This is a genomic window from Nocardia sp. NPDC041819 (genome assembly GCF_055590505.1).
Map to the genome: position 1 here is coordinate 56,759 of NZ_JBVJAP010000012.1, position 56,401 is coordinate 113,159.

The following is a 56,401-nucleotide window of genomic DNA, read 5'->3' on the forward strand; positions in this document are numbered from 1 at the left end:
ATCGCGTCCAGTTCGGCTCGGTGCGGCAGCACCTCGGGCGACTTCGCGTAGTGCAGGAACACCACCTCGCCCGGATGGTCCTCCGCGGCGAGCGTGCGCAGCATGGACAGCACCGGCGTGATGCCGCTGCCGCCGCTGATCAGCAATACGCGCTGCGGTCGCGGTTCGGGCAGCCGGAACACGCCGTCGGCGGGGGTCAGGTCCACCACCATGCCGGGGGTGGCGTGGCGGTAGAGGTACTGCGACACCAAGCCGTCCGGATGCGCCTTGACGGTCAGCTGGATGGTGCGATCCCGACCGCCTTCCGGGTTCACCGGCGAATAGCACCGCGTGTGCCGCACACCGTCGATGACCACGCCGATCTGGACGTACTGTCCGGCGACATGGCCCTTCCACTGCCGGGTCGGGCGCAGCGTGAGCGTGACCGAACCCGGCGCCGAGCGGCGCACGTGAGTGATTTCGGCCCGCATGTCCCGCACCGTGAGGGTGGGGCGGACCAGTTCCAGATACCGATCCAGCGGGTGTGGCGAGGTCAGGGTCTGCACCAGGTTGATGAGATCCACCATTAGTTACTCCGTGCCTTGTCGGGCTGACGACGTGCGACCGATTTTCAGTGCACGTCTGTACACTAAACTAGTGTGACGGATGATGGGGGCTAGGTGTCAACCGGCGAAACATGTGACTCGAACTACATCTAGGGATAGGTCGAATGGTGAACGGATGTATGCTCACCGGGATGAATGAGCAGGCAGCCACCCGAGGCGAACGCAAGGAGCGGACCAGGCAGGCACTCCTGGACGGCACCCTCGCCCTGGCTGCCGAGCGCGGATTCGCCGCACTCAGCCTGCGGGAGATCGCCCGCTCGGCGGGCATCGTGCCCACGGCGTTCTATCGGCACTTCGCGTCGCTGGAGGACCTCGGCGCCACCTTGGTCGACGACGGCGTCACCGCGCTGCGGCTGGCGCTGCGCGAAGTCCGCCGCAACGCGGACGCGAGCCTGTCGGACACGGTGCGTTTCGTGTTCACGCAGGTGGGGCCGAAACGTGAGCTGTTCGGCTTCCTGACCAGGGAGCGTCACGGCGGGTCCGCGGCGCTGCGCACGGCCATCGCCCGGGAGATCCAGCTGATCGTGCGCGAACTGGTCGCCGACCTCTCCCGAATCCGCGCCCTCGACTCCTGGACGCCACGCGACCTGGAAATCGCCGCCGACCTCATGGTCACCACCGTGACCGACGGGATCGCCGCCTATGTGTCGGCCGCACCGCGCGACGAGCAGACCATCATCGACCGCACCGTCCAGCAGATGCGGTTGATCGCGCTCGGCATGGGCGGCTGGCGTCCTCCGAAGCGGCGCTGATCCGGCGACGGACGGCCGTCGCGCTTCTCACTCGGCCGCCGGCCACGCTCACTCGGCGAGCCGCGACTCCTCGGCGTCGTCGCGCTCCGCTACGACCGGATCCGGCGGCCGCACCGGCAGCAGCACCGCGAGCCCTGCCGCCAGCACGACGAGCAGGCCCGCTATACCCGCGCGGTCGGCGTCGAACAGCCAGACGAACAAGCCGAACAGGCTCGGCGCGAGGAAGGACACCGCGCGCCCGGTGGTCGTGTACAAGCCGAAGAGCTGGCCTTCGCGTCCGGGCGGTGCGAGGCGGGTCAGGAACGAGCGCGCCGCCGCCTGCGCTGGTCCGACGAAAACGGTCAGCAGCAAGCCGAAGATCCAGAACATCAGCGGCCCCGACACCACGGCCAGGGCCAGGCCGCACACCAGCATGGCGGCCAGGGACACCACGATGACGATCTTCGGCCCGACCCGGTCGTCGAACCGCCCCGCGACGATCGCGCCCAGCGCCGCAACGACATTGGCGGCTATGCCGAACAGCAGCACATCCGAGTCGGCGATGCCGTAGACCCGCACGGCGAGTACCGCCCCGAAGGTGAACACTCCGGCGAGACCGTCCCGGAACACGGCGCTGGCCACCAGGAAGCCGACCGTGCGCCGGTCGGTGCGCCACAGCTCGCGCAGGTCGCGCCACAGCACCCGGTACGAGCCGAGGAATCCGGCGCTCGCCGCACCGGGATCGGCGTCGGTGCGCGGCAGCTCGGGGACGGCGAACAGAACCGGCAGCGCGAAGGCGGCGAACCAGACGGCGGCCAGCACGGCGACCAGGCGGATGTTGAGTCCGTCGTCGGTGGGCATGCCGAGCAGCCCGCGGTTGTCGCCCTCGCCGGAGATGAAGCCGAAGTAGCAGATGAGCAGCAGGAAGATGCCGCCGAAATAGCCCATCGCCCAGCCGAATCCGGAGACCCGGCCGACCGTCGCCGGCGTGGACACCTGTCGCAGCATCGCGTTGTACGGCACGTTCGCCAATTCGAAACAGGCCGACGCGAATGCCAGCAGGGCCAGACCGAGCCACAGGTCGCGATAGTCGTCGTGCACGAAGAACATCAGCGTCATCGCCGCGATGGTCAGCGCGGTCAGCGCACCGAGGGAGCGTTTGCGTTTCGCGGAGGCGTCGAAGCGCTGCCCGCTAACCGGCGCGGTCAACGCCACGACCAGGCCCGCGATGCCCAGCGTCCACCCCAGCCACGCGCTGGCGGAGACACCGCCGGGTAGGTCGTCGCCGACCTTGTCGGTGAGATATACGGAGAACACGAAGGTGAGGATCACGGCGTTGAATGCCGAAGACCCCCAGTCCCACAGCCCCCACGCCACCACCTGCCCGCGCCCGGCGGCCTGCCCGACTGTCGCCCGGGCGTTCACCTCGGTCATGCGCGCAGCTTAATGCGCGCGGCCCTTCGAGTCCGGTGGAAGCGAGTTCCGGCCCGCGAACCCGAAGTTGGCTATGCACTTAGTTGCATAGTACCGAATGTCACGGCTATTCTCACCGCATGGCACTGGAGCATGCGTTGCTGGTATCGCTGACCGAGCGGGCGGGCTCGGGATACGAGTTGGCGCGGCGCTTCGACAAGTCCATCGGGTACTTCTGGAGCGCGACTCACCAGCAGATCTATCGCGTCCTCAAACGCATGGAGGAGTCCGGCTGGATCGACGGCGAGTCGGTGGTCCAGGAGGGCAGGCCGGACAAGAAGGTGTACTCGGTGAGCGAGGCGGGCCGCGCCGAACTCGCGCGCTGGATCGCCGAACCGAGCGACTCCGGTACCCCGCGCAACGAACTCGCGGTGAAGATCCGCGCCGCCGCCCACGGTGACATCACCGCGTTGCGGGCCGAGGTTGCCCGCCATCGCGACCAGCACGCCCAGCGACTCGAGCTGTACCGGCAGATCGAGAAACGTGACTTCCCCGCCCCCGACCGGCTCGGCGGGACGGCCCTGCACCAGTACCTCGTCCTGCGCGCGGGCATCCGCGTGGAGTCGGGGTTCGTCGAATGGTGCGACGAAGTACTGCACGCACTGCACCCGCGCGCGACAGCCCCGCACGCGGATTGACGGAGAAAGGCGACCGCACCGATGAGTTCCTTCCCCCATTTGTTCGAGCCGCTCGATCTCGGCTTCACCACCTTGCGCAACCGAGTGGTGATGGGGTCGATGCACACCGGGCTGGAGGATCGCGCCTGGGACACCCACAGGCTGGCCGCCTACTTCGCCGAGCGCGCACGCGGCGGCGCGGGCCTGATCATCACCGGCGGCTACGCGCCCAACCGCGCGGGCTGGCTGCTGCCCTTCGGCGCCAAGCTGACCAACAAGACCGAGGCATACCGGCATCGGACGATCACCGAAGCGGTGCACGCCGAAGGCGGCAAGATCGCCATTCAGATCCTGCACGCGGGTCGCTACTCCTACATGCCGGGCAGTGTGTCGGCATCGTCGATCAAGGCGCCGATCAATCCGTTCCGCCCGCGCGCGCTCTCGGCCAAGGGCATCGAGCGGACCATCGACGACTACGCCCGCTGCGCGAAGCTGGCCCAGTTCGCCGGCTACGACGGCTGCGAGATCATGGGTGGTGAAGGCTATTTCATCAACCAGTTCCTCGCACCGCGCACCAACAAGCGCACCGACGCGTGGGGCGGCTCACCGGAGAACCGGCGGCGGATCGCGGTGGAGATCGTGCGCCGCACCCGCGCCGCGGTCGGCCCGGACTTCATCATCGTGTTCCGGTTGTCCATGGCCGAGCTGGTGGAGAAGGGGCAGACCTTCGACGAGATCGTCGCGCTGGCCCGGGAACTCGAAGCCGCCGGGGTGAACATCCTCAACACCGACATCGGCTGGCACGAGGCGCGGGTGCCCACCATCGTGACCTCGGTGCCGCGCGCAGCCTTCGTGGAGTTCACCGCGAAGATCACCGCGCGGGTAGGCATCCCGGTGTGCGCGTCCAACCGGATCAACATGCCAGAAGTGGCCGAGGAGATCCTGACCCGTGGCGACGCGCAGCTCGTTTCGCTTGCCCGCCCGTTCCTCACCGATCCGGAGTGGGCGAACAAGGCCGCGCAGGATCGCGTCGACGAGATCAACACCTGCATCGCGTGCAACCAGGCATGCCTGGACCACGCCTTCCAGCGCAAGACCGTGTCGTGTCTGCTCAACCCACGCGCGGGCCACGAGACCGAACTGAAGCTGCTGCCGACCCGCCGCGGCAAGCGCGTCGCCGTGGTCGGCGCGGGACCGGCCGGGCTTTCGGCGGCGGTGAACCTCGCCGAACGCGGCCATCACGTCGAACTGTTCGAGGCCGACGACAAGATCGGCGGCCAGTTCGACATCGCCCGCCGCATCCCCGGCAAAGAGGAATTCAGCGAGTCGATCCGCTACTACCACCGGATGCTCGAACTCACCGGCGTCACCGTGCACCTGAACAAGCGGGCCGGCGCCGACGAACTCATCGCCGGAGGCTACGACGAGGTGGTACTCGCCACCGGTGTGCGGCCGCGGATCCCCGACATCCCCGGAATCGACCACCCCATGGTGCTGTCCTACGCCGAACTGGTCCGGGAGGAGAAGCCGGTCGGCAAGCGCGTCGCCGTGATCGGCGCGGGCGGCATCGGCTACGACGTCAGCGAATTCCTCACCGTCGAAGGTCATCCCACGCTCAAGCTGGACGAGTGGAAGGAAGAGTGGGGCGTCACCTCCGACGACGATCAGGTCCGCGGACAGCTCACCGCGCCGAGGCCGGCTCCCGCAGCACGCGAAGTCGTTCTGCTGCAACGGAAGACGTCCGCGTTCGGAAAAGATCTCGGCAAGACCACCGGATGGGTGCACCGCGCCGCGTTGAAGGCCAAGGGCGTCGATCAGATCGGCGGCGTCAACTACGAACGCATCGACGACAACGGCCTGCACATCAGCTTCGGGGAGAAACGGCAACGGCCGCAGCTGATCCCGGTCGACAACGTCGTCGTCTGCGCGGGCCAGGAGTCCGTGCGTGATCTGGAGGCCCCGCTGCGCGCCGCCGGCGTCAGCCTGCATCTCATCGGCGGCGCGGAGCTGGCCGCCGAACTGGACGCCAAACGAGCCATCGACCAGGGCACCCGGCTGGCCGCACGGCTCTGACCGGGCGCGGCGGCCGGGCCGGATGCCCGGTCGCCGTTGCCGGGGCGTGGAACACCGGCTCGCCGGGATCGCGCGGCAGCCTCCGTCGGCGTCCCCCCGCGCGGCATCGCCTAGGCTGCACGGGGTGAGCCTGCCCTCCCCCACCTCCGAGAACCGCGCGGTCGTCACCGGCGCCTCCTCCGGCATCGGCGCCGCGCTCGCCGCCGACCTCGCCGCTCGCGGCTACTCGCTGATCCTGGTCGCCCGCCGCGAGGAGCTGCTCACCGAGCTCGCGCAGCGGCTGACCCTGGCCCACGGCATCACCGCCGAGGTGCGCGCCGTCGACCTGGCCGACCGCGACCAGCGCGGCGTGCTGGTGGAGGAACTGGCCGCCCGCGACATCGCCATCCTGTGCAACAACGCGGGCATCGCGACCTTCGGCGCGGTCGCCGAACTCGACCCGGCCTACGAGCGCGCGCAGATGGAACTCAACGCCGTCGCCGTGCACGATCTCACCCTGGCCGTGCTGCCCGGCATGCTGGCCCGGGGCAGTGGCGGCATCCTGATCAGCGGCTCGGCCGCGGGCAACATGCCGATCCCGAACAACACCACCTATGCCGCGAGCAAGGCGTTCGCCAACACCTTCTCCGAATCGCTGCGCGGTGAGCTGAAGGGCTCCGGCGTGCACGTCACGCTGCTGGCGCCCGGCCCGGTGCGCACCGAACTCCCGGACCCCGCCGACGCCTCCATCGTCGACCGGATGGTGCCCGACTTCATGTGGGTCTCCTCGGAGTACACCGCGAAGGTGTCCATCGACGCGCTCGCCCGCAACAAGATGCGCGTGGTCCCCGGCCTGATCAGCAAGGGAATGAGCGTGGCGGGCCAGTACGGCCCGCGCGCGGTCACCGCTCCCATCGCGGGCGCGTTCTACAAGAAGCTCGGCGGCTGACCTCGCTCAGCGGCGTCTGGTGCCGAACAGGCTGCGGGTGATCTGGCGGCCTGCCGCGCTCGCGGCCGAACGCAGGAAGCTGCGCACCGCGGGGTTTTTCATGATCCGCTCGGCGGCGGACTCCTCTTCCTCGCGGGTCGAGGCGCGGCCGGGCACGGGAGCGGGTTCCGCCTCCGGCGCCGCCGCGGCCATCTTCGCCGCGAGCAGTTCGTAGGCCGACTCCCGGTCGATGGTCTGGGCGTACTTCGAGGCCAGCGGGCTGGACAGCGCCCGCGATTTGATCGCGTCCGCACCGATGGTGTCCATCAGCGACCGGGGCGGCCGCAGCCTGGTCCAGGCCACCGGCGTCGGCGCGCCCTGCTCGGAGAGCACGGTCACGATCGCCTCGCCGGTGCCGAGGGAGGTCAGCGCCCGCTCCAAGTCGTAGACGCCGGTTCTGGGGTAGGTGCGGACGGTCTTCGTCAACGCCTTCTGGTCGTCCGGGGTGAATGCGCGCAGGGCGTGCTGGACGCGCGCGCCGAGCTGGGAGAGCACCTGGTTCGGGATGTCGGTGGGCAGCTGGGTGCAGAAGAACACGCCAACCCCCTTGGACCGGATCAGCTTGACGGTCTGCTCCACCTGCTCCAGGAACGCCTTCGAGGCGTCGGAGAACAGCAGATGCGCCTCGTCGAAGATGAAGACCAGTGCCGGCTTGTCCACGTCGCCGACTTCGGGCAACGTCTGGAACAGGTCGGCGAGCACCCACATCAGGAAGGTGGAGAACATCACCGGCCGCGCCGCCTGTGCGCCGAACTCGAAGAGCGTGATCACCCCTTTTCCGTCCGCGACCCGCACCAGGTCGGCCGGGTCGAGTTCGGGCTCGCCGAAGAACGTGTCGCCGCCGTCGGCCTCCAGATTCACCAGGGCGCGCAGGATCACCCCCGCGGTGGCCGCGGAGACACCGCCGATACCCCTCAGATCCTCCTTGCCCTCGGGGCTGGTCAGATGCGTGATCACGGCGCGCAGGTCCTTCAGATCCAGCAGTGCGAGGCCGTTGCGGTCCGCCCAGTGGAAGATCAAGCCGAGGGTGGACTCCTGCGTATCGTTCAGCTCGAGCACCTTGCTCAGCAGTACCGGGCCGAAGGAGCTGATCGTCGCGCGGATCGGCAGCCCGGCTCCAGTGGTGCCCAGTGAGACGAACTCGGTCGGGAAGCCGGTCGGCGCCCAGTCCGCGGCGGCGGTCTCCGCGATGCGTGTGGCGAGCCTGTCGCTCGATCGCCCCGGCTCGGCCAGACCCGACAAGTCGCCTTTGATGTCGGCCAGCACCACCGGAACACCGGCGCTCGACAGCTGCTCGGCGATGCCCTGCAGAGTTTTCGTCTTCCCCGTACCGGTGGCACCGGCGACCAACCCGTGCCGGTTCACCATCGGCATCGGAATACGAACGCGGGCGGCGGGATCCACCGTTCCGTCGACTACGACGGTGCCCAGTTCCAGCGCGAGTCCTTCGAACGCGTAACCCGCGGCGATCTCTTGCGCGGCGGAGGCGTCTCTCCGCTGCCCGGACGGCTCGTCTCGCGCCATGGACGAACCCGCTCCCGCCTCGTCGGCGACCGTCTGTTCGGCCAGCTCGCGTTCGGCGGCCTCCGCGGCAGCGGCCGCCTCGGCCGCGACCCGCGCCGCCTCGTCGGCCGCCTTGCGCGCCGCGGCCGCCTTCTCCTGAGGGGTGGTCATCGCACGTCCTCCGTCCTGGCTCGACTCGAACTGCTTTACGCAGTGTTTGCTGTCGCACCGAAAACGCCGGGTGCCGATCTGGAAGAAACTGTATCCCCGCCGGTCAGGTTCATGGCCGCATCGGCGGCTGAACGGTCGCAGCGCCGTACCGCCTGCTCGGGACCTCGGCCCGGCTAATGTTGCACGGGTGTCCGACAAATACATGGTGTGGATGGATTGCGAGATGACCGGCCTGCGCTTGGACAGCGACAAGCTGATCGAGGTGGCCGCGCTCGTGACCGACAGCGATCTCAACATCCTCGGCGAGGGCGTGGACATCGTCATCCACGCCGACGACGACGCGCTGGCCGCGATGCCCGCGGTGGTCGCCGACATGCACGCGCGCTCCGGCCTGACCGAAGAGGTCCGCCGCTCCACCGTCACCCTGGAAGAGGCCGAGCAGCGGGTGCTCGACTACATCCGCCAGTACATCCCCACCCCGCGCACCGTGCCGCTGGCCGGTAACTCGATCGCCACCGACCGCGGTTTCATCGCCAGGGACATGCCCCTGCTCGACGCCCACCTGCACTACCGGATGGTGGATGTGAGTTCGATCAAGGAGCTGTGCCGCCGCTGGTATCCGCGCATCTACTTCGGCCAGCCGGAGAAGGGCCTGAGCCACCGTGCGCTGGCCGACATCCAGGAGTCGATCCGGGAACTGGAGTACTACCGGCGGACCGCGTTCGTCGCGCCGCCCGGCCCTTCCACCGCCGAAATCGCCGCCATCGCCGCCGAGGTCTCCCAACTCGGTCCGGAGCGGGCCGAATCAGCCCAGGTCAACGGCTCGCCTGACGCCGATTAGGGAGTGGGCGGGTTGACACGCTAATATCTAGCCCGCCGGTTGTTGACCGGCGAATGGTGAGCGTAGTTCAGTTGGTAGAGCACCAGGTTGTGATCCTGGCTGTCGCGGGTTCGAGTCCCGTCGCTCACCCCAAGAGCCCGGACGGCTCCGAGAAATCGGAGCCGTCCGGGTTTTCTTTTGCGTCTCATCGCATTCCCCGGCGCACGCCCGCCGCAATGTGAAACGAATATCGTCCAGAATTCGCCACCTCTCCGTAGACTGCGATCCACGTGGGAGGGTGTCGCTGGGGCGCCTCCCGGTTCGATCAGAAAGACACACCTCGTGATGCGTTCTGCGGTTATCGCAGCCTTCGTCGGCGCCACCCTCCTCACCGGATCCAGCGGAACCGCGGCCGCGGGCATCGGGCTTCCGCCGCTGCCCGACTCCGGCTCGGCGTCGAGCGGATCGGCGGGCGGCCTGGCCACCACCGGCTCCGCGGGCAGCGGTTCGGCGGGCAGCAAATTGCTGTGCGCGGCGACCGGCAGCGCGATCGCGATCCTGGGTGACGCCCAGTTGGGCTGCAACATGCTGCCGTGAACACAGCCCCGAAATGCCGAACGGGCCACCGGATTACGCTCCGGTGGCCCGTTCGGCGTGCTGCTTCGGCTCAGCGATTGTCGTCCGCGTTGCCCGCCTTCCAGACCGGCCAGGGGATGTTCCAGTCACCCAGGCCGTCCACGCCGGACAGGGTGCCGCCCACGGTGTTCTTCACGATCGTGATATCGCCGCGCTTGGCGTTCTGGAAGACCCATTGCGCGTTCGCCGGGCTGAGGTTCAGGCAGCCGTGACTGGTGTTGCTGTACCCCTGCGCACCCACCGACCACGGCGCCGAGTGGAAGAAGATGCCGCTGTAGGACAGTCGCGTCGCGAAGTCCACCGGCGTCTTGTACCCGTCCGGCGAGCTGACCGACACGCCGTAGGTCGAGGAGTCCATGATGATCTTCTCGTGCCGGTCGGCGACGATGTAGATGCCGTTGTCGGTGGGCGTGCTGTCCTTGCCCATCGAGGTCGGCATGGTGCGGATCACCTGGCCGTTCTGCTCGACGACCACTTGCTTGGTGTTGTCGTCGGCGGTGAAGACCACCGCGTCGCCGATGGTGAAGAACGAGTGGATGTTGTCCTGGCCGTACAAACCGTTACCGAGATCACGCCCATAGACGTTCACGTCGATGGTGACCTTCGTCCCCGGCGCCCAGAAATGCTCCGGCCGCCACCGCACCTCGCGATTGTTCACCCAGTAGAACGCACCCTCCACCGGCGGCTCGGTGGTGATCTTGATGGCGGACTGCGCCGCATTCCGGTCCGGGATGTTCTCGTCGAACTGGACGGCCACCGGCTGGCCGATACCGACCACCTCCCCCTCGCCGGGGACCAGGTAGGGCTTGGTCTGGTTGCCGGGCGAACTCGTGGTGAAGCTCAGCGTCGCGGTGTTCGCCCCGCCCAGGCCGATCGCGTCGGCCTTCAACCGGTAGGTCTTGCCGTATCCGAGCACCTCGGTGGTCTCCCACGACCGGCCGTCGGCGGCGAGTTTGCCCTCGATCGACTTGCCCTGCGGACTGACCAAGGTCACCCCGGTGAACTTGCCGTCCTCCACCTTGAACGTCATCGGGACGCCCGGCGAAACCCCCACCTCGCCGTCCTTCACCGGCGACAGCAGCTTGGGCTTGATCAATTCGGTGATGGGGTTGCGGTCGATGACCGCCTGCGCCGCATCCGTGGCGTCGGATGCCGAACATCCCGTCAGCGCCAAGGCGGCGACCGCGACGACGATCACCGGTCCCGCGACAGTGCGTAGGGACCACCGCGCGGCCGGCTTGCGCTTCTGCCGACCTCGACCAACACTCATTTCCAACCCCGTTTCAAAGTCTCGGTGCTCCAGGACACACCGATGGCTTCGGATACCGACCGCTGCGCTGCGTCACCCCGCCGTGGACGCGGGCGATCGAAACCACAATCGGACATTCTGCCAGTGCGTAACGTCCAGGCCAATGTGAACACCTCGTCCGTCACTGCAGCGTTACCACCTGTAGATCAACCCGGCGATCCCCGGCGTTACCGGCCCGCGAGCGCATCACATCGCGGCCGGTCAGGGCACGATTTCACTTCTGCGGCCCCGGCCTGTTAAGGTTTGTCCCGCACCGGAACACGGAGCACGCGCCATTAGCTCAATTGGCAGAGCAGCTGACTCTTAATCAGCGGGTTCGGGGTTCGAGTCCCTGATGGCGCACATCACGTAAACCGTGCCCCTTGTCAGTCATCGGCTGACAAGGGGCACGGTTTTCTCTTCTCCAGATCGCCGCGGAACCCGTGACATCACCGTGACCTGGGCTTCTTCCCAGTTGCACCAGTGGTCTCAATTCGGACAGCAATACGCCCGCGAAGCCCTCGAAATCCAGTTGTACAGCCGAAAACTTCTGTGATGTACAGCACAAGAGGTTTAACGGCAAACTCCCAGCTTGGATAACGATTCGGCCACTGCGTCCTGGGCTTTCCAAGATCGCCAACGCCTATCATTCAGGTTTCGTTCACCCTTTGTTAACCAAGCGTGACCATTCTGCAATCAGGTCACGAAGCGACCTGAAGTTTGGTCAGCCCGAGGAGTTGTAGACACCGATTCGGTAACGATCACCGGCAGGCGACTGCCCGCCACGTGATCGGCGGAGCGGAATCCGGCGACGGACCCGCGATCCACACTTCCGCCCCGTCTCTTCGCATCGAGATGCGAAGTCCCGCGCGACACCGCGGCCGAGCCCATCGAGGGCGATCCGGCGCCGCACACACGAACCGCGTCGCGTTCCGGGGACATCATCGTCCCCCACAACAAAACCACACAACAGCACATGGCCGTTTTCGGCGAACGCCCCGAGCGTACGCCGCAGGATCCGTGCTGCCCAATTGCGGCCCGGATCGAGTAAGTCCCCGATAAAGGAACCGATTCGAATGCCTGACAGACGCCTTTCCACCCTTCGTCGCCCCTCGCTCCGCGAAACCGTCACCGTGGCCGTCGCCGCCGCGGGTGTCGTCGCCGTGGCCGCCTGCTCCGCGGCGTCCGTGGCCGATGACAGCGTCCCGTCTCGCATCGCCATGGTGGCCGAGCAGCAGCCCGAGGCCGCCGCCGCGCCCGCCGTGGTCGCCGCCCCGGTCGCGGAGGCCATCCCCGCGCCGATGCCCGCCCCCGCTCCGGCGCCCGCGCCCGCTCCCGAGCCGATTCCGGCCCCGATGCCTGTCCCGGCCGCGCCGGTCTACGCGGACAACCTCGACGGCTGGATCCATCAGGCGCTCGACATCATGCAGGCCAACGGCATCCCGGGCACCTACGAGGGCATCCACCGCAACATCATGCGTGAGTCCACCGGCAATCCCCAGGCCATCAACCTGTGGGACTCCAATGCCGCCATGGGCATCCCGTCCAAGGGCCTGCTGCAGGTGATCGACCCCACGTTCGCCACCTACCACGTCGCGGGCACGCCCTTCGACATCTGGGATCCGGTCGCCAACATCGTCGCCGCCTGCAACTACGCCGCGCACCGCTACGGCTCGATGGACAACGTCGACAGCGCGTACTGAGTCCGCCTCGCGCCGCGGCCTCCCCATCCGCCGATGGGGAGGCCGCGGCGCATTCCGGCCGGTACGCCCGGTCGGCTAGGGTCGATGCCACCTGCGACCCGTGGACGTGCCCGTGACCGACTACGCACACAACGACGTGGCGGCCAAGAGCCGCGCCGAGAAAGCGCGACGGCTGGCGAGCTACCTCTGGCACCGTGGCATCACCGGCTCCGAGGTGCTCGCGATGACGGCGTCCGTCCGGCGCAAACTGGCCAGGGCCGCCGCGACTAATCCGCCGAGCACGGACGAGACCTGGACTACGGTGGCGCGGTTACTGACCGAGAAGGACGACTGGGCCGCCCGCCATCCGGAGCATCCCGCGGCTCGACGGGAGCACACCGACGAGAAGCTGCTCTGGGTGAAGCCGCCGATCACGCCGTGGTCCTGATCATCCGCCAAAAGGGTTTCAGCACAAGATTTTCGACGTCTACTACAGACTTCCGTAGAGTGGTGACATGGTTCCGTCGACACCGCCGTCGCGATGACCGAGCGCAAACCGGCGAAGCAGACGTTCGAATCGTGGGTCGACAAGCAGATCCGCGAGGCGGCCGAGCGCGGCGAATTCGACAACCTGTCCGGCACCGGCAAGCCGATTCCCGGGGCGGGTTCCGCTTACGACGAAGATTGGTGGCTGCGCGGCTATCTACGCCGCGAAGGAGTCGGCAGTGAGGCGCTGTTGCCACCGTCGCTGCTGTTACGGCGCGATATCGAGCACCTATCCGAAGACGTGCGCGATGCGACCAGCGAACGACAGGTGCGGGCGGCCGTGCGGGAACTCAACAAACGCATCGTGGACTGGCTGCGGATGCCGGAAGGACCGTTCGTGCCGATCGCTCCGGTGAACGCGGACGACATCGTCCGCCAGTGGCGCGAGTCCGCGCGGCCGCAGCGCGAGCAGCCGAGCCGCGCGACGGGGGCCCCTTCCCGAGCGGGGGCCGGCGAGGCCCCCGTGCGGGCCCCGTGGTGGCGCCGATGGCGACGGCGTGACACCGACGCCGGATAGCGTCCCCGCAGGAGAACGAACCGCGCCGCTCACGCGCCGAGTTCGGTCACCTGCTCCACCTCGGCGACCACTTTGTCCGCCAGTGCGCGCAGCACCCGCGCCTCATCCGCCGTCATCGGCTCGATGAAGACGCGACGGACCAGATCGACGTGGTTCGGCGCGGCCCGCTCCAACGCGACGCGCCCTTCCGGCGTGAGCTGGACGATGATGCCGCGGGCATCCTCCTCGGCGGGCCGCCGCTCGACCAGACCGCGCGCGTCCATCCTGGCCAGATGCTTGGACAACCGGCTCTTCTCCCAGCACACCTCGGCGGCCAGTTCCTTGGCGCGCAGACAACCGTTGGGGGCAGCGGACAACGCCACCATCAACTCGTAGTCCGCCAGGGACAGACCGTCCTCGGCCAGGCCGGCCGAAATCGCCCCGTCCAAACGCTGGCGCAGCCGCACATATGCCTGCCAAGTCGCCTGCTCGTCGTCACTCAACCACCGGACCATGGGAATGAAGTGTAGTCACGGTTGGTTGACATGGACACTAACTCCCGAGGAGGTCCCCATGCCCGCCGTCACCGTGCCCGACATCATGGTCCTGCCACGCCTCCCCCGTCTCGACGCGACCCTGCGCGAACGACCGGTCCGGAGCGTGGTCACCGCGCACAAACAGCGCGAAGGCGCGGGTTTCGAGGTGCGCAGGCCGTTTCCCAGCATGGACCTGCGCACCGCCGATCCGTTCATCCTGCTCGACCAGATGGGCCCGGTCGCCTACGAACCGCACGAGGCGAAGGGCGCGCCCTGGCATCCGCACCGCGGCTTCGAGACGGTCACCTACATGCTCGACGGCACCATGGTGCACCACGATTCACAGGGCGGCGGCGGCGTCATCGGCGAGGGTGACACCCAGTGGATGACCGCGGGCTCCGGCATCCTGCACGACGAGGTGCCGCCGGAGGAGATGGTCGCCTCGGGCGGGTGGTTCCACGGCATCCAACTCTGGGTGAACCTGCCGCGCGCGCTCAAGTTCGCCGCGCCGCGCTACCAAGACCTGCGCGCTGGCGAACTGACGCTGGTGAGCTCGCACGACGGCGGCGCGCTGGTCCGGCTCATCGCCGGGGAGGTCGGCGGGTTCACCGGTCCCGGTTCGACCTACACCCCGATCGCCTACGCTCACGCGTCGATCACTCCCGGCGGGATTCTGGAAACACCATGGCCGCAAGAGTTCACGGCGATGGCGTACGTGCTCTCCGGCAGCGGGGCGGTCGGCGCGGAACGCAGGCCGCTGAGCGAAGGACAGCTGGCGGTGTTCGGCCGCGGAGACGCGATCAGCGTGACAGCCGATGCGCGCCAAGACAATCGGACCGGAGCGTTCGAAGTGCTGCTGCTCGGCGGACGGCCGATCCGGGAACCGGTGGTGCAGTACGGGCCGTTCGTCATGAACACCCGCGCGGAGATCATCGAAGCGATGGAGGACTACCAGGCCGGGCGCATGGGAAACATCCCCGCACAGCACATCAGCGGCGCTGGTGGGCAGGATCCCCTAATGCCCTAGTTCCGTCCCCCCGAGGTTGACAAGAGAGCGGCCCGTCACAACAGTGGATGCGGCGTCCGGTCGGACGCCGCATCCACCGCAGCAACCACATAGAGGAATACATGAACGTTCGCCGGCTCTCCGTCAGCGCGGCCGTCGCGGGACTGACCTTTCTCGCGGCTCCCGCCGCCCTAGCCGCCCCTCCGTCCGGATCCGCCGGAACGGGTTCCTCGGCCGTCGACACCGGCTCCGCCGCGACCGGCTCGGCCGGTCTGTCGCAGACCGGTTCGGCCGGTGGCGCCTTCGCCAACTGCGACGACGCCCGCAACGCGGGCCGTGCGCCGCTGTTCCGTGGCGAACCGGGCTACGGCCCGCACCTGGATCCCGACGGCGACGGCTTCGCCTGCCCGACGGTCTGAACCGACCGCGAAACGACGACACCCGGTGGGCGATGCCACACCGGGTGTCGTCGTTTTTCCAGCTCAGCGGAAGATTTTGAGCAGCACCAGCCCGACGACCAGGGCGGCGGCGCCGATCAGGCTGTATTTCACCTTCGGCTCGTTCAGCTTCCCGACCACGATCTGCTTGGTGTCGTCCGCGATGCGATGCGGGTCCGCGCGTACCGCGAGTTCGTCGAGCGTGCTCGCCAGCCGAGTGCGGGCGGCCTCGATCTCCTGCTCGATCCGCTCGGTATCCCTTGCCACGTTCCACCCTCCTGTTGTCGATTGCCGCACCCGGTGCACGATCACGCCGCATGCTCGGCCTTTCGTGCGGCACCCGGGGCTCGCGGACGAGTGTATCCGCCGCCACCCCGCTCTATCCGGCCGCGCGCGGATCACCTGTCCGGACCTTCGGATACCGTGCTGGAGGTGACCACCAACCAACGACTCTCCCCGGGCGACACCGCCCCCGAGTTCACGCTTCCCGACGCCGACGGCAAGAACGTCTCGCTGTCGGACTACCGCGGTCGCAAGGTGATCGTGTACTTCTACCCCGCCGCGAGCACGCCCGGCTGCACCAAGCAAGCCTGCGACTTCCGCGACAACCTGGCCGACCTGGACGGCGCGGGCATCGACGTGGTGGGCATCTCCCCGGACAAGCCGGCCAAGCTGGCCAAGTTCCGCGACGCGGAGCAGTTGACCTTCCCACTGCTGTCGGATCCCGACCGCGCCGTGCTCACCGCCTGGGGCGCATACGGCGAGAAGACCATGTACGGCAAGACGGTCGTCGGCGTCATCCGCTCGACCTTCCTGGTGGACGAAGAGGGCAAGATCGCCGTCGCGCAGTACAACGTGCGCGCCACCGGCCACGTCGCCAAGTTGCGCCGCGACCTGTCTGTGTAACCCGCAGGCAGCGAAAAGCCCGGCGCCGCAGGGGCGCCGGGCCGAGGTCGGGCCGCGGTTCGGCTGGATCAGGCCTGCAACACCTGCTGGGCGGCCCACTGCGCCATCAAACGCAGGTGCTCGTCCCACCAGTCCGCGGCTTCCGGGGTGAATACGGCGGGCGGTGGGGCCTCGCCGGGGAACAACAGCGCGCCGTCGGGCGCGGCGACCACGCGGTCGGCCGGGACCCCGGTACCCGGCACCAGCGGCGCCGAGGCGTTCGTCTCCGGTCCGTTCGTGGCATCGGCGGCGACCAGCGGCAGCGGACGCGGTGCGGCACCCCACCGAGGCTCCGGAAACTGCACTCCGGTCGCGCCGGCATCGGCGCCGGAGCCGAGCGGCCCGTCGGACGGCTCGGGCGCCTCGGTATCCGCGGGCCGGACCTGGTCTGCCGGATGCGACGCGCCGGCGCCTTCGATCCGGGCGTCCGACACGACGGTCGGCGCAGGCCGCGAGGAGTCGTTCAGCAGGTAACTCCCGCCGACGACCATTCCGCTGGCCAGTACCCCGGCCGCGGCGAACACCGCGACTCCGCCGCGCGCCCGGTGCGGCTCGCTCACCGAGTCGGCGCAGGTGTCCTGCTCCAGTCGCACGCTCAACGCCGCGCCCGCGGCGGAGGCGAAAGCCCCTATCGTGCAGGGGATCACCGGCGCCCCGAATTTCTCGACCGCCGCAAGCACCACCGACCCGGCGCCCGCCGAGCCGATCAGCGCCACCGCGTCCGGCCGCGCGTCGGCCGCGTCCAACTGCTCCCACGCCGCCGCGACGCCCATGCCGAGCGACCGTGGCGTCGCCCGGCCCGCCTGCCCCACCGCGGCGAGCACCCGGCGGCGGCCGCGGTCGACCAGGGTGAACGCCTGGTACCCGGGCACCACCTCGCAGATCAGCAGGTTGTCGTGGGCCTCGAGCCACGTCATCATGCTCGCCACGCTCAAGTGGGCCGATTTCACCGAGACCATCGAGGCGCTGTGCCACGGACCGGCCGCCAACCGGGTCACGATGGCGCGCCGCTCGGCGGCGTCCCGATAGGCGACCGCGACGCCCCCGATCGCCCACTCCGAGCCCAGCCCCGCGGCCAGGGCGCTCAGCGCGGCCTCGACCGCCGCGGCCACGTCGGCCTTGCCGTCACCGTCCGCTCGCACCACCCGCCGCAGCAGCACCCGGTCGGCGAGCTTCTTGCCGTCGGCGAGCGCTACCGCGTGCACGGCACCGCGTTCGGTGGAAACGCCGAGAGTCACCACAGATTCAGCTACCACTGATCACGCCTTCCCTCTGTGCATTGACCGAGCTCACGCTTGCCGAAAGCCATGAGCCCCATGGATTCCCCTGCTCGGAACACACGTCGCGATGCACGCGCGCTCGGTATGTGTTCGGCACCACATCGGTTACGGATGGGTAGCGGAACTCGAGCCGCCCGGATCCGAACGGCGGATGCGCGTATCGCCCGCTTGCCGCTACCGTTAGCCTGGATGCGTGGACGTACGCGCGGAGGCCAGGTCGAAGCACCGTGTGGACCCTGCGTTGGAGTTGCAGGACGACCCACAGGAGCTCATGCCGCGACGCCGGCCGACGCAGGAACGCAGCAAACGAAAGTTCGACGCCTTGCTCCAGGCGTCCAGGGAGCTGCTCGTCGAGGTGGGGTTCGAATCGTTCACCTGCGAAGAGGTGGCGGCCAGGGCGGAGGTGCCGATCGGCACGCTGTATCAGTTCTTCGCCAACAAGTACGTCATCGTCTGTGAGCTGAATCGCCAAGACCTGGTTGCGGTTTCCCAGGAGCTGGCCGACTTCCACGGCGAGATCCCGTCGCTGGACTGGCTGCGGCACATGAACCAGTTCGTCGACCACCTGGCCAACCTCTGGATGACCGACCCGTCCCGCCGGGAAGTGTGGCTGGCCATGCAGTCCACGCCGTCCACCCGGGCCACGGGCGCGATCCACGAGAAGCAGTTCGCCGAGGTCGTGTCGCAGATGCTGCGGCCGCTCACCCCGCGCACCCCGCGGGTACGGCGCACCATGATGGCCGAAGTGCTGGTGCACGTGGTCTATTCGATGCTCAATTTCTCGGTGCAGGACGAGCAGAGCAGTGCGGAAGCGGTCGCCGAACTCAAGCGGCTGATGGTCGCCTACCTGCTCGTCGCGGAGAAGGAGTCGCGCACCGGCAGCGAGCGATGACGGTGGTCCCGGCGGGAACCGGGACCACCGTGCGGCTCACCCGGCGCTGTCGCGGCCCTCGATGAGATCGGCCAGCTCGCCCGGGTCCTCGAGCACCACCATCGCGGCGGCGGTGTCGCCGTCGTGCGTCAGCGACAGATGCACCCGCACCCGGGGCAGGAATTCCGCGGCCAGGCCGTGCAGTTTGATGCTCGGCCTGCCCCACGCGTCGTTGACCACCTCGATCAGCGGATACGGGTTGTCCCCGATCTGCGGGCGGCGGGCGAACCGGGACGATGCCCAGGCTTTGAGCACCGCCTCTTTCGCCGCCCACCGCGCCGCGTAGCTGCGCGCCGGGTCGGTCCCCTTGCTCTGGCAGTAGCGCCGCTCTCCCGCGGTGAAACTTTCCCTGAGCATGGTCGTTCCGGCGCGTTCGAGCTGTTCGGAGAACTCGGAGATGGTCACCAAGTCCAAGCCGATACCGAGGATCGTCATAGGCGGGCAGCCTACGACGTACTCGGCGAGCCCGCGCGCGGACCCGGCGCGGCGAGTTGCCCCGCCGCGCTTCCGGTTACGCGCATCCGATGCCCTTAGCGCGGTAGGAGCCGTCCTGCGCCAGACGTGCCTCCGGCGAGAGCAGCACGTCGGCCTCCAGCTGACGAGCCCGCTTGGCGGGGGTGCCGTCGCCGCCGAGCCTGCGATCCGCGGGACGCTCGTACAGCGGCGCGCCGCCACACATCGCCTCCACGAACCGCTGCCTGCCCGCCAGCTGACGCTCCTGCGCCCTGCGCTGGTACTCCTCGCGCCGTCCCGGCTCGATGGCCTGGATGAACGCCTCCGGGTGCACGACCGCCAGCAGGCCGTTCACATGGCCGAAGCCGAGGGAGGTGACCAGACCGGCCTTGAGCGGAAGGCGATCACCGAGCCGCAGCGGCTCGCGCAGCCACACCAGGTGCGGGAAGGCCAGCATCTTCTCGTCGACGCAGTCCAGGCTGCGGTTCGGCGGGATGACGCCCTGCTCCAGCACCTGGCACAGGCCGATGAGCTGGAAGGCGGCCGCGCCGCCCTTCGCGTGCCCGGTGAGGGTCTTCTGCGACACGACGAACAGCGGAGCGCCGTCCGAGCGACCGATGGCCGTCGCGAGGCGCTCGTGCAGCTCCGACTCGTTGGGGTCGTTGGCCGCCGTCGAGGTGTCGTGCTTGGACACCACCGCGATCTCGTCCGGCGTCACGCCGAGCTTGCGGAGCTCGGTCGCCAGCCTGGACTCCGCCCCGCCACGACCGGCGCCCAGCGCGCCCAGACCAGGGGCCGGGATCGAGGTGTGCACACCGTCCGCGAAGGACTGCGCGTAAGCCACCACGCCGAGCACCGGCAGACCCATCTCCAGCGCGACGCTGCCGCGCGCCAGCAGGACCGTTCCGCCGCCCTGCGATTCGACGAACCCGCCGCGGCGGCGGTCGTTGGCGCGGGAGAAGTACCGGTCGCTGATGCCCTTGGCGCTCATGGCCGCCGAATCCGCGGTGGCCGACATGTCACCGAAGCCGACGATGCCCTCGATGCCGAGGTCGTCGTATCCGCCCGCCACGACCAGATCGGCCTTGCCGAGCCGGATCTTGTCGACGCCCTCCTCGACCGACACCGCCGCGGTGGCGCAGGCCGCCACCGGGTGCACCATCGCGCCGTAACTGCCGACGTAGGACTGCACCACGTGCGCCAGCGCCACGTTCGGCAGCGCCTCCTGCAGGATGTCGTTCGGGCGCGGCTCACCGAGCAGGTTGTCGACGTACAGCGAGCGCATCGAGGACATGCCACCCATGCCGGTGCCCTGGGTATTGGCGACCAGCGAGGGATGCACCCAGCTCATCAGCTCGGCGGGACTGAACCCGGAGCCGATGAACGCGTCCACCGTGCAGACGATGTTCCACAGCGCCACCCGGTCCACCGACCCGGCCATATCGGGCGAGATACCCCAGATGGTGGGGTCCCAGCCGGTCGGGATCTGGCCGCCGACGGTGCGCGAGAGCTTGGCCCGGCGCGGCACCCGGATCTCGGTGCCCGCCTTGCGCGTCACGGTCCAGTCACCCGAGTCAGCGACCGGCGTGATCACCGTGTGCTCCGGATCGGCGGCGTAGAAGGCGCGGGCCTCGGCCTCGCCGCCCACCGTGAACGACAGGTCCTGGTCGAGGAACACCGAGGTCATCAGCGGCGCCGAGTTGTCGGTCATGGCGCCGTCGTCCTCGTAGCGGCGCACACCGCAGCGGGCGACGACGGCGTCGTGGTAGCGCTCGGCCAGTTCGTGCTCGGGCACGTAGTCGCCGGACTCGGCGTCGTACCAGCCCGGTTTCGGGTCGTTCTCCCAGATGACCATGCCGGTGGTCCAGGCCAGCTCCAGCACGCCCGCCGCCGACAGCTCGTCGGAGACCTCCATCTCGAAGCGAGTGCGCGCCGAACCGTACGGGCCGAGTTCGCCCGCGCCGACGATGACCACCATGTCGGCCAGGTCCGTGGCCACCTCGCTCCACTCCGGCACCGGCAGCGCGGAGGTCACGGTGGGCGGCGCGGGCAGCGCGGCGATGGTGCGGCCCGCGTCGGCGTCGGTCTCCACTTCCGCCTGCTCCGCGGCCTGCTTGGCCAGCGCGGGCAGGTCCAGCTTGGCGCGGGCGAGTCCGCCGGTCAGGTCGATCTGCTGCGGGCCGGTCGCGGTCACCTGACGGGCCCGCGAGGTGCACCACTTGAGCAGTTCGTCGGCCATCTCGGTGGTGGACCAGGTCTGCACGCCTGCCTTCTCGACCGCCTCGACCATCGGGTCGTTGTGTCCCATCAGGCCGGTGCCGCGCACCCAGCCGATCAGCGCGTGCACCAGGGTGACCCGGGCCGACCACGACTTCTCGGCCCGCCACTTGGCGACCACCGCGTCCAGCGCCGCCTTCGACTCGCCGTAGGCGCCGTCGCCGCCGAACATGCCGCGGTTGGGCGAACCCGGCAGCACCACATGCAGTTTCGCGTCCACGTCGTAATCGGCGCCCAGCTTGGACAGCCCGCCGATCAGTCGTTCGACCGACCAGAGCAGCACGCGCATTTCCATTTCGGCGCGAGCGCCCGCGTCGGCGAGATCACCGGCCACCCGCGGCGCCGCGAACGGCAGCAGCAGGGTGGGCGTCATCGCGTCCTTGATCTTGATCTTCGCGCCGCCCGCGCTGTCGACCTGCTCGGTGCCGATCCAGTCGATCAAAGCGTCGACGTCCTGGTAGGACGCCATGTTCGCGGGCACCACCCACAGGGCCGCGCCGTGGCGGGCGTTGTCCCGGTACAGCTTCCGGTAGAAGCCGAGGCGTTCGTCGTTCAGCGCCGAGGTGGTCACCACCACCGTGGCGCCACCGCTGAGCAGCCTGCCGGTCACCGCCGCGGCGATGGATCCCTTGCTGGCGCCGGTGATCACCGCGATGTCCGAGGACCACAGTCCGGGCTCTTCGGTGCTCAGCGCCGCCTCGGCGATGCGCTCGTACACACCCGCGAGCACCGAACGCGCCTCGTGCATCGCCCGCTGCCGCCACCAGTTCGCCTGCGCCGCGACGGCTTCGCCCGCGCCGAGGAACCCGGTGACCGGTCCGTTCGCGCTGCCCGAGTCGTCGGCCAGCCACAACCGGGCCAGATCCTCGCGCGCCGTGGCCCACCGGTCGTCCAGCAGCACCGCCTTGCGGGCGTCGAACGCGGGCGCGACCAGGCGCGGCCAGTCCGCACCCAGTTCGGCCGACACCAGGTCGACCAGGGAGTCATCGGACGCTTCCGGAGCGGAGACCCGCTCGGACAGTCCGAGCTGTTCGAGCACCACGCGCGCGGCCGTGGCCAGCACGCCGTCGCGCCCGGTGATCTGCTCGGTGAACTCGCCCAGCGCCGCGGCGTCGACGGTCGCGCCGCCACCGCCGCCCGCCGAGGGCAGCGACACCGCGACACCGCGGCGGGCCGCGACGGCCTGCACGGCGGCGTCGATGGCCGCGTCGACCGAGGCGGCGTCGCCCAGCGCGCCGGAGACCAGCCCGCCCAGATCACCGCCGCGCACGCTGGTGCCTTCCCTGGTGCCCAGCGACACCTCGGCGGTCACGTGGCTGGCCCACCCGTCACCGAGTTCCCAGACCTTCGTGACCCGATCCGCGATGGCGGCCGGACGCTTGCCGGACGGGCCGAACACCTTGCGCAGATGATCGCCGATGGCGTCGGTGAGCACCGTGCCGAAGGGACGGTAGGTACGGGCGAGCCGCTCCACCGTCGCCGACAGCGCGCCCATGTCTGCGTCGGCCGCGCCGTCGATCGCGCCGAGCGAGAGCTCGGAGCCGAGGTCGACCAGCAGCTGGTTGCGCCGGGAGGAGACACCGTCGCACAGACCCTCGATGGTGTCCACGGGGCCGATCTGGTCCAGCCGCAGCTTGGTCCACAGCGCGATCAGCACGCGGGTGGCGTCGGCGGCGGTGAACGCGATGTCGTCCGGACGCGGACCCCCCGAGCTCGGGGCGGGCGCTGCCACGGGAGCGGCGGCGACGGCCGCCGCCGGAGCCGCGGTGGCCGCAGGCTCCTCGACGGGCTCGTCGACCGGCGCGGGGTCGGTGTCGGTCGCGTAGACGATCGCGGCCTCGCGCTCGATGTTGAGCACCTCGACCGTGGCGTCACCGAACGCGGGAAGCTTCAGTGTCTGGCTGGCCAGGTTCGCCACCGTCGGCGTGGCGCCGAGACCGATCTCGACGAACCGCTCGACGCCGAGGCCGCCCTGCGCGGGATCGGTGAACAGCAGGTCCTGCGTCTCGATCCAGCGCACCGGGCTGGCGAACTGCCAGGCCAGCAACTCGACCAGCACCACGCGGCACAGCTCGGTCGGCCGGGCCGCCCAGCTGTCGAAGTCGGCCAGCACGGCGGTGAGCGGCTCGGACGGCACCAGATCCGCGATCTCCTGGACGAACGCCCGCTCCAGCGAGAACAGCCGGGGCACCAGGTTCGGGATGTAGCGGCCGACGAGGACCTCCGGGCGCAGATCCACCGGAAGCAGCTGCTCGAGCTTCTGCCGGAACTCCGGAACGCCCTTGCGCAGCACCGTCGAGTGGAACGGCACGTCGATGCCGGGGACCAGGATGAACGCCCGCTTGCCGCCGAATTCGGCACGGCGACGGTCGATCTCCTCCTCCAGCGCGTCCAGCCCGGCCACCGTGCCCGCGATCGCGTACTGCGACCCGCGCAGGTTCAGGTTGACCACCTCGAGGAACTCCCCGACCCGCTCGCCGACTTCCTGGACGAAGCCGACGACCTCCGCGTCGGGCAGCCCGATCTGCGAGGGCCGGATCGCGGCCATCCGGTAATCGCTGCGGCCCTGCGCGTCGCGCGGCACCAGCTCGTGCATCGCGGAACCGCGCTGGAACACCACCTCGAGCACCGCCTCCAAGGGGAGCACCCCGGCGACGGCGGCGAGCGCGTTGTACTCGCCCACGGAGTGACCCGCGAGCAGCGCGTCCTCGACGAATGCCCCGGCCTCGCGCAGTTCCGCCACCTGGGCGACACCGAGAACCGCCATGGCGACCTGGGTGAACTGCGTCAGGTGCAGTACGCCGTCCGGGTGCCGGTGTTCGACGCCCCGCGCCTTCAGATAGGTCGGGTTGTCGCGCACCACGGCGAGAATCGAGAAGCCGAGCGCCGCGCGGGTGTGCTTGTCCGCACGGTCCCAGATCTCCTTGGCCGCCTTCGACCGGGAGCGGGCGTCCAGCCCCATCCCCTTGCGCTGAATGCCCTGACCGGGGAAGGCGTAGACGGTCTTCGGCGCCGCGGTGCGACCGGTCGCGGTCATCACCAGTTCGCCTTCGGTCCGGCAGGAGACCTCGACGATCTCGCTGCCCGCGTCGACCGCGACGCGCTCGACGCGCACATCGATCTGCGCGCCGGGGCGGACCATGCCCAGGAACCGGGTGGTCCACGCGGTCAGCGTCCGCGCCGGGGTCGAAGCGGCCGGATCGACCGCCGACACGACGTGCTGCGCGGCGGCCGACAGCCACATGCCGTGCACGATCGGGCTGCCGAGCCCGGCGAGCTTCGCGGCGGAATCGCTGGTGTGGATCGGGTTGTGGTCACCGGAGACGGCGGCGAAGGCGTGCATGGTGCGCGGCGCCACGATCGTGACGTCGCGACGACGCCTGCGCGGGGTGTCGGTGGCCGCGTCGGACACCGTGCCCGCCGCGCGCGGCGGATCGGTCAGTTCGCCCGCGCCGTTGCGCCCGCGGATCGCGAAACGCTCGGTGAGGGTGGCCAGCACCGGCATCGACATCCCGGTCTCGGGCTTGTCCAGCATGGCGGTGATCCGCACGTGCACCTCGACGACGCGGCCGAGGTCGGTGTCCAGGGTCTCCCCGGCCTCCGCGCGCACCGCCAGCACACTGGTCTCGGCGGGCAGCTCACCGGCGAGGTGCACCTGGTGGTCCAAGTGGACCAGGTCCAGCATGCCCTCGATGACGCTCTCGCCCTTCGCGGTGCGGGTCGCGCCCAGCACCGCGAACACGGCGGGCCAGCAGGCGCCGACCAGCACATCCGGCACGGTACGGCCGAGCGTGCTCAGCGTGGCGGGCAGGCCGGAACCGGTGACGCCGGCGTGGTCGGCGATCAGATCCGGAATCCAGGCCAGGTTCACGTGCGCGACCCTGCCCTTGACCTCCGGAAGATCCTGGCCAGCGGCGACCGCGAGCAGCGCGGCCATGGCCTCGTGGGCGTCGGCCTCGGTGACCACCGGGGCGCCGCCGTTGTAGACCGAGGTCGGCACCGTGATCCGGATGCGCACCGCGTTGCCCGCCAGCAGCGGGACGGTCAGCTCCAGATAGCTGTTCTCCGGCTCGGGGCCGGTGGTCTCGGCGAGTGTCGCGCCGCTGGGCGGATGCACCGCGCCTTTCCCGTCGACGACCCATTCGGACAGGTCGCCGAGCCGGTGTACCGGGCTGATCGTGGTGCGCCCGGCCCACTGGACGTCCGGGGCGGCCAGCACGGCGTCGATCGGGCCGCTGGTGACGCCCGCCGTGCGGCGCGCGTCCACCGCGGCGGGCGTCACGCCCGCACGCACCAGCGAGTACGCGGTGTCCTGTTCGAAGCGGTCGAGCAGCTCGCCGACCGGCTCGTCGACCCGGGTGATGCCCGCGACCGCGACGGTGCCGGGAATGACGCACACCTGATCGGCCGAGTAGCGCGGATCGTGCGCCTGCCACAGCGAATCCGAGCGCCACCAGCGGCGCACGTCGGCGTCGACGACCGGCACGAAGTTCACCGGCTTGCCCGGCGTCTTGCACAACGCGATGAAGAACGGGATGTCGGCCGGGTGCAGCAGGGTCTGCGCCGTCGCGGGGTAGGCGTCCTTCAGGGTGCACAGCGCCGCGACCGGGTCTTCGAAATCCTCGTCGGCGGCGAACAGCGTCGCGATCTCGCCGCGGTCGGCCGGATGCAGCCGGGCCTCGGTGCGGCGCATCATCTCCGCGAACCGTTCGCGCCAGGTGATGTCCAGCCACACCGAGCTGGTGGCCTCCGCGATCGCGTCGCCCAGGTCGCTGCCGCAGTCGAAGTCCTTGCGGCGGTCCAGCCCGACCGCGAGCTCGACGTAGCGCTCCAGCCAGTCCTGGTAGGTCATGGTGGTCAGATCGCCGAAGTACGGCTTGGCGGTGGCGTTCAGCGCCGCGATGATCTCCGCGCGGCGCGCGGCGACCGCGTCGGCGTCGCCCGCGACCTCGTCCAGCAGGCGGCCGGTGCGCGAGGCGGCGTTGTCGATCTCGTGGATGTCGGCGCCCAATTGGCTACGGCCCGAGGCCATTCCGCCGGACGCGGTGCCCGCGCCGACCCAGTCGGGGGTGCCGGGGGTGTCCACCAGAAGTTGCTTGACCTCCGGCGCGGTGGTGGCCTCCAGCGTGGCCATCGCCGCCGTGCCGACCAGCACGCCGTCCAGCGGCATCACGGGATAGCCGTGCCGGGCAGCCCACTGACCGGTGAGGTACTCCGTCGCGCGCTCGGGGGTTCCGATGCCGCCGCCGACGCACACCACCACGTTCGCGCGGTTGCGCAGCTCGGCGTAGGTGTCCAGCAGCAGGTCGTCCAGGTCTTCCCAGGAGTGGTGGCCGCCGGCCTTACCACCCTCGATGTGCATGATCACCGGGTAGTCCGGCACCTCGTCGGCGATCCGCAGCACGGCCCGGATCTGGGCGACGGTGCCCGGCTTGAACGCGACGTGGGAAATTCCGACCTCGGTGAGCTCCTGGATCAGCGCGACGGCTTCCTCCAGCTCGGGGATGCCCGCGGTCACGATGACGCCGTCGAACGGGGCGCCTGCCGAGCGGGCCCGCTGCACCAGCCGCTTGCCGCCCAGCTGCAGCTTCCACAGGTAGGGATCGAGGAACAAGGAATTGAACTGTACCGAGCGACCCGGGTGCAGCAGCTTCTTCAGCTCGGTCACCCGGTCGGCGAAGATCTGCTCGGTCACCTGTCCACCGCCGGCCAGCTCCGCCCAGTGGCCCGCGTTCGCCGCGGCCGCGACGATCTTCGCGTCGACCGTGGTCGGGGTCATGCCCGCCAGCAGGATCGGCGAGCGCCCGGTCAGCTTGGTGAAGGCGGTCTCGACCACGATGCGCCCGTTGGGCAGCCGCACCGGACGCGGCGCGAACTCCGACCACGGGGTGGCGGGCTCCGGCGCTGCCCCCGGGGTGAGCAGGCTGCGCTGTCCGGCGCGGGTGGCGGCCGCGACCATGCCGAGGCCGGTTCCCTTCAACGTGCCCGATGTGACGCGCGACAGCAGATCACCCGGGCCCAGGTCCAGAATCCATTGCGCGCCCGCGGAGATCACGCCCTCGACGACCTCCACCCAGTCGATCGGATCGACCAGGATCTGCCGCGCCAACCGGCCCGCCAGTTCGGCGTCCAGGCCGCACTGGGTGGCCCAGCTGCTCACCAGTTCGACGGTGTCGGACAGCGCCGGGTGGTGGAACGCCACGTCGACGGCCACGTCCTCGAAGACCGGAGCGAACACCGAGCCGCCGCGCACCTTGGCGTCACGCTCGCGTGCCTGCTCGTCGTGCATCTGCGCGCACCGCTGACGCACCCGCTCCAGCTGCGCGGGGGGACCGGAGAGCACCGCGCGCCGACGTCCGTTGCGGATCGAGACCACCACGGTCGCGGCGGGATCGGCTCCCTCGCACACCTCGGCCACCACGGCGCGCAACTGCTCGGGATCGACATTCGACACCGCGACCATCGGCGAGCGCTCGCCCACCGGCATCAACCCGCGCCGCCGCGCCACCAAACCCGCCGCGGCACCGATCATCTGGGCCACCGCGAGCAGCTCCGCGTCACGGGCGCCACCGGCTTCGACCGCCGCGGCGGCGAGCAGGCCCTGCGAGTGCCCGACGATCGCGACCGGCGCGTGCTCCGCCGGATCGAGACCTTGCAATCGCAGCGCGCGCACGGCCGCCACCTGGGTCAGCATCACGCCGGGCATCGACACGGCGGCCGAACGCAGCACATGTTCGGACGGAGCCGCGGAGGTCTCCCCCTCGTCGGTGTCGGCCAGCTCGTTCTCGAGCATCCAGCCGATCGGGTCGAAGCCGACCGGACGCACCACCAGCAACTGCGCGGCCACCGGCTCGAGCAGCGTGGCCGCCTCGTTGACCAGCGCGGTCAGCTCCGGCTCCAGCGCGCTGTCGCGCCCGATCTCCTCCAGCTCGCTCAACCACTGCGCACCCTGCCCACCGAAGGCGAGCGCGTACGGCACGCCGTCGAGCAGACGATCCAACAGCGGCGACCGCGCCCCGCCCGACGCGGCCTTCCCGGCGGCGGCTACCGCCTTCGTGCTCTGTCCGGACTCGGTCTTGGTGCTCTCGTTGATCGTCAAGACGCTTCGACTTCCTTCTCCATGCGACATGCCTCGGCGACACGCCGGTCCCTACCGGTTCACGAGTGATCGCGGGTGATCGGCCTGATACGGGCGAGAATGGCACAAAATCATGAGGAAATCCTCACGTTTGGCCTCGCGGGTGGCCGCTACTTAGGAGTATTCGTGCACTTACGTACCAGAATAGTGGTGAACATGACTCCGCCTCATGTTTGAACCCGCTGGTCCATCGGGTTACCAACGCGTAGGAAACATGAGCGCCCCTCATGTTGGCCTTGTCCAAATCGTTATAATCCCAGGTAAGGTTACTGACGAGTACGCCACACCCTCCCAATGCTTCGTAATGGGCGAAACGCCCGGTAGAGTTTGGACGGTCGTACCATCAAGCGCGAGTGGCGAAATTGGCAGACGCGCCAGATTTAGGTTCTGGTGTCCACGGACGTAGGGGTTCAAGTCCCCTCTCGCGCACAGATTCACGTCAGTCGTGACACTTCCCGAGCCGCGTGTCGGAGTGCACTCGCACACAGGGTGGGCCACCACCGGAAACACACTTCGACCTGCATTGATCTTCGACATAGCTGCCACTTCGCGGCAGTTGTGATCCCTCGGAAAGTTTGCTGGGACTGCCGCTGAGAGGGGCCGGTAGCGGTGATCGCGCCGGTCATCCCGCCGCAGCCGCCGTTGCAGGAACTTGTTCACATACCGGCGGTCACGAACCGCGTGGTCCGTCCTGCCGATGACGATCTCGTCTATGGACTCTGTTCCGTCGGAACGGAGGCGATCTCCGATGCGATCACCTTCACCGCGCTGAATCGGTGTCCGGGCATACTCCTGGAGCCGACGCGGCGGCTGCGTTCTCCGGACTCACCTGGTCGAGGGTCAGGGCGGTGCTGTGCCGAAGCACCGCGTCTACCGACCGAGCATCCGAGCTGAACGATTGGCGAGCGCGCGGTATGCGGCAGATCAGTGTGTTGGCCCGTCGAGCACCGAACGGGGTGGGAACTAGCCGGCACGTGCCCCGGAGCTGTCCAGTAGGGTCGCGCCGGTGGGTAGCGATAGCCGTTACGCTGCATACGAAGCCGACCTGTGGGAACGACTGGCTGCGTTGCTGCGCTCGACCGAGGACGCCGAAAACTTTCGCGCCTGCCGCGAGTCCGGCCATCAGGAAGCGGGGCTGTGGATGCTGACGCAACGGCTGCTCGAGCAGCAGGTGCCGATCAGCGACCGAACACGCGCCGAGATCGAAGTACTTGCCGAGCAATGGGGTGAGCGGCTGGCCCGCCACGACGAAATCGTCGCGTGCGTAAGAGATTCCGAGGGTGAAGCGTCCATCCGGCTGCTCCCGGATGATCGGTCGGTGCCAATCCATCCAGCCCGGATCGGCCTTACGGACTCTGCCCTGACGGGACTGCTCGTCGTCCCGTGGCTCGAATGCCTGCGCTGCGGACGAGTGCTGGCGCGAGTCCACGCGCAGGAGCCGTGGGGAGATCTTCGATATCTGGCTGCTCATTACGTCGTCTGGCGTCACACCGCATCGGACGATGCACTCCAGATCTTCGACGAGTCCGACCTGCACAACGCCTTCGAATCGCTGCTTTCCTGTAGCTGATCTCCTGAACCCGGCATCGCCGGAATACAAGAATGGGGCGACAACCGGACACCGACCGCTCCCGGCGGCACACCATAGCCAGCGAATGCGAGTAGCAGTACGAGGCCGAGTCGGCAGGCGGTCGCGGGCGATCTTCGCCCCACGCCCGCAACCGATGGTCGGGCTGTCAGGCCGATACGGGAGACCACTGCTCGGCCTGGGGCCGACCGGGCAGCGGTTGTCCGATGAGGGCGAGCGGGACGAAGAAGTTCACCTGGCCGATGGCCATCGCGAGAGTGGCCAACGCTTTGTCGTCGCAGTGTTCGACTGCGAGGGCGTAGAACTAATCAGGCACACGCTCCCCGTGCGTTGCCGGTTGCAGGACGGGCTTCGACCAGAGTGAGGGCGACGCGTTCGGCGTCGCTGAAATAGGGGGCGTCGCGCCAGGTCGCGACCGCGGCGATCCGTTCCTCGCCCTCCCCGGCGGTGCGCAGGTTCCCGTCCTTTCAAATCCGCAAATGCCCCGCAAATTGCTCCGGATAGGGCACCGGCCGACCACCTCCCCGTTTCTGCACCTATTTGTCAATGCGCGACTTCTGGCGTGCGGCGAAACAGCGTAGAATTCAACTAGGTCGGGACTGTATCTGGAGCCCTATCATGTTCGAGAGAAAGAATTCACACACGAAGTTCGCCCGGTTGGCGGCCGCCACCGGTATAGCCGCCGTTGCCGCGATTCCGGTCGTCGCAGCCGCGGCGCAAGCGCCCAGCGCGCGCGCAGCGACGCCTACCTCCGCAACCCAACTCGTCGACAGCCCCGGCTGGGGTAACGGTGGCGGCTGGGGCCACGGCGGCGGTTGGGGTAACGGTGGCGGCTGGGGCCACGGCGGCGGTTGGGGTAACGGCGGTGGCTGGGGCCACGGCGGCGGCTGGGGTAACGGCCCAGGCTGGTGGAATTGGTTCAACCCACCCGGCTGGGGTGGCTGGGGCAGCTTCTAGCGCCGGTGACCGAGCCCGGACACGCACAGCGTGCCGGGCTCGGTTGCATCGAGTAGCGATCATGTGCAGCCAGGTTCGACCAATCGGCTGGAACCGGTGACGAGATGAAGATTGTGTGTGTCGGTGGCGGGCCGGCCGGGTTGTACTTCGCCATTTCGATGAAGCGGCGCGACCCGGCGCATGACATCACGGTGATCGACCGCGATCCCCTCGGGTCAACCTACGGCTGGGGCGTCGTGTACTGGGACGACCTGCTCGACATTCTGTATCGGAACGACCCCGACAGCGCCCGGGCGGTGCGTGCCGGCTCGGTTTTATGGCGTGAACAGGCAATCCATGTGCGCGACGACCAGACAGCACATTTCGGGGGCTACGGGTTCAGCATGGGGCGCGCGGCATTGCTGGAGGTACTTTCCCGCCGGGCGAGTGACTTGGGCGTCGATGTCCAGCACGGGCAAGAGGTCCACGATCTGTCCGGCTTCGTCGACACTGATCTCATCGTCGCCGCCGACGGCGCAAACAGCGGGGTACGGCAGCTGGGCGATCCTCGTTTCGGCACGTCCGTCACACTCGGCGAGAATCGATATATCTGGCTCGGCACGGACAAGGTCTTCACCCGCTTCACCTTCGCCTTCGAGCACACCTCGGCCGGTTGGATCTGGTTCCATGCCTACCCGTCGGTTGCCGGAAAAATCAGCACTTGCATCGTCGAGTGCCAACCACAGACTTGGCATGGACTGGGATTCGATTCCCTGGACAACTCGGCGAACTTGCGTGTTCTGGAGAACATATTCTCGCGCCTTCTCGACGGTCACTCGTTGATCAGCAAGACGCGAGGCGAGTTCGCCAGGTGGAGCCGCTTTCCCGAGATAACCAACAAGACCTGGTATCACGACAACGTGGTGCTACTCGGCGATGCGGCGCACACGACGCATTTCACCATCGGCTCGGGCACCCGGTTGGCAATCATCGACGCCGTCGTGCTCGCACAGAGCCTGTACGAACATGCCGAGGTCGCCGACGCGCTGGAGAACTACGACGCGCAGCGGCGCGCCGCGCTGCGCCCGATCCAGGCCGCCGCCCGTACCAGCATGATCTGGTTCGAACACGCCGACCGGTATCTCGACCGCAGCGCCGTGCAGTTCGCCTATGCGATGGCGGCTCGGCACGGGCCACAAATGCCGTGGCGATACCAGCGACACCTGCTCACCCAGATACCCGCAGTGCGCAAGATCCGGCGTGGCATCGACTCCGGCCAGCGGTGGTGGCGGGCTGCCCGACGGGGGGAACTCGCGATGTACCAGGCGCGCCGCTCGTGACGGGACTCCGGCAGGTTTCGGCTCACTCTGTCCGACCGGACTCCTGAACTGGCGACCTTTCGCTTGCGAGGCCGATCTCCTACCGGGTCGTACGGCATTCTGGACACCATGACGATCTCGCTCGAGCGGGCCGATTCCGTGGTTGCCGCCGCCCGCCGCGCTGCGGCCGAGCACCGGGAAACCGTCACGATCGCAGTGGTCGATGCCGCCGGCAAGCTGATCGCATTCGCACGGATGCCCGGCGCCTCGCTGCCTACCATCGACTCCGCCCAACACAAAGCTGCCGCCGCGATCGCGCTCGGCTTCGACACTATTCAGCTGGCCCCGCTCAACGACCCGGGTCATTTGTTGCCCGGGGCCGTGTCCTCCGGCGATCCGTTCGTGCCACACGGTGGTGGGGTGCTCATACGCGCGGGCGAAGTCGCTATCGGCGCCCTCGGGGTATCCGGCGCGACAACCCCGATCGTCGATCACAAGATCGCGTCGGCGGCCACCCTTTCGGGCTGATGAATGCGGAACGTCGTCCGGAACACGGTCAGCGCGAAGCCATGCTGCGGGAAGGTGGCAGGGGTGGCCAGTGCGGCGCCGGCCGTGATTGCCGGACGCGTCGCCTCGGTGACCCGGCGGATACGGGTCGGTGCCGGCGGGGTGATGTTGCCGAACCACGCTCCTGTCGTGATCGCCGAACAGTTCGGCACCCTGGAGGCTTTCCACCCCGGACGTATCGACCTCGGACTCGGACGTGCGCTTGGCGGACCTCGCGAAATCGCTGATCGTGACGCATCCGGTTCCACTCGAGTCCAAAGCCGGGTGTTGATCGCTGTCCGGCACCGTGGTCGAAGATGGCGGCATGGCAGAGGAAGCGAGCGAGATTGCTCTGAGCGTGCAGGATCTTCGTGAGGTCACCGCGTTCGCCGCCAACTGTGCGCAGGTGGCAGTCGAGATATTCGAGGCGGATCAGCCGGGCGACTCGCGGCCTCGTGACGCGATCGACGCTGCGTGGGAGTTCGCTCGGGGCGGTAAGCGAGGAAAACTGCTGCGCGACACGGCTTGGGCGGCGCTGAAGGCATCCAAGGACGCGGATACCGCGGCTGCGCGGGAGGCGGCCCAGGCGGCGATGTCCGCGGCTGGTGCGGCGTACTTGCATCCGTTGGCCAAGTCCACCCAGGTCAAGCACATTCTCGGGGCAGGCGCCTACGCGGCGAGAGCGGCCGAGCTTGTCGCCGGTGACGATCGCAGCGTCGGCGCCCGACACGTCGAGCAAGCAGCACATCGTGCGACGCCAGCCGTGGTCGACGTGCTCAAACGCTTTCCGGCGGCCCCGGGTGGCGGTGGACGGGTCGGTGAATTGATCCGCATGCTGGACGCCGACCTTCGGCACGATGCCTCCGGAGCCGAACCGGGCGAGTAGTTCCGGCGCCGGTCTGCCATCGGCAGACGGCCGATTTCCGCACCGACGGCTGATGGTTCTCAGGTCACCGGCCGCGTTTCCTCGGCCCAGCTCGCGAGTAGCCGTAAGGCGGTTTGCGAGGGTGAGCCCTCTTCGACCGTGTGGGCGATCAGCGCTTGGTCCGGATCGTCCGGGAGGCGCAGGGTTTCGAAGCCGAGGTCCAGTTCGCCGACCACCGGATGCCGGTAGATGTACCGGCCGTGGGTCTTGTCCTTGAGCTGGTGCTCGGCCCACGCTTGCCGGAACTCGGGGCTGGCCGCCGAGAGTTCGTCGAGCAGCGCCGCCGTTTCCGGGTCGTCCGGGTGACGCCCGGCGTCGAGCCGGAGGTAGGCGGCCACGTCGCGGGTCTTTTCCGGCCAGTCGGCGTAGAGGCTGCGCATGCCCTCGTCCAGGAAGACCAGGCGGGCCAGGTTCCGCTGGGCGGGTGGTAGTGCGCCGAAGTCCGTGATCAGCGCGGCGGCGAGGCGGTTCCAGGCCAGGACGTCGGTGTTGCGGCCGACGATGTAGGCGGGCACGTCGGCGGCGGAGTCCAGCAGCCGCCGCAACCCAGGCCGGACCTGCTGCGGCGCATCCGCGCGGTCTCCTTCCGACCAAGGTCGCGCGAGCCGGTAGAGGTGTTGCCGCTCGACATCGTTCAACCGCAGCGCCCGCGCGACCGCGTCCAGCACCGCTTCGGAGAAGTGCAGGGTGCGCCCCTGTTCCAGCCGCACGTAGTGGTCGACGCTCACTCCGGCGAGCTGCGCGAGTTCCTCCCTGCGCAGCCCGGGAACGCGGCGCCGACCGCCGTAGTCCGGCAGGCCGAGTTCCTCGGGCCGCAAGCGGGCCCGCCGGGATCGCAGGAATTCGCCGAGTTCTGCCCGTCTGTCCAGTGGCATGTGGCCAGTATCCCCGCACCCGCTGGACGCGAACCTGGTCACGCGGTGCCCAGGCTCCGGCTGGCACTGGGTAGCCCTCGTCGCGGCGGTCAAGGTTGGGAACACGGAAACAACACCGAGAAGAAATGAGCACTGCGCAATGACCAACCTGACCCCGATCCCCCTCGGCACCACCGGCATGGACATCACCCGACTCGGCTTCGGTTCGTGGGCCGTTTCCGGCTCGGGCTGGAGCTTCAGCTGGGGCGCCACGGACGACGCCGAGTCGGTCGCCGCGATCCGCCACGCGCTGGACGCGGGCGTCAACTGGATCGACACCGCCGCGGTGTACGGCCTGGGCCATTCGGAGGAACTGGTGGGCAAGGCCGTCTCCGGCCTGCCGCAGGCCGACCGCCCGTACCTTTTCACCAAGGTCGGCCTGGTCTGGGACCCGGAGAATCCGTCGGCCGCGCCTCGGCGGATCATGAAGCCCGCCAGCGTGCGCCGCGAGGTCGAAGACTCCCTGCGGCGGCTGGGCGTCGACCACATCGACCTCTACCAGGTGCACTATCCCGACACCGGCGAATCGCTGGAGTACGCAGGCGGCGGGTTCGGCGCGGTGTCGCCGAACGCCACCCCACTGGAGGAGTACTGGCAGGTCATGGCCGACCTGAAGGCCGAGGGCAAGGTCCGGGCCATCGGATTGTCCAATCACACGCCCGATCTGCTCGAGGCCGCCGAACAGATCGCGCACGTCGACGTCATCCAGCCGCCGTTCTCGGCGATCAACCGGTCGTCCGCCGCCGAGATCGCCTGGGCACGCGCGCACGAGACCGGCGTGATCGTCTACTCGCCGCTGCAATCCGGCCTGCTCACCGGGGCCTTTTCCGCCGAGCGGGTGGCCGGTCTGCCCGCCGAGGACTGGCGGAGGGCTCACCACGACTTCACCACCGGCCTGACCGCCAACCTCCAGTTGGCGGACACGCTGCGCCCCATCGCCGCACGGCACGGCGCCACCGTCGCCGAGGTGGCCATCGCCTGGGTGCTGGCCTGGCCCGGTATCACCGGAGCCATCGTCGGCGCACGCAGGTCCGACCAGGTCGACGGCTGGATCGGCGCGGAGTCGGTGGCGTTGACGCCGTCGGACCTGGCCGAGATCGCCGCCGCGATCACCTCCTCCGGCGCGGGCACCGGTCCCGCTCGGCCGTGAAAACCTCTACCGCACAGGAGATCACCATGTCGCTGACCGTCATCGCCGAGTGCCTGGCCGCGCCCGGGCAAGAGGATCGCCTTCGCACCGCGCTGGAGGCGATGATCGAGCCTTCGCTGGAGGAGCCCGGCTGCCTGGATTACCAGCCCTACCTCGACCCGAACCACGCCGGCCGGATGGTGATCGTCGAGGAGTGGACCAGCGCGCAGGCCCTCGACGAACACTTCACGACCGCGCACTTCCGACACGTGAAGCAGGTGCTCGAATTCGTGCTCGCCGAGCCGATGGTCATCCGCAAACTGGTCGCCGCCTCCACCGGGTGAACGTCGAGAACCCCGCGCCGGAACCCCGACCGGCAATGGCCATGTCGCGGGTCGGGGTTCCGGAACGGGGCGAGACAACGGATTCGAAGTGGCCCACAGGCCGGGAGCGATTCGCCGTTGCAGGGCGGAGCCGAGGTTGCGGATATCTGGCGTGGTGCGAGTCGGAACCTGGATGTTGTTGCTAGACAGATTATTTGGCGTGCTACCTGAAGTCGTAGTGTTCGGAGGCCCTAGTGTGCTCGCTTGTGATCGAACCCTCCTCGCACCTTCGCGCGACGGCAGATGCCTACGATGCCGTCGCCGTCCGCTATGCCGAACTCCCCCGCGACGATCTCGAGGCCATCGCACTGGATCGCGCGGTGCTCGCCGCGTTCGCCGAGCTCGCACGGAGCGCTGATCCCGGACTCGTCGCCGAACTCGGGTGCGGCCCCGGACCGGTGACCGCGCACCTGCGAGACCTGGGACTGGACGTCTTCGGCGTCGACCTGTCACCGGTAATGATCGCGCTTGCCCGCGAGACCTACCCGCAGTTGCGGTTCGAGGTCGGTTCCATGGACGCCTTGGACCTGGGTGACGGCGAGCTGCGCGGCATCGTGTCCTGGTACTCGGTCATCCACGCCCCGCCGCAGGTCATCCCCTCGTACTTCGCCGAGTTCCATCGGGTGCTCGCCGCTGGTGGACACCTATTGCTCGCGTTCTTCGAATCGGAGAACGAGCCGGTGACGGTGTTCGACCACAAAGTGACGGCAGCCTACCGGTGGCCGATCGACGACCTCGCCAGGCTGGCCCGCGCAGCCGGATTCATCGAAATCGGCCGGATGCTGCGTGAACCGTGCGAGAACGAGCGGTTCCGCCGGGGCCATCTGCTGATGCGCCGAGGCGGATGACCCGCCTGGAACACCGGCGCAAGACGGCGACCGGCGCAGCGGTTGCGATCGGCCGCCGTCATGCGCGGCCGACCCGTGGACGATCAGCCGAGGTTGTCGACTGGCGACCGCATCACACTCACGCCGCGACCTCGAACAATGTCAGTTCTGCCGAATTCAGCGTGGACTCGGCGCGCTCCCGGGCGGCGCAGGTCGGTCCGATTCCCTGGGCGACCGATTGCGGCGACAGGAGCCAACCGTGACAGCGACGGCAATGGGCGACCAGTCGCACCGTGGGGCGGTCATCAATGGTGGCCACTTCGTTCTCCTCTGGCCAGGCGACTACGTCGTCAGTTTGGCACGAGGCACCGACACGAACTCCGAATTCTTCTCGGCTACCGGGTGTTCAGTCGCGGGACGCCCTCGCCCGTGAGGTGTTCCTGCCCGGCACGGCGACCGGTGACCAGCAGGAGCAGTGCGGCGGCCGGGCCTTCGACGAGAGGTCCCGAGCCGACGGCCCATCCGGTGTCGGTGGCGACGAGGTGATACCGGAACAGCTCGCGGGATCGGAAACCACCCGTGGCCCAGATTCTTTCGAGAGCCGATCGCGCGGCATCGACGGGCATCTGCCGGGTGATGCCGAGGGGCACCGCGATGTCCTGGCCGTGTACCAGCAGGTCCATCAGTCGATCGGCGGCGGTGGTGCCGATCGGCGTCGAGCGCAGAGTGATTCCCTCGCGCAGCGCGGCGAGCAACTGGTTCGGCGTGGTGCGGTCGGCGAGACGGATCGCGGTCTCCCGGATGGCGCGGTCGAAGTTACCACGGGCGCGGAGCACGTTGACCAGAATCCAGCCGAGGCCGGGGTTCGCGGAGAGCACGATGTGGGCGACCACATCACGGACCCGCCAGCCCTCGCACAGGGAACCGTGGTTCCAGTCGGACTCCGGCAGAGACTCCAGCAGTTCGATCAAACTCGCCCGTTCAGCGGCGACCGCTCGCCACATCTGGTCGGTGGTCATCGTCGCGCTACCGGTCATCAGCGTGCTCCTTCTCAGCGGGGGTGGTTCCAGTACGGTAGGAACTCCACCCAGGTGGAGGTTCCAGCGATTGTGACCGACGACACACGAGATACCGGCTCGGTGAGCATCGGGGAGTTGTCGCGACTGACCGCCGTGCCGGTCCGGACGATCCGCTTCTATTGCGATCACGAGATCTTGGATTCGCGCCGCACCACCGGCGGGCACCGGATCTTCGATCGCGGCACCGCGGTCGATCGGCTGCTGTTGGTGCGCAGGCTGCGTGCGCTCGGCGTCTCGTTGACCGCGATAGCGGACGTCCTCGCGGGCATCGTCTCCCTCGCCGACGCGGTCGCCGCCGAACGTCGTGCGCTGGACATCGAACTGGCCACGTTGACCTGGCGGCGTGCCTCATTGCGGGCTGTCGAAGACGCCGCGTCGACCCAACGAGCCGCTCGCTTGGAAGCACTGGCCGCTGTCCAGGACCGCCACCGCACACACGACGCGATCGTGGCGTTCTGGCGACGCGTACTCACTCCCATCCCACCGGGCCTGCTCGACGAGTTCGTCGCGATGAACGTGCCCGGCCTACCGGACGACCCCCCTGCCCACCACATCGCCGCCTACGCCGAACTGGTCTCTCTCACCGCCGATCCCGCGCTCCACGTGGCTATGTCACGCCAGTTCTGGCGATCGAACCGGACCGTCATCCGCCACCGGCGTGAACTCCTCACCGGGGTCGCTCAGGCATGCCAGGCCGCCGGTCACCGGCTGCTCACCCACCAGCCACCTCGGCCCGGCCCCGAGCTCGACCAGTTCGTCGACGCCCACGCCGCCGCCCGCGGCACCCGCGACACACCACAGTTCCGCCACGAACTGCTCAGCGGCGCGACCGACACCGATCACCGCATCCACCGTTACTGGCACCTCACCGACCGGATCACCGCCACCCCCACCGTCGGCGCCGCGCATCATTGGCTCTACCTCGCACTCACCCGATCCGTCGACGCATCCGGCTGACCGCGCGGCGCCGGGAGCACCTCGACGTCCGCGCCTCGCCTCGCCGCAGCCGGCCGACACGTTCATCCCGGGGGAACTTCGCTGACCTGGAGAGCCGAGGCGCGGCAAGCGGCGACGGCGACCGGACGTGGACGACACCCGGGAGGCGATGTCGTTGCCCTCCGTCAACGCAGGTCCGGCCGCATAGCTGCCGATTAATCGCAGCCGCATGAGATCTCGCACACGTCCTGAGGAAAGATGATGGCCATGACCGCATCTCGACTGTTTCGTTCGTTGGTGGGTGCCGTGCCCGCGGTGCTCGCCGTCGTCAGCTTCACCGCGGCCGGAGGGGCCGCGACCGCCCAAGCCGCGCCCGGCATTCCTTCGGTCCCCGGTGTCGTGCAGCGCCTGCAGATCGCCCCTGGCCAGAACCACATCGATGCCAGTGGCAACGTCGCCCAGGGCAAGGCCGACAGCTACTCCGTCGCCACGGCGCCGGGGCAGCGCCTGAGCTTCGACGTCACCGGCAATGCCCGCGTCTCGGTGGCCCCGCTGATCGGGCCGCAGGTCGCCAACGAGGTCCCGCATGCCGATCTCGTCGCCGACGGCAACGACTACCAGGTCGTCGTCTCCTCCGCCGACGGCGGGCCGGCCGCCTACACCCTGACGGTCACCGCCGTCTGACGCCCACCCTGTTGCCTGCCGGCCTGAGGTGTTGGCACCACAAACCTTCAGGTCGGCGGGAAGCATGCCCACTGGCTCCGACAGACACCTGCCGCCATGGGGCAGTGCCGTTGGGCACACGTAGGCAAACCCCGGCGTGCGAGGCCTTGCGGCGAACTATGGTGAGGCGGTGCTGCTAGAACCAGGTGACCAGTTCGCGGGATTCATCGTGCGGGGCCCGCTCGGACACGGGGGCAGCAGCGCGGTATACCTGGCCGAGGATCCGGAATGGTCGCGGCCGGTGTCGCTGAAGATCCTGGGGCCAGAAGACAGCCGATCGCCCGAGGCGCGCGCTCGATTCGTGCACGAGTTCGACATCTTGTCGGCGCTGCGGCACCCCGACATCGTGCGCATGTATACGCACGGTGAAACCGACGGCAGGCTGTGGTCGGCGCACGAGTACGTGGCAGGTGCGACGGGTTCGACGTTGGTGCCGCATCGGCACCCCGATCTCCTGCAGGTGCTCCACGTACTGAGGCATGTCGCGGCCGGACTGGACTTCGCCCACGCCAACGGGGTGGTCCATCTCGACGTGAAGCCGGCGAACGTACTGGTCGGGACGGACGAGCCCACGACGGTCAAGATCTCGGACTTCGATTCGGCCCGGTGGCTGCACCGGCCCGAACCGCCTTTGTCATCCAATGGTTTCGTCGTCGTTTCGGTGCCCTACGCCGCGCCGGAGTTGCTGCGAGCGGACACCGTGTCGCCTGCGACGGACCAGTACGCACTGGCCTGTTCGGCCATCGAACTGCTCACCGGTCACACCCCGTTCGCTCGCGCGAACCTCATGGCCACCGCCGAGGCCCAGTTGCACGAGCCGCCTCCCACGCTCTCCGCGCGCCATCGCTGGATCCCGCCCGAAGTCGACGCGATACTGCACCGGTCGCTCGCCAAGGACCCCGGTGACCGCTACGACTCGTGCGGCGAGCCCATCCGCCTGCTCACCGAGGCCCTCCGCGACATCGATCCCCGGCCCCTCGCCCCCATACTGAACCGCTTGAAAGTGACGTTCACTCGATCGCAGCTGAGGAATCTCACCGTCGGACGGATCGGTGGCAAAGCGTTCAGCGATCGCCTCATGCGCTGAGGAAGGTAGTGCCGTTCTCAACCATCCACTCGCCCCGAACCCTCGCCCGCACGTGGTGCGGTGGTTTTGCCGGTTTCCTTGCGATCAGGCGGTGCGGCGGTCACGCTGAAAGTATGCGGACCCGCGATATCGAGGTCGGGTGCACCTATATGGTGCTGGTCCCGCAGCGCCTGCCGCGCAGTCGATACCCCGATTGCGACCAGCCGGGCTCGCTCACTTGGGCATGGTCGTGGCTGCGCGGCGGCCGGTTCCGGCTCACTGTCACCGGGATCGATCACACCAGCTATCCGACCACCGTCGAGGGCCTGCGAATCACCGCGAATTCGCGCATCGCCGTGATGCTGACTCCCGAACAAGCCGATGCCCTCGGATTGCCGGACGGGGTGTTCCGGGTGCGCGGGACCTTGTTCGACGGCGAGGACCGGCCCGTGCGCCTGCCCGAGGTCGAACCGCTGCGGGTCCCGGCCCGCTGGCTACGACCGGTCGAGCAGCCCTGCTTCACGCACCGCGACATCGACTGCTTCCCCTATTTGTGAGCCGAGCCGCGATCGGGCGCGATGAAACGCTCCAGAGCTTCCCAGAGTTCGGCTTCGCGCCGCGGGTCGTACGACTCCTCCGACGAGCGGGCCACCCGGTCGCGGTCGACATAGGCGCCGGTCGGCGCGGCGGTGGCGCCGAGGACGACGTCCGCGAGACAGCGCCCGGCGGCGGCGCGGCTGGTCGCGAACCGCGTGCGGGTCAGCAGCGGCAGGATACGGCGCATCGCGAACCGGGACGCCGGACCCGCGTTGCGGGCGAGGTCGGTGCCGGGCACGAACCCCGGGTTGAAGCCGACGGCATCGATCCCGGCCCGCAGGCGGCGCGCGTACTCGTGCACGAGGTAGATGGCGGCGAGTTTGCTCGTCGAATAGGCGGTGCGTCCGGCGGCGGTGCCGCGCGGCTCGGGAAACGCGCCAGGACGGGCGAGGACATCAGGCGACCGCCAGACCGGGCCGGGCACCATGCCCAAGTTGTGCGCGAAGTCGCCGAAATGGGTGTCGCTCACCGTGATCACAATCCGGGCCGGGGTGTGGAAGCGGTCCTCCAGCAGGCGGACGAACAGATGGTTGGCGAGCACGTTGACGGCGAAGGTGGACTCGAATCCGCCGGGCCCCTCGGTGAGCGCGTTCGTGTATTGGATCCCCGCGTTGCCCACGAAACCGTGCAGCGGCGGCAGCTCGCCCCGGTCGAGCCTGCCGCGGATCTCGATCGCGGCAGAACGCACACTGTCCGGCACGCCGAGGTCAACGGCGACATGCGATACCCGGCGCCCCGTCCCGCCGAGTTCGGCGGCCAGTCGTGCGCCGGTGGACCCGCGGGCGGCGACGACGAGATGCGCCTGCGGCGCCTCCCGGAGAATGCGCTCCGCGGCGACACGGCCGATCCCGCGACTCGCCCCGGTCATCACGATGGTCGACGGCATGGGAACCTCCCGCATTGGTTTCCGACGGCCCGGTCGGGCGTCTCCATAGTCACCGCCGCGGCCCTCGGCAACCAGTGCCACGCCCGTCAACTGGACTGGCAGTACCCAGGCTGGTCCGGCGCACAGCGGCGAGAATGAAGGCGTGACTTCCGCTCGCTCCGATTTCGGCGAACTCCTGCATACCTGGCGGGATCGCCTCTCGCCTGCCGACGCCGGCTTCGCGGTGACGCGCGGCCGCCGCGCTCCGGGACTGCGCCGGGAGGAACTCGCTCAGCTGGCCGGGCTCTCGGTGGACTACATCTTGCGCTTGGAGCAAGGCCGGGCGCGTAACCCTTCGGCGCAGGTGGTCGGCGCCCTCGCGCGAGCGCTGCAGCTCTCCCGGGCCGAGCGCGACGAGCTGTACCGCGGAGCCGGGCTCCTGCCGCCCCAGGACGGGACGATCGGCACGCACGTGCCCCCGGGCATTCAACGGCTCACCGCACGTCTCGGCGACGTCCCGATCGGGGTCTTCGCCGCCGACTGGACGCTCGTGTGGTGGAACGGCATGTGGAGCGCCCTGCACGGTGATCCCTCGATGGTCCCGGCCGGTGAGCGAAACCTGGCGCGGGCCGTTTTCGGCGCGGGCGCGGCGCGCGCCTCGGTCCGTCCCTTCCGGTCCGACCGCGCGGAAGGCTCGTTCGCGGCCTCGATCGTCGCCGATCTGAAGGACGCGGCGTCCCGCTACCCCGCCGACGCCCGGCTCGATCGCCTCGTCCGAGATCTGCGGGCCACGTCCGAGGCCTTCGCCCAGCTCTGGACGACGGCGACCGCGTCCCAGCACACGAGCGACCGGAAGACGATCCGACATCCTGAGATCGGCGACATCTCCCTCGACTGCGACGTCCTCGTCGTCCCGGGTGCGGACCTCCGCATGGTCACTTATACGGCCGCGGCCGGAAGCGACGACGCGGGGAGGCTCGATCTGCTCCGCGTCACGAACGGCCGGGCGGCGGGCACCCTTCCCTGAACCAGGGCGGGCCGGACGACGAGGTCACCTCATGAGGCGCTCGCTGCGCGGCAGGCCGAGGTACGCCCGACGGCCGAAGGATCCAGCGCGGCGGCGTCCTGCGCTTCGCGCTCCGACGCGGGATCGACAAGCCGACGCGCGCGGGGCGCTCACCTGCACTCGGGCCGAGACAGATGGCGGCCGATGTCCTCGACCCGGGTCAGTGCACGAGCTGGTCGGCCCAGGCCGGTGGCAGCGCCGCACTCGACACATCGGCGATCTCGTGCAGCCGCTGCGCGGGAAATCCCAGGCGGCTCAATTGGATCAGCCCCTGGGCGACCACCACGACATTGGCGCTGACGGCCGAGAGCGTGGCTTCGTCGTCGTCTCCGGCCTCGCGCATCGCGGGTCGCAGCCGGTCGGCGACGCCCTGTTCCATCTCCGTGGTGGTCCGGCTGCCGATGGTGGAAACTTCGGGGATCCGGCCGGCGAGCTGGGCGATGCTGTTGATCATCAGGCAACCGCGCCGATCCGGCTGCGCGGCGCAGTCTTCGATGATCGCCTGGTACAGCCCGCGCACCGCGGAGCGGGCCGAACCGCGCGCCGAACCGATGGCCTCGCGGACCAGACGCGTGCGGCGCTGGCAATAACGTTCGAACGCGGCCAGGAACAGACCCTGTTTGCTGCCGTAGGCGGCATAGATGCTTCCGTTCCCGACGCCGGTCGCCAGCGAGACGTCCTCCACCGATGTGCTGTCGAAACCCTTCGACCAGAACAGCTCGGTCGCGGCGTCGAGCAGGTTCGATTCGTCGAACTGGCGCGGCCGTCCCATGGGCTCACCGTACCAATCGGTGTGCGAGGTCCGGCACATCACTTGTTCTGGAGCCGTACCTCCATAATACTGTTGACATGTCCTACAACTTCGCCGCTCCGCCCAGCAAACGTGTGGGCATCCTGGTCTTCGACGGCGTGAAGATGCTCGACTTCGTCGGGCCCGCGGAGGTGTTCGTCGAGGCGAACCAGTCGGTGGCGGGGTACGAGGTGGTCCTGGTCTCGGCCGATGGCAAGGACGCGCAGACCTCGATCGGCGCGCGAGTCGAGGTGAGCTGCGCGGCCGAGGACTCGGGCCGCTTCGATACGGTGGTGATCCCGGGAAGCGAGCTGCCGCCCGGCAAATTCGTGACTCCCGAGGTTCTTGCCGCCGCGCGGCATCTCTCCTGCAACACGCGGCGGCTGGCGTCCATCTGCAGCGGCGCGTTCGTGCTGGCCGATCTGGGCCTGTTCGACGGCAGGCGGGCGACCACCCACTGGAAGTTCGCGACCGAACTGGCGCGGCGCTACCCGTCCATCGAGGTGGATCCGGACGCGATCTTCGTGCGGGACGGCAATCTGTACAGCTCGGCGGGCGTCGCGGCGGGCGTCGATCTGGCGCTGGCGCTGGTCGAAGAGGATCACGGCGCCGACGTCACCCGGCATGTGGCCCAGTCGCTGGTGGTGCACATGCAGCGCGCGGGCGGTCAATCCCAGTTCTCCGCGTCGCTGAGCGGACCGGCGCCGCGCAGCCCGCTGGTTCGCGGAGTCGTGGACCTCATCTGCGCCGACCCGGCGTATCCGCACACCGTCCAGACGCTGGCCGCCCACGCACGCGTCAGCGTCCGGCATCTGACCCGGCTGTTCCGCGCGGAACTCGAACGCTCGCCCGCGGAGTACGTCGCGTTCATCCGTTTCGGGACGGCCCGGGACATGCTGCACGCCGGATACAGCGTGACGGAGGCCGCCATGGCCGCGGGCTACGGCACCAGCGAGGCGTTGCGCCGCGCGTTCGTGACCCGTCTGGGCATCTCCCCGCGCAAGTACCAGCAGCGCTTCCGGTCGACCGCCCGCACGGATCTGGTGATGGAGCAGGCCGTGTCCTGATCGGAGGCTTTTGCGGCCCGTGGGGAGGGGCGCGGAGCGGGGCGTGCGATCCAGACTGAGTCGGCCGCAGCGCCACTTGCGAGCGCTGGAGAAAGGAACACCATGTCTGCCCCGGCAAGTCCGACCATCGTCCTGGTGCACGGCGCCTTCGCCGACGCCGCGAGCTGGGCCCCCGTCACCGAACGGCTGCTCGACCGAGGCCATCGCGTCCTGGTTCCCCCGGTGTTCAATCGCAGCCTGTCGGCCGACGCGGCCTACATCAAATCGTTCGTGGAGCAGATCGACGGGCCCGTGCTGCTGGCCGGGCATTCCTATGGCGGGGCGGTCATCACCGTGGCCGGCGTCGCCGACAACGTCGTGGGCTTGGTCTACGTGTCCGGCTATGCCCTGGAGGAAGGCGAGAGCCTCGGGCAGTTGCAGGGCGGATTCCCGGATTCCGACCTGGCGGCCAACCTCGTCTACGCGCCGTACCCGATCGAGGGCGCCGAGCCCGGCACGGACGTCTCGGTCGACATCGCCGCCTTCCCCGCGATCTTCGCCGCCGGCCTCGATCCGGCGAAGGCCGCGGTCCTCGCGGTCTCGCAACGGCCGTTGTCGGCGATCGCGTTCGGCGAGCCCGCCGCGGCGGCCGCGTGGAAGACGAAACCGGCGTGGGGCATCGTGTCCAGCGCCGACCACACGATCAATCCCGACGTCGAGCGATTCGGCTACAAGCGTGCCGGATTCCGCGCCGTGGTCGAGATCGACGGACCACACCTGGTGATGCAGACCCACCCCGACGAGGTCGTCGCCGTCATCACCGACGCGATCGCCCACTCGGCCTGAGCCACAACAGTTCCCACCACCCTTTACGAGAGAGGCACGATCATGTCAGGAAACCCGCTGGGCATCTCGCTCGAACCGGCGGCGCAGGAGTTCGTCGACGCGACCTCGCAGCCGCCGTTCCTCTACCAGCTCGCGCCCGAGGAGGGCCGCAAAGCGGTGGACTCCGTGCAGGACGCGCCGATCTTCAAGCCCGAGATCGACGAGGAGTGGATCACCGTCGAGGGCGGGCCGACCGGCTCGGTGCGCGTCCGGATCGTCAAGCCGCAGGGCGTCACCGAGACGCTGCCGGTGATCGTCTACACCCACGGCGCGGGATGGGTGTTCGGCGACGCGCATACCCATGACCGCCTGGTGCGCGATCTCGCCGTAGGCGCGGGCGCCGCCGTGGTGTTCCCCGAATACGATCGGTCGCCGGATGTGCGCTACCCCGTGGCCAACGAGCAGTCCTACCGTGTTGCCCAGTGGGTCACCGCCAACGGCGCGGAGAAGGGCCTCGACTCGTCCCGGATCGCGATCGCGGGTGACTCGGTCGGCGGCAACATGGCCATCGCGCTGACCCTGATGGCCAAGGAGCGCGGCGACGTCTCCTTCGTGCAGCAGGTGCTGTTCTACCCGGTGACCGACGCCAACTTCGACACCGGCTCCTACCAGCAGTTCGCCGAGGGGTACTTCCTCACGCGCGAGGGCATGAAGTGGTTCTGGGATCAGTACACCACCAGCGCGGACGAGCGCGCGCAGATCACCGTGTCGCCGCTGCGCGCGACCACCGAGCAGCTGGCCGGGCTGCCGCCCGCGCTGGTGATCACCGCCGAAGCCGATGTGCTGCGCGACGAGGGCGAGGCCTTCGCGGGCAAGTTGCGCGCCGCGGGCGTGCCGGTCACGCAGGTGCGCTACGGCGGCATCGTCCACGACTTCGTGATGGTCAACTCGCTGCACGACACCCATGCCGCCAAGGCCGCGGTAGCGCAGGCCGTCGCGACGCTGCGGTCCGCCCTGCATCCCGCCTGACCCCGAAGGAACCACACTCGTGAGCACCGATACTTCCGCGCCGACCATCGTGCTGGTCCACGGTGCGTTCGCCGACTCCTCCAGTTGGAACGGGGTTGTCGAACGACTGCGCGCCCAAGGGCATTCCGTCATCGCGGCCGCCAACCCACTGCGCGGCCTCGACAGCGACGCCGCCTATGTGGCCTCGGTTCTCGACTCCGTGGAAGGGCCGTGCGTTCTGGTCGGCCATTCCTACGGCGGGAGCGTCATCACGGTCGCCGCCGCTGGGAAGTCGAATGTCGAAGCGCTCGTCTACATCGCCGCGTTCATCCCCGACGAGGGCGAGAGCGCGTTGCAGTTGACGGACAAGTTCCCCGGATCGACGCTCGGCCCGACCACCCGGCCCGCCTCCTACCCGCTTCCCGACGGGGGCACCGGTACCGAGCTCTACATCCGGCAAGAGGAATTCCACCAGCAGTTCGCCGCCGACGTGCCCGCCGCCACCGCCGAACTGATGGCCGCGACCCAGCGGCCGGTGGCCTTGGACGCTTTGCAACAGCCCGCGACCGCCACCGCCTGGCGGGGTATCCGGTCGTTCGCGCTGATCACCGGCGAGGACAAGAACATTCCGGTGGAAGCGCAGCGATTCATGGCCCAGCGGGCGGGAGCCGAGGCTGTCGAGGTGGCGGCCTCACACGCGGTATCGGTGTCCACGCCTGACGTCGTCGCCGCCCTGGTCGCCCGAGCGGCGGCAGGCGAGTAGTACGGCCTCGGTAGCCCCGCGCGGCAGGGATCTCGCTCCGCGCGGGCTACTGAGACCGTCGTCGGTCAGGACATGAAACTGTGATCCGATCTGCTCTACGAACCGGGACGGACGCCGAATCGATGACGACCGTCAGCGGGGCATCGGATTCGTTGATCATCGAGCCCGCGCAGGACGCGGACCCGAGGCAGGGCGCAGCCACGTAGCGATCGGCCGGACGATCGTCCAGGAAGGCGCTCAGTCGCAGACGGCCCCGATCGAGGCCGAGCCCACCAGCTTGGTGTACTTGGCCAGGACGCCGCGGGTGTAGCGAGGCGGCAGGGGTTTCCAGCCTTCGCGGCGGCGGGCGAGTTCGTCGGCGTCGACCAGCAGGTCGAGGGTGCCCGCCGCGACGTCGAGGCGGATCGGGTCGCCGTGGCGCACGAAGGCGATCGGGCCGCCGTCCACGGCTTCCGGCGCGACGTGCCCGACACACAGGCCGGTGGTGCCGCCGGAGAAGCGTCCGTCGGTGAGCAGCAGGACGTCCTTACCCAGTCCCGCGCCTTTGATGGCGGCGGTGATGGCCAGCATCTCACGCATCCCCGGACCGCCTTTCGGGCCCTCGTACCGGATGACGACCACGTCACCCGCCGCGATCGTGCCGTCCTCGAGGGCGTCCATCGCTGCTCGTTCCCGGTCGAAAACGCGGGCCGTGCCGGTGAATACGTCGGAGTCGAAGCCCGCCGACTTGACGACGGCGCCATCCGGCGCGAGCGAACCGGACAGGATGGTGATGCCACCGGTCGGATGGATCGGCGACGCCATCGCCCGGATCACCTTGCCGTCGGGATCCGGCGGGGCGATGTGGGCCAGGTTCTCCGCCACCGTCTTTCCCGTCACGGTCAGGCAGTCGCCGTGCAGCAACCCGGCATCGAGCAAAGCCTTCATCATGACCGGCACGCCGCCGATCCGGTCCACGTCGGTCATCACGTGCTTACCGAAGGGTTTGACGTCGGCGAGGTGCGGCACGCGGCGGCCGACGCGCGCGAAATCGTCCAGCGACAGATCGACGTTCGCCTCGTGCGCGATGGCCAGCAGGTGTAGCACCGCGTTGGTGGAGCCGCCGAACGCCATGACGACCGCGATCGCGTTCTCGAAGGCGGGTTTGGTGAGAATGTCGGAGGGGGTGATGCCCTGCCGGATCAACTCGATCACGGCCTCGCCGCTGCGGCGGGCGTAACCGTCGCGGCGACGGTCGGTCGCGGGCGGCGCCGCGCTGCCGGGCAGCGACATGCCCAGCGCTTCGGCCGCGCTGGCCATGGTGTTGGCGGTGTACATGCCGCCGCAGGCGCCCTCGCCGGGGCAGATCGCCCGTTCGATGGCGGCGACGTCCTCGCGGCTCATCAGCCCGCGGGCGCAGGCGCCGACCGCTTCGAACGCGTCGATGATCGTCACCTCGCGCTCGCTGCCGTCGGAGAGCTTGGCGATGCCGGGCAGGATCGACCCCGCGTACAGGAACACGCTCGCCAGGTTCAACCGGGCCGCGGCCATCAGCATCCCGGGCAGCGATTTGTCGCAACCGGCCAGCAGCACCGAACCGTCGAGCCGCTCGGCCTGCATCACCGTCTCGACGCTGTCGGCGATCACCTCACGCGAAACCAAGGAGAAATGCATTCCCTCGTGACCCATGGAGATGCCGTCGGAGACCGAGATGGTGCCGAACTGCATGGGGAAGCCGCCGCCGGAGAAGACGCCGTCCTTACAGCCTCGGGCGAGCCGGTCCAGGGACAGATTGCAGGGAGTGATCTCGTTCCACGAGGAGGCCACGCCGATCTGCGGCTTCTCCCAGTCGTCGTCGCCCATGCCGACCGCGCGCAGCATCCCTCGGGCGGCGGTCTTCTCCAGGCCGTCGGTGACGTCGCGGCTGCGCGGCTTGAGATCGGAGACCTTCGAATTCTCGGGCATGGTTTCCCATCATGCTCGCCTCCGCTCGGATTACGACGGCGACCACGCCGAATCCGCCCATATCGCCGCACTCGTCCGCCCAGAGCGTAATGCCGGGCAGACCCACGCGCCGGGACCGTACGCTCTGCTCATGAGCGAGCACCCGAGACTTCACTCGATTCCCGGTGGACGCGACGACCGGCCGCAGGTTCCGCCGACGCCGCCGGAACCCCTGTGGCGCGAGGTGCTCGGCGAACAGTTGCGCACCCTGCGGCAGGACCGCAGCGAGACACTGGTCGAAACCGCCCGGCGGGCAGGCATTTCCCCGCAGTACCTGTCCGAGGTGGAGCGGGGCCGCAAGGAGCCGTCGAGCGAGATGATCGCCGCCCTGGCCGGATCTCTCGGCACCACGCTGGGTGACCTCATCGGCCAGGTGGCGGACGATCTTCGCGCCCGGCGCCGGATCGCCTTCTTGCAGCGGTCGGCGCCGCGTTCCGGCGCGGGGCCCACGCTCATGGCCCTGGCGGCCTAGTCCCGCCGCCCCAAGACCTGGTCGACGAGGCCGTATTCCACCGCGGCCGAGGCGGTGAAGACCCGGTCCCGGTCGGTGTCGCGCCGGAGCCGCTCCACTGTCTGCCCGGTGTGCCTCGACAGGATCGACTCGATCTCCGCCCGCATCCGCACCAGCTCGTCGGCCTGCAGGATCAGATCGGGGATCGTTCCCTGCCCGCGCGCGGCGGGTTGGTGCAGGACCGCCCTGGCGTGCGGGAGCATGGCGCGGCGGCCGGGCTCACCGCCCGCCAGCAACACCGCACCGACCGCGATCGCCTGACCGACGCAGGTGGTCTGCACAGGTGAGTGGATGTGCTGCATGGTGTCGTACACCGCGAGCATGGAGGGCAGATCCCCGCCCTCGCAGTTGATGTAGAGGTTGATCTCCTGCTCAGGGCTCTCCGATTCCAGGTGCAGCAGCTGCGCGATGAGCGCGTTGGCCACGCCCGAATCGATGGGCGTACCGAGGTAGACGATGCGCTCGGCGAGCAGGTGGGAGTAGATGTCGGTGATCCGCTCGCCGCCGCGCGGGTGCTGCGCGATCACATTCGGAATGGTGTAAGTGCTCATACTGTGTCCCTTCCGGCACGAGCGGGGCCCTGCGTGGTCACGCTGCGCTGCCTCCTCCGGGCCTGACCGCTCATGCGGTATCCACTTCCGGCACGAGCGGGGCCCTGCGTGGTCACGCTGCGCTGCCGCCTCCGGGCCTGACCGCTCATGCGGTGTCCACTTCCGGCACGAGCGGGGCCCTGCGTGGTCACGCTGCGCTGCCGCCTCCGGGCCTGACCGCTCATGCCGAGATCCCGATTCGCTGGCGTTGCGGGACGATCTGCCCGAACGAGTCGACGATGTGGTCGATGAAGCCGTACTCCTTGGCTTGCGTGGCGGTGAACCAGCGGTCGTGCAGCGAATCCTCGTAGATCCGGTCGAACGGCTGGCCGGTGTCCTCGGCGATGATGCCGAGCACCGTGTCGACGGTGTAGCGCAGATCGTCGGCCTGGACCTCGACGTCGACGGCGCTGCCGCCGATGCCCGCCGATCCCTGGTGCATCAGCACCCGGGCGTGCGGCAGGGCGAAACGCCTGCCCTTGCTCCCCGACGACAGCAGGAACTGCCCCGCGCTGCAGGCCAATCCGAGCGCGAGCGTGGAGACTTCACACGGCACCAGCCGCATCACGTCGCGGATGGCGAGCATCGAGGGAACCGATCCGCCCGGCGAATGGATCCACAGCGAGATGCCCGCGTCCGGGTCCTCGGCGGCGAGTGTGAGCAGCTGGGTCATCAGCAGCGTCCCGTTGTCGTCGTCGAGCGCACCGTCGAGCACGACTATGCGGCGGCTGAGCAGTTGTTCGCGCGCCCGCCAGCTGAACATCGGGGTCTTGTCATCGTGAGCCATGGCTCCACGGTGCCGGACACGGGGCGCCGAACCGCTCCCTCGCTGCCCTCGGCAGATCCGCTCTCAGCAGCCGAGCCACGGTCCGCCGACGCCGTGAGCGGCCTCCTGACCACAGCGGCGACCCGATCCCGAGTAGTGCTCCGAAGACGCCGATGCCCGCCCACGCGCAGGGCGCGGGCGGGCATCGTCGAAGAGAGCTCGCTAGGACTCGCGGCCCGCTGTCGAAGCGGAACGCTGCCTGCTCGCCGCGCGAGCGCGGCGGCGTTCGGCCTGCAACTCGGCGAGTTCCTGCTCCAGGATGTCGGCGACGCGGAACGAACCGGTGTCGTAGATGTCCGGGGTGCGGGCCGTCGGCGGCTGCGCGATGTCGGGCTTCGCAGTGTCCTTGCCGTTCTTGGGCTCCGGCGCCGGACCGTCGCTCTTCACCTCGGCCGACGGACGCCGGGTGACCGCCGGGAGTTCGGCCGTCGGGACCTCCGCCTCGGAGACCGTGGTGTTCGGCTTGGCCGCAGACGGCTGCCGGACGACCACCTTCGCCGCGGCGGGCTCTTCCACGGGCACCCGCGTGGCCGGCAGATCCTCGGACTTGGCCGCCGGAGCCGGTGCGGACGCGACAGGCTCGCTCGCGACGAGCTTCTTGCCGTTGGTCGAGGGCGCGTGGCCGTTGGCGGCGATCGTGACCTCGGCGTCCTCGACCTTCACCGGCTTCGTCGGACGCGTTTGGAAGACTTCCATCGCGTCGAGGTCTTCGATGGACTCGGGCAGCACCGGCTTACGCGGCGTCTCGACCGGCGGCCGCTTCTTCTCGACCTGCACCACGACCTCGGGCTGCTCTTCGAATTCCACCTGCGCGCCGTTGGTTTCGACGGCCTCCACCGCCTCCGGCTCGACGACCTCCACCGGGGCCGCCGCCACGACGGGCTGCGGTTCGGGGATCACGTGCTCATGCGGGATGCCCGGAGCCTCCGGCGCCACCGGCATCCGGTATCGGGGCAGCGTGAGCCGGATCTGCTCGGCCGGGTCGGGCAGGTCGCGGACCTGCTCGGTGGCCCTGGCGATGGCGAGGCCGTAGCGGGCGCTGGCCGCGTCGTGGATGAGCAGCGCGACACCGATCATCACCGGCGCGATGGCGTGCACGGCGGCGTCGTACCAGGCGCCGGCGCGCAGGTAGGGGTAGGTGTTGAGGCTGACGGTCAAGGCCAGCAGGGCCATTTCGGCGGTCGCGACCTGGCGGCGGTTGTCCACCACGCCCCATTCGGCGACCTTGTTGGTGCCGATCATGATGATGATCAGGCAGACGCTGATCATGCCTTCGAGCAGGTAGCTGAACCAGTACAGCGGATCGGTCGCGCCACCGGGAGCGATGTTGTGCTGGACGTTGACCGCCGACCACAGCATGCCCGCCGCGACGACACCGGCCAGCGCGCGCAGCGACCACGACCGATGCCGGTAGAGCGAGGCCAGCTTCGCGTGCGGACTGGATTCGCGTCGTTGCGCGGCAATCGCCTTGCGGGCGAGCAGGAGGTCTCGCATGTCGGCCTTCTCGATCGCTTCGGTGGTCTGCCTGGCGCGGTCGGATGCCGCGGCGGCAGCCTGCGCCTCTTTCCAGCGCTGTCCGCGCTCCTGGGTGCGAATCCGTTCGGCGAGCTCACGTTCGGCATACAGTTCGTCCTCCGACAGCGCCTCGGTCAGCGCCGGATCGAACTGGTAGGCGAGCCGTCCGCGGGCCTTCTCGACCCGCCTCGCCAGCTGTGTAACCTCGTCCTCGATGGGATGTTCGATGACCATCAGCGCTCCCCGCACGGGAGAGTCGATGGCAGACAAGTGATCACGTATGGCAACGGCACGTTTCATTCATAGTCGATCCACCGCTACTGGCGAAACTGTTCATTTGCCATCTCACCCAACTATTCGGCGCGCCGCGGACGACACACGCGGCATGAGGTGATTTCCCGCGGGTCGCGGGCACTTCTTCGCCACCGCGCACCAGACCATTGATCACTCTATGCTGGAGTGGCGCGCTTTCCCTTCGCGGCGGCGCGTGCGCTCCCGCAGCGCGTTCGGATACGCCGGTGCCGCCGAGATTCGCCCCTCGGCGGCACCGGACCGGCCGATCTCCGCACCGGCCCTATGGCCGCGGACATTTTCGGTGCACTCCCCGAATCGCGGATGAGTTTCGCAGGGCAATTCCCAGGGCGGGCGAACCGCTCAGCTTTCGGCGTCCACCGAGTCGAGCACCCGGGTCAACGTGTCGAACAGCAGCCGGTCCAGCCGGTCCTGGTCTACGTCGTCGCGCGACAACCACTGCACCGTGAGGTCCTCGGCCATGGCCCACCACGATCGCACCACCAGGCGCTCGGCGGTCGACCGCGCGGGCCTGCCGAGCGCGGCGAACACCCGATCGGTCAGCTCGTCGTGCATCCGCTCCATGATCGACTCGAGCACCGGATCCTGCCCGGCGGCGCGAAGCAGCCCCACCAGCGGTCCACTGCGCCTGCGCATGTAGCCGACGAAATTGGCGATCATCGACGCGAGCGGGTCGGCCGCGTCCGGGTCGGGGCCGGTACCGCGCAGGAATCGCTGCGAGGCGGCGTGCACGAGCTGCGCGTAGTAGTCCTGCTTGGTCGGGAAATAGTGGAAGAGCAGTCCGCGTGAGATGCCCGCCTGCTGCGCGACCGCGTCGATGGTGATCTGGTGCCAGGGGCGATCGATCAGCATGCCCAGACCGATGCCGATCAGTTGTCTGCGCCGGTCGTCCGCCGAGCGGCGGCCGCTGGCCTGCACGGCAACCTCGGTCATCCACCCTCCTCTATTGAGCAATGCTCAACAATATGCTACCAATGAACTCGACCGGAAGTTGAGCAATGCTCAGCGAGCCTCGAGGATGGGTATGGATTTCACGCATTCCGACCGAGCCGTCCGCCTCACCGACCAGGTGCGGCAGTTCGTGCGCGACGAGATCGAGCCGCGCGACGAGGAGCACGCGGCCGCCCTGCGGGAATCGCCATGGGCGGTACCGCCGGTGGTCGAAGAGCTGAAGCAGAAGGCGCGGGCGGCGGGTCTGTGGAACCTCTTCCTCCCCGATCCGGAACTCGGGGCGGGCCTGAGCAACGTCGAGTACGCGCCGATGGCCGAGGTGATGGGGGCCTCCGGCTGGGCGTCGGAGGTGTTCAACTGCAACGCGCCCGATACCGGTAATGCCGAGGTCCTGCTGCACTACGGCAGCGCCGAGCAGCGGCAGCAGTGGTTGCGGCCGCTGCTGGACGGCACGATCCGCTCGGCGTTCTGCATGACCGAACCCGAGGTCGCCTCCTCGGACGCGACCAATATGGCCGCGACCGCCGTGGTCGACGGCGAGGAGATCGTGCTCAACGGCCGCAAGTGGTGGAGCACCGGCATCGGCCATCCGAACTGCGCGTTCGTCATCTTCATGGGCCTCACCGACCCGGAGGCGCACCCGTATCAGCGGCACTCCATGGTGCTGGTCCCGCTGGACACGCCCGGCGTGCGGGTCGAACGGATGCTCAGCACCTTCGGCTACCTGGACGAGCCCTTCGGCCACGGCGAGGTCACCTTCACCGACGTGCGCCTTCCGCTGGACGCCGTGATCGCCGGGCCGGGGCGCGGATTCGAGATCGCCCAGGGCCGCCTCGGCCCCGGCCGCATCCACCACTGCATGCGCGCCATCGGCCTGGCCGAGCGCGCGCTCGAACTGGCCTGCCGCCGCGCCCTGTCGCGCACGGCGTTCGGAAAGCCGCTGGCCAACCTCGGCGGGAACCGGGAGCGGATCGCCAACGCGCGCGTCGCGATCGACCAGGCGCGGCTGCTCGTCCTGCACACCGCCTGGCTGCTGGACACCAAGGGACTGGCCGGCGCGCGCAGCGAGGTCTCCCAGATCAAGGCGGTCGTGCCGCGGATGACCCAAGAGGTGCTGGACATGGCGATCCAGTTGCACGGCGGCGCGGGCCTTTCCGACGATTTCCCGCTGGCGCGCGCATTCGCGGGCATTCGTTCGCTGCGCTTCGCCGATGGTCCCGACGAGGTGCACCTCGGCGTGATCGCCCGGCAGGAGCTGCGCAAGTACGGAACCGACCGGTGAACGCCGCGGACGCCGCCGCCGTCCGCGCGGAGGACGCCTTCGACGTCGCCGCGATGCACGCCTGGCTCGCCGAGCAGGTGCCCGGTCTGAGCGAGCCCCCCGAGGTGCGCCAATTCTCCGGAGGCGCGTCCAATCTGACGTATCTGCTGCGCTACCCGGATCGCGACTTGATCCTGCGCCGCCCGCCCGGCGGCACCAAGGCGGCTTCGGCGCACGATATGGGCCGCGAATTCCTGGTGCAGCAGCGGTTGCGCCCGCACTACCGCTATGTGCCGCGGATGGTGGCTCGCTGCGCCGATCCGGAGGTGATCGGCAGCGAGTTCTACGTGATGGAGCGCGTGGCGGGCACCATCCTGCGCGGCGATCTCCCCGTCGGCACCAGCCTGTCCCCGGACCAGGCGCGACGGTTGTCCACTACGGCTTTCGACTGCCTGATCGAATTGCACGAAGTGGACCCGGTCGCGGCCGGTCTCACCGGAATCGGCAAGG

General features: G+C 69.0%; 52 protein-coding genes, 3 tRNA genes and 1 pseudogene (2 of these 56 cut by a window edge). 37 read left to right on the plus strand and 19 right to left on the minus strand.

Going from position 1 to position 56,401, the window contains the following annotated elements:
- Positions 1-566: the 5' portion of a ferredoxin reductase gene (locus ACZ6DL_RS28020; RefSeq protein WP_466055543.1), read on the minus strand. The gene continues 553 nt to the left of window position 1, outside the view; the window shows 566 of its 1,119 coding nt (coding positions 1-566); it begins with the start codon at positions 564-566; its stop codon lies beyond the left edge, outside the window.
- 170 nt (positions 567-736) lie between these two features.
- Between ACZ6DL_RS28020 and ACZ6DL_RS28025 the strand changes: the two genes are divergently transcribed.
- Complete coding sequence (locus ACZ6DL_RS28025) at positions 737-1,357, plus strand: TetR family transcriptional regulator (protein ID WP_357042814.1); 621 nt, start codon at positions 737-739, stop codon at positions 1,355-1,357.
- 48 nt (positions 1,358-1,405) lie between these two features.
- On the opposite strand, the gene ACZ6DL_RS28030 is transcribed toward ACZ6DL_RS28025, so the two are convergent.
- A complete protein-coding gene (locus ACZ6DL_RS28030; protein ID WP_466055545.1) occupies positions 1,406-2,770 on the minus strand; it encodes an MFS transporter in 1,365 nt (454 codons plus the stop codon).
- A gap of 119 nt (positions 2,771-2,889) precedes the next feature.
- Here ACZ6DL_RS28030 and ACZ6DL_RS28035 point away from each other — a divergent pair, with 119 nt between their 5' ends.
- The 3 genes from ACZ6DL_RS28035 (at position 2,890) to cmrA (ending at position 6,427) form a co-directional block, all read left to right on the plus strand.
- Positions 2,890-3,447 carry a PadR family transcriptional regulator gene (locus ACZ6DL_RS28035; RefSeq protein ID WP_062975688.1) on the plus strand — a complete coding sequence of 186 codons (558 nt, stop codon included), beginning with the start codon at positions 2,890-2,892 and terminating at the stop codon, positions 3,445-3,447.
- A gap of 21 nt (positions 3,448-3,468) precedes the next feature.
- A complete protein-coding gene (locus ACZ6DL_RS28040) occupies positions 3,469-5,499 on the plus strand; it encodes an FAD-dependent oxidoreductase (protein WP_466055548.1) in 2,031 nt (676 codons plus the stop codon).
- Between the two features lie 124 nt (positions 5,500-5,623).
- Positions 5,624-6,427: a mycolate reductase gene (gene cmrA, locus ACZ6DL_RS28045; protein WP_466055550.1), complete on the plus strand. Its 804-nt coding sequence runs from the start codon at positions 5,624-5,626 to the stop codon at positions 6,425-6,427.
- Between the two features lie 6 nt (positions 6,428-6,433).
- On the opposite strand, the gene ACZ6DL_RS28050 is transcribed toward cmrA, so the two are convergent.
- Positions 6,434-7,990 carry a helicase HerA-like domain-containing protein gene (locus tag ACZ6DL_RS28050; RefSeq protein ID WP_466055789.1) on the minus strand — a complete coding sequence of 519 codons (1,557 nt, stop codon included), beginning with the start codon at positions 7,988-7,990 and terminating at the stop codon, positions 6,434-6,436.
- Positions 7,991-8,327: 337 nt separating this feature from the next.
- Here ACZ6DL_RS28050 and orn point away from each other — a divergent pair, with 337 nt between their 5' ends.
- The 3 genes from orn (at position 8,328) to ACZ6DL_RS28065 (ending at position 9,557) form a co-directional block, all read left to right on the plus strand.
- Positions 8,328-8,981: an oligoribonuclease gene (gene orn, locus ACZ6DL_RS28055; protein ID WP_466055551.1), complete on the plus strand. Its 654-nt coding sequence runs from the start codon at positions 8,328-8,330 to the stop codon at positions 8,979-8,981.
- A gap of 56 nt (positions 8,982-9,037) precedes the next feature.
- Positions 9,038-9,113 (plus strand) — tRNA-His (locus ACZ6DL_RS28060).
- A 192-nt stretch (positions 9,114-9,305) separates the two neighbouring features.
- Positions 9,306-9,557 (plus strand): hypothetical protein, encoded by a 252-nt coding sequence (locus ACZ6DL_RS28065; protein WP_062975680.1) that lies wholly within the window; start codon positions 9,306-9,308, stop codon positions 9,555-9,557.
- A 70-nt stretch (positions 9,558-9,627) separates the two neighbouring features.
- Here the strand turns inward: ACZ6DL_RS28065 and ACZ6DL_RS28070 are convergent, their stop codons facing one another.
- Positions 9,628-10,866, minus strand: a complete 1,239-nt coding sequence (locus ACZ6DL_RS28070) for a L,D-transpeptidase (RefSeq protein WP_466055552.1) — start codon at positions 10,864-10,866, stop codon at positions 9,628-9,630.
- Positions 10,867-11,174: 308 nt separating this feature from the next.
- On the opposite strand from ACZ6DL_RS28070, the gene ACZ6DL_RS28075 reads away from it, so the two are divergent.
- The 4 genes from ACZ6DL_RS28075 (at position 11,175) to ACZ6DL_RS28090 (ending at position 13,629) form a co-directional block, all read left to right on the plus strand.
- Positions 11,175-11,247 (plus strand) — tRNA-Lys (locus ACZ6DL_RS28075).
- Between the two features lie 713 nt (positions 11,248-11,960).
- Positions 11,961-12,587: a transglycosylase SLT domain-containing protein gene (locus ACZ6DL_RS28080; protein WP_466055553.1), complete on the plus strand. Its 627-nt coding sequence runs from the start codon at positions 11,961-11,963 to the stop codon at positions 12,585-12,587.
- Positions 12,588-12,699: 112 nt separating this feature from the next.
- A complete protein-coding gene (locus ACZ6DL_RS28085; RefSeq protein WP_051174964.1) occupies positions 12,700-13,014 on the plus strand; it encodes a hypothetical protein in 315 nt (104 codons plus the stop codon).
- Positions 13,015-13,107: 93 nt separating this feature from the next.
- Positions 13,108-13,629, plus strand: a complete 522-nt coding sequence (locus ACZ6DL_RS28090) for a DnaJ family domain-containing protein (RefSeq protein WP_466055556.1) — start codon at positions 13,108-13,110, stop codon at positions 13,627-13,629.
- 29 nt (positions 13,630-13,658) lie between these two features.
- Here ACZ6DL_RS28090 and ACZ6DL_RS28095 read toward each other — a convergent pair whose 3' ends face one another.
- Positions 13,659-14,111 carry a MarR family winged helix-turn-helix transcriptional regulator gene (locus ACZ6DL_RS28095; protein WP_466055558.1) on the minus strand — a complete coding sequence of 151 codons (453 nt, stop codon included), beginning with the start codon at positions 14,109-14,111 and terminating at the stop codon, positions 13,659-13,661.
- Positions 14,112-14,181: 70 nt separating this feature from the next.
- Here ACZ6DL_RS28095 and ACZ6DL_RS28100 point away from each other — a divergent pair, with 70 nt between their 5' ends.
- Entirely contained in the window at positions 14,182-15,171 is a 990-nt protein-coding gene (locus ACZ6DL_RS28100; RefSeq protein ID WP_466055560.1) for a pirin family protein, read from the plus strand.
- Positions 15,172-15,272: 101 nt separating this feature from the next.
- The gene (locus ACZ6DL_RS28105; RefSeq protein ID WP_040865425.1) at positions 15,273-15,569 is read left to right on the plus strand and encodes an excalibur calcium-binding domain-containing protein; all 297 of its coding nucleotides are present in this window, start codon (positions 15,273-15,275) and stop codon (positions 15,567-15,569) included.
- Between the two features lie 63 nt (positions 15,570-15,632).
- On the opposite strand, the gene ACZ6DL_RS28110 is transcribed toward ACZ6DL_RS28105, so the two are convergent.
- Complete coding sequence (locus ACZ6DL_RS28110; RefSeq protein WP_040865367.1) at positions 15,633-15,854, minus strand: DUF3618 domain-containing protein; 222 nt, start codon at positions 15,852-15,854, stop codon at positions 15,633-15,635.
- A 165-nt stretch (positions 15,855-16,019) separates the two neighbouring features.
- Here ACZ6DL_RS28110 and bcp point away from each other — a divergent pair, with 165 nt between their 5' ends.
- Positions 16,020-16,493 carry a thioredoxin-dependent thiol peroxidase gene (bcp, locus tag ACZ6DL_RS28115; RefSeq protein WP_393236807.1) on the plus strand — a complete coding sequence of 158 codons (474 nt, stop codon included), beginning with the start codon at positions 16,020-16,022 and terminating at the stop codon, positions 16,491-16,493.
- Between the two features lie 68 nt (positions 16,494-16,561).
- Here bcp and ACZ6DL_RS28120 read toward each other — a convergent pair whose 3' ends face one another.
- Positions 16,562-17,788, minus strand: a complete 1,227-nt coding sequence (locus ACZ6DL_RS28120; RefSeq protein WP_466055563.1) for a hypothetical protein — start codon at positions 17,786-17,788, stop codon at positions 16,562-16,564.
- A gap of 295 nt (positions 17,789-18,083) precedes the next feature.
- Here ACZ6DL_RS28120 and ACZ6DL_RS28125 point away from each other — a divergent pair, with 295 nt between their 5' ends.
- Positions 18,084-18,704 carry a TetR/AcrR family transcriptional regulator gene (locus ACZ6DL_RS28125; RefSeq protein ID WP_227954938.1) on the plus strand — a complete coding sequence of 207 codons (621 nt, stop codon included), beginning with the start codon at positions 18,084-18,086 and terminating at the stop codon, positions 18,702-18,704.
- 36 nt (positions 18,705-18,740) lie between these two features.
- On the opposite strand, the gene acpS is transcribed toward ACZ6DL_RS28125, so the two are convergent.
- On the minus strand, positions 18,741-19,178 hold the full coding sequence (acpS, locus tag ACZ6DL_RS28130) for a holo-ACP synthase AcpS (RefSeq protein WP_040865364.1): 438 nt from the start codon (positions 19,176-19,178) through the stop codon (positions 18,741-18,743).
- Between the two features lie 76 nt (positions 19,179-19,254).
- Positions 19,255-28,572 (minus strand): fatty acid synthase subunit beta domain-containing protein, encoded by a 9,318-nt coding sequence (locus ACZ6DL_RS28135; RefSeq protein ID WP_466055566.1) that lies wholly within the window; start codon positions 28,570-28,572, stop codon positions 19,255-19,257.
- Positions 28,573-28,958: 386 nt separating this feature from the next.
- Here ACZ6DL_RS28135 and ACZ6DL_RS28140 point away from each other — a divergent pair.
- The 7 genes and pseudogenes from ACZ6DL_RS28140 (at position 28,959) to ACZ6DL_RS28170 (ending at position 33,886) form a co-directional block, all read left to right on the plus strand.
- A tRNA-Leu gene (locus ACZ6DL_RS28140) sits at positions 28,959-29,040 on the plus strand.
- A gap of 577 nt (positions 29,041-29,617) precedes the next feature.
- Positions 29,618-30,181, plus strand: a complete 564-nt coding sequence (locus ACZ6DL_RS28145; RefSeq protein WP_466055568.1) for a hypothetical protein — start codon at positions 29,618-29,620, stop codon at positions 30,179-30,181.
- A gap of 636 nt (positions 30,182-30,817) precedes the next feature.
- Positions 30,818-31,156, plus strand: a complete 339-nt coding sequence (locus tag ACZ6DL_RS28150; protein WP_466055569.1) for a hypothetical protein — start codon at positions 30,818-30,820, stop codon at positions 31,154-31,156.
- Positions 31,157-31,260: 104 nt separating this feature from the next.
- Positions 31,261-32,475 carry an FAD-dependent monooxygenase gene (locus tag ACZ6DL_RS28155; RefSeq protein WP_466055571.1) on the plus strand — a complete coding sequence of 405 codons (1,215 nt, stop codon included), beginning with the start codon at positions 31,261-31,263 and terminating at the stop codon, positions 32,473-32,475.
- 108 nt (positions 32,476-32,583) lie between these two features.
- Complete coding sequence (locus ACZ6DL_RS28160; protein ID WP_466055573.1) at positions 32,584-32,982, plus strand: GlcG/HbpS family heme-binding protein; 399 nt, start codon at positions 32,584-32,586, stop codon at positions 32,980-32,982.
- Between the two features lie 60 nt (positions 32,983-33,042).
- A pseudogene (locus tag ACZ6DL_RS28165) lies at positions 33,043-33,231 on the plus strand (LLM class flavin-dependent oxidoreductase); the annotation flags it as partial.
- Between the two features lie 94 nt (positions 33,232-33,325).
- Positions 33,326-33,886, plus strand: coding sequence for a putative immunity protein (locus tag ACZ6DL_RS28170; RefSeq protein ID WP_466055574.1), 561 nt, complete (start codon positions 33,326-33,328; stop codon positions 33,884-33,886).
- Between the two features lie 59 nt (positions 33,887-33,945).
- Here the strand turns inward: ACZ6DL_RS28170 and ACZ6DL_RS28175 are convergent, their stop codons facing one another.
- The gene (locus ACZ6DL_RS28175; protein WP_466055576.1) at positions 33,946-34,800 is read right to left on the minus strand and encodes a helix-turn-helix transcriptional regulator; all 855 of its coding nucleotides are present in this window, start codon (positions 34,798-34,800) and stop codon (positions 33,946-33,948) included.
- 139 nt (positions 34,801-34,939) lie between these two features.
- Between ACZ6DL_RS28175 and ACZ6DL_RS28180 the strand changes: the two genes are divergently transcribed.
- The 3 genes from ACZ6DL_RS28180 (at position 34,940) to ACZ6DL_RS28190 (ending at position 37,199) form a co-directional block, all read left to right on the plus strand.
- The gene (locus ACZ6DL_RS28180) at positions 34,940-35,989 is read left to right on the plus strand and encodes an aldo/keto reductase (protein WP_466055578.1); all 1,050 of its coding nucleotides are present in this window, start codon (positions 34,940-34,942) and stop codon (positions 35,987-35,989) included.
- Between the two features lie 26 nt (positions 35,990-36,015).
- Positions 36,016-36,312: a putative quinol monooxygenase gene (locus ACZ6DL_RS28185; protein WP_466055580.1), complete on the plus strand. Its 297-nt coding sequence runs from the start codon at positions 36,016-36,018 to the stop codon at positions 36,310-36,312.
- A gap of 245 nt (positions 36,313-36,557) precedes the next feature.
- Entirely contained in the window at positions 36,558-37,199 is a 642-nt protein-coding gene (locus ACZ6DL_RS28190) for a class I SAM-dependent DNA methyltransferase (protein ID WP_466055582.1), read from the plus strand.
- 118 nt (positions 37,200-37,317) lie between these two features.
- Here ACZ6DL_RS28190 and ACZ6DL_RS28195 read toward each other — a convergent pair whose 3' ends face one another.
- Together ACZ6DL_RS28195 and ACZ6DL_RS28200 are read right to left on the minus strand one after the other, a co-directional pair.
- The gene (locus tag ACZ6DL_RS28195; RefSeq protein ID WP_466055583.1) at positions 37,318-37,497 is read right to left on the minus strand and encodes a DUF6011 domain-containing protein; all 180 of its coding nucleotides are present in this window, start codon (positions 37,495-37,497) and stop codon (positions 37,318-37,320) included.
- 76 nt (positions 37,498-37,573) lie between these two features.
- Positions 37,574-38,215, minus strand: coding sequence for a maleylpyruvate isomerase family mycothiol-dependent enzyme (locus ACZ6DL_RS28200; RefSeq protein WP_466055585.1), 642 nt, complete (start codon positions 38,213-38,215; stop codon positions 37,574-37,576).
- Between the two features lie 72 nt (positions 38,216-38,287).
- Here ACZ6DL_RS28200 and ACZ6DL_RS28205 point away from each other — a divergent pair, with 72 nt between their 5' ends.
- The 4 genes from ACZ6DL_RS28205 (at position 38,288) to ACZ6DL_RS28220 (ending at position 41,539) form a co-directional block, all read left to right on the plus strand.
- On the plus strand, positions 38,288-39,214 hold the full coding sequence (locus ACZ6DL_RS28205) for a MerR family transcriptional regulator (RefSeq protein WP_466055587.1): 927 nt from the start codon (positions 38,288-38,290) through the stop codon (positions 39,212-39,214).
- Positions 39,215-39,460: 246 nt separating this feature from the next.
- Positions 39,461-39,877, plus strand: a complete 417-nt coding sequence (locus ACZ6DL_RS28210) for a hypothetical protein (RefSeq protein ID WP_466055589.1) — start codon at positions 39,461-39,463, stop codon at positions 39,875-39,877.
- Between the two features lie 169 nt (positions 39,878-40,046).
- Complete coding sequence (locus ACZ6DL_RS28215; RefSeq protein ID WP_466055591.1) at positions 40,047-41,003, plus strand: serine/threonine-protein kinase; 957 nt, start codon at positions 40,047-40,049, stop codon at positions 41,001-41,003.
- A gap of 113 nt (positions 41,004-41,116) precedes the next feature.
- Positions 41,117-41,539 (plus strand): hypothetical protein, encoded by a 423-nt coding sequence (locus ACZ6DL_RS28220; protein WP_466055593.1) that lies wholly within the window; start codon positions 41,117-41,119, stop codon positions 41,537-41,539.
- Here ACZ6DL_RS28220 and ACZ6DL_RS28225 read toward each other — a convergent pair.
- The gene (locus ACZ6DL_RS28225) at positions 41,530-42,465 is read right to left on the minus strand and encodes an SDR family NAD(P)-dependent oxidoreductase (protein WP_466055595.1); all 936 of its coding nucleotides are present in this window, start codon (positions 42,463-42,465) and stop codon (positions 41,530-41,532) included. The two genes, ACZ6DL_RS28220 and ACZ6DL_RS28225, sit on opposite strands and share 10 nt — an antisense overlap.
- 142 nt (positions 42,466-42,607) lie before the next feature.
- On the opposite strand from ACZ6DL_RS28225, the gene ACZ6DL_RS28230 reads away from it, so the two are divergent.
- Positions 42,608-43,471 carry a helix-turn-helix transcriptional regulator gene (locus tag ACZ6DL_RS28230; RefSeq protein WP_466055597.1) on the plus strand — a complete coding sequence of 288 codons (864 nt, stop codon included), beginning with the start codon at positions 42,608-42,610 and terminating at the stop codon, positions 43,469-43,471.
- A gap of 199 nt (positions 43,472-43,670) precedes the next feature.
- Here ACZ6DL_RS28230 and ACZ6DL_RS28235 read toward each other — a convergent pair whose 3' ends face one another.
- Entirely contained in the window at positions 43,671-44,282 is a 612-nt protein-coding gene (locus ACZ6DL_RS28235) for a TetR/AcrR family transcriptional regulator (RefSeq protein ID WP_466055599.1), read from the minus strand.
- A gap of 77 nt (positions 44,283-44,359) precedes the next feature.
- Here ACZ6DL_RS28235 and ACZ6DL_RS28240 point away from each other — a divergent pair, with 77 nt between their 5' ends.
- From ACZ6DL_RS28240 to ACZ6DL_RS28255, 4 genes are all read left to right on the plus strand, one after another.
- Positions 44,360-45,367, plus strand: a complete 1,008-nt coding sequence (locus tag ACZ6DL_RS28240; RefSeq protein ID WP_466055601.1) for a GlxA family transcriptional regulator — start codon at positions 44,360-44,362, stop codon at positions 45,365-45,367.
- A gap of 102 nt (positions 45,368-45,469) precedes the next feature.
- Positions 45,470-46,192 (plus strand): alpha/beta fold hydrolase, encoded by a 723-nt coding sequence (locus ACZ6DL_RS28245; protein WP_466055603.1) that lies wholly within the window; start codon positions 45,470-45,472, stop codon positions 46,190-46,192.
- A 42-nt stretch (positions 46,193-46,234) separates the two neighbouring features.
- Entirely contained in the window at positions 46,235-47,200 is a 966-nt protein-coding gene (locus ACZ6DL_RS28250; RefSeq protein WP_466055605.1) for an alpha/beta hydrolase, read from the plus strand.
- 19 nt (positions 47,201-47,219) lie between these two features.
- Entirely contained in the window at positions 47,220-47,942 is a 723-nt protein-coding gene (locus ACZ6DL_RS28255; RefSeq protein ID WP_466055607.1) for an alpha/beta hydrolase, read from the plus strand.
- 237 nt (positions 47,943-48,179) lie between these two features.
- Here ACZ6DL_RS28255 and ilvD read toward each other — a convergent pair whose 3' ends face one another.
- Positions 48,180-49,886 (minus strand): dihydroxy-acid dehydratase, encoded by a 1,707-nt coding sequence (gene ilvD, locus ACZ6DL_RS28260; RefSeq protein WP_466055608.1) that lies wholly within the window; start codon positions 49,884-49,886, stop codon positions 48,180-48,182.
- A 130-nt stretch (positions 49,887-50,016) separates the two neighbouring features.
- Between ilvD and ACZ6DL_RS28265 the strand changes: the two genes are divergently transcribed.
- Entirely contained in the window at positions 50,017-50,397 is a 381-nt protein-coding gene (locus ACZ6DL_RS28265; RefSeq protein ID WP_393236781.1) for a helix-turn-helix domain-containing protein, read from the plus strand.
- Here ACZ6DL_RS28265 and ACZ6DL_RS28270 read toward each other — a convergent pair.
- From ACZ6DL_RS28270 to ACZ6DL_RS28285, 4 genes are all read right to left on the minus strand, one after another.
- The gene (locus ACZ6DL_RS28270) at positions 50,394-50,987 is read right to left on the minus strand and encodes a ClpP family protease (protein WP_466055610.1); all 594 of its coding nucleotides are present in this window, start codon (positions 50,985-50,987) and stop codon (positions 50,394-50,396) included. The genes ACZ6DL_RS28265 and ACZ6DL_RS28270 overlap by 4 nt on opposite strands.
- Before the next feature lie 220 nt (positions 50,988-51,207).
- A complete protein-coding gene (locus tag ACZ6DL_RS28275; RefSeq protein WP_466055612.1) occupies positions 51,208-51,813 on the minus strand; it encodes a ClpP family protease in 606 nt (201 codons plus the stop codon).
- A gap of 201 nt (positions 51,814-52,014) precedes the next feature.
- Positions 52,015-53,601, minus strand: coding sequence for a hypothetical protein (locus ACZ6DL_RS28280; protein ID WP_466055614.1), 1,587 nt, complete (start codon positions 53,599-53,601; stop codon positions 52,015-52,017).
- A 420-nt stretch (positions 53,602-54,021) separates the two neighbouring features.
- Positions 54,022-54,612, minus strand: coding sequence for a TetR/AcrR family transcriptional regulator (locus ACZ6DL_RS28285; RefSeq protein ID WP_466055615.1), 591 nt, complete (start codon positions 54,610-54,612; stop codon positions 54,022-54,024).
- 91 nt (positions 54,613-54,703) lie between these two features.
- Between ACZ6DL_RS28285 and ACZ6DL_RS28290 the strand changes: the two genes are divergently transcribed.
- Both ACZ6DL_RS28290 and ACZ6DL_RS28295 read left to right on the plus strand, forming a co-directional pair.
- Positions 54,704-55,912, plus strand: a complete 1,209-nt coding sequence (locus ACZ6DL_RS28290) for an acyl-CoA dehydrogenase family protein (protein WP_466055617.1) — start codon at positions 54,704-54,706, stop codon at positions 55,910-55,912.
- Between the two features lie 53 nt (positions 55,913-55,965).
- On the plus strand, positions 55,966-56,401 hold the beginning of the coding sequence (locus ACZ6DL_RS28295; RefSeq protein WP_466055791.1) for a phosphotransferase family protein. The gene runs 563 nt beyond the window's last position; only the first 436 of its 999 coding nucleotides appear in the window; the start codon lies at positions 55,966-55,968; the stop codon falls past the right edge of the window.

Excerpts from the sequence above, each read along its gene's own strand:
- ACZ6DL_RS28025 (WP_357042814.1), top strand. The coding sequence starts at position 737 with ATGAATGAGCAGGCAGCCACCCGAGGCGAACGCAAGGAGCGGACCAGG.
- ACZ6DL_RS28030 (WP_466055545.1), bottom strand. The coding sequence starts at position 2,770 with ATGACCGAGGTGAACGCCCGGGCGACAGTCGGGCAGGCCGCCGGGCGC.
- ACZ6DL_RS28035 (WP_062975688.1), top strand. The coding sequence starts at position 2,890 with ATGGCACTGGAGCATGCGTTGCTGGTATCGCTGACCGAGCGGGCGGGC.
- ACZ6DL_RS28040 (WP_466055548.1), top strand. The coding sequence starts at position 3,469 with ATGAGTTCCTTCCCCCATTTGTTCGAGCCGCTCGATCTCGGCTTCACC.
- ACZ6DL_RS28050 (WP_466055789.1), bottom strand. The coding sequence starts at position 7,990 with ATGGCGCGAGACGAGCCGTCCGGGCAGCGGAGAGACGCCTCCGCCGCG.
- ACZ6DL_RS28065 (WP_062975680.1), top strand. The coding sequence starts at position 9,306 with ATGCGTTCTGCGGTTATCGCAGCCTTCGTCGGCGCCACCCTCCTCACC.
- ACZ6DL_RS28070 (WP_466055552.1), bottom strand. The coding sequence starts at position 10,866 with ATGAGTGTTGGTCGAGGTCGGCAGAAGCGCAAGCCGGCCGCGCGGTGG.
- ACZ6DL_RS28080 (WP_466055553.1), top strand. The coding sequence starts at position 11,961 with ATGCCTGACAGACGCCTTTCCACCCTTCGTCGCCCCTCGCTCCGCGAA.
- ACZ6DL_RS28090 (WP_466055556.1), top strand. The coding sequence starts at position 13,108 with ATGACCGAGCGCAAACCGGCGAAGCAGACGTTCGAATCGTGGGTCGAC.
- ACZ6DL_RS28100 (WP_466055560.1), top strand. The coding sequence starts at position 14,182 with ATGCCCGCCGTCACCGTGCCCGACATCATGGTCCTGCCACGCCTCCCC.
- ACZ6DL_RS28105 (WP_040865425.1), top strand. The coding sequence starts at position 15,273 with ATGAACGTTCGCCGGCTCTCCGTCAGCGCGGCCGTCGCGGGACTGACC.
- ACZ6DL_RS28125 (WP_227954938.1), top strand. The coding sequence starts at position 18,084 with ATGCCGCGACGCCGGCCGACGCAGGAACGCAGCAAACGAAAGTTCGAC.
- acpS (WP_040865364.1), bottom strand. The coding sequence starts at position 19,178 with ATGACGATCCTCGGTATCGGCTTGGACTTGGTGACCATCTCCGAGTTC.
- ACZ6DL_RS28150 (WP_466055569.1), top strand. The coding sequence starts at position 30,818 with ATGTTCGAGAGAAAGAATTCACACACGAAGTTCGCCCGGTTGGCGGCC.
- ACZ6DL_RS28155 (WP_466055571.1), top strand. The coding sequence starts at position 31,261 with ATGAAGATTGTGTGTGTCGGTGGCGGGCCGGCCGGGTTGTACTTCGCC.
- ACZ6DL_RS28160 (WP_466055573.1), top strand. The coding sequence starts at position 32,584 with ATGACGATCTCGCTCGAGCGGGCCGATTCCGTGGTTGCCGCCGCCCGC.
- ACZ6DL_RS28170 (WP_466055574.1), top strand. The coding sequence starts at position 33,326 with ATGGCAGAGGAAGCGAGCGAGATTGCTCTGAGCGTGCAGGATCTTCGT.
- ACZ6DL_RS28175 (WP_466055576.1), bottom strand. The coding sequence starts at position 34,800 with ATGCCACTGGACAGACGGGCAGAACTCGGCGAATTCCTGCGATCCCGG.
- ACZ6DL_RS28180 (WP_466055578.1), top strand. The coding sequence starts at position 34,940 with ATGACCAACCTGACCCCGATCCCCCTCGGCACCACCGGCATGGACATC.
- ACZ6DL_RS28185 (WP_466055580.1), top strand. The coding sequence starts at position 36,016 with ATGTCGCTGACCGTCATCGCCGAGTGCCTGGCCGCGCCCGGGCAAGAG.
- ACZ6DL_RS28200 (WP_466055585.1), bottom strand. The coding sequence starts at position 38,215 with ATGACCGGTAGCGCGACGATGACCACCGACCAGATGTGGCGAGCGGTC.
- ACZ6DL_RS28210 (WP_466055589.1), top strand. The coding sequence starts at position 39,461 with ATGACCGCATCTCGACTGTTTCGTTCGTTGGTGGGTGCCGTGCCCGCG.
- ACZ6DL_RS28220 (WP_466055593.1), top strand. The coding sequence starts at position 41,117 with ATGCGGACCCGCGATATCGAGGTCGGGTGCACCTATATGGTGCTGGTC.
- ACZ6DL_RS28225 (WP_466055595.1), bottom strand. The coding sequence starts at position 42,465 with ATGCCGTCGACCATCGTGATGACCGGGGCGAGTCGCGGGATCGGCCGT.
- ACZ6DL_RS28235 (WP_466055599.1), bottom strand. The coding sequence starts at position 44,282 with ATGGGACGGCCGCGCCAGTTCGACGAATCGAACCTGCTCGACGCCGCG.
- ACZ6DL_RS28240 (WP_466055601.1), top strand. The coding sequence starts at position 44,360 with ATGTCCTACAACTTCGCCGCTCCGCCCAGCAAACGTGTGGGCATCCTG.
- ACZ6DL_RS28245 (WP_466055603.1), top strand. The coding sequence starts at position 45,470 with ATGTCTGCCCCGGCAAGTCCGACCATCGTCCTGGTGCACGGCGCCTTC.
- ACZ6DL_RS28250 (WP_466055605.1), top strand. The coding sequence starts at position 46,235 with ATGTCAGGAAACCCGCTGGGCATCTCGCTCGAACCGGCGGCGCAGGAG.
- ilvD (WP_466055608.1), bottom strand. The coding sequence starts at position 49,886 with ATGCCCGAGAATTCGAAGGTCTCCGATCTCAAGCCGCGCAGCCGCGAC.
- ACZ6DL_RS28265 (WP_393236781.1), top strand. The coding sequence starts at position 50,017 with ATGAGCGAGCACCCGAGACTTCACTCGATTCCCGGTGGACGCGACGAC.
- ACZ6DL_RS28270 (WP_466055610.1), bottom strand. The coding sequence starts at position 50,987 with ATGAGCACTTACACCATTCCGAATGTGATCGCGCAGCACCCGCGCGGC.
- ACZ6DL_RS28275 (WP_466055612.1), bottom strand. The coding sequence starts at position 51,813 with ATGGCTCACGATGACAAGACCCCGATGTTCAGCTGGCGGGCGCGCGAA.
- ACZ6DL_RS28280 (WP_466055614.1), bottom strand. The coding sequence starts at position 53,601 with ATGGTCATCGAACATCCCATCGAGGACGAGGTTACACAGCTGGCGAGG.
- ACZ6DL_RS28285 (WP_466055615.1), bottom strand. The coding sequence starts at position 54,612 with ATGACCGAGGTTGCCGTGCAGGCCAGCGGCCGCCGCTCGGCGGACGAC.
- ACZ6DL_RS28290 (WP_466055617.1), top strand. The coding sequence starts at position 54,704 with ATGGATTTCACGCATTCCGACCGAGCCGTCCGCCTCACCGACCAGGTG.